This is a genomic window from Flavobacterium zepuense (assembly GCF_007097145.1).
GTDB classification, from domain to species: Bacteria; Bacteroidota; Bacteroidia; order Flavobacteriales; family Flavobacteriaceae; genus Flavobacterium; species Flavobacterium zepuense.
Genome location: NZ_VJVZ01000010.1, coordinates 57,672 through 114,570, shown reverse-complemented (window position 1 = coordinate 114,570; position 56,899 = coordinate 57,672). Strand labels below are relative to the sequence as shown.

The 56,899-nt window shown below is 41.0% G+C and carries 60 protein-coding genes and 2 tRNA genes (2 of these 62 only partly in view); 32 read left to right on the top strand and 30 right to left on the bottom strand.

The annotated features are described in order from the left end of the window. The 3 genes from FMM05_RS15205 to FMM05_RS15195 all read left to right on the top strand — a co-directional run. Positions 1-554 carry the 3' portion of a M48 family metalloprotease gene (locus FMM05_RS15205; RefSeq protein ID WP_143374252.1) on the top strand. It extends 529 nt beyond the left edge of the window, so 554 of the gene's 1,083 nt are visible here — the last part of the coding sequence; its start codon lies beyond the left edge, outside the window; it ends in the stop codon at positions 552-554. Between the two features lie 140 nt (positions 555-694). Next, complete coding sequence (locus tag FMM05_RS15200) at positions 695-1,255, top strand: putative glycolipid-binding domain-containing protein (protein WP_143374251.1); 561 nt, start codon at positions 695-697, stop codon at positions 1,253-1,255. Between the two features lie 4 nt (positions 1,256-1,259). Then, on the top strand, positions 1,260-1,631 hold the full coding sequence (locus tag FMM05_RS15195) for a nuclear transport factor 2 family protein (RefSeq protein ID WP_143374250.1): 372 nt from the start codon (positions 1,260-1,262) through the stop codon (positions 1,629-1,631). A gap of 3 nt (positions 1,632-1,634) precedes the next feature. Here the strand turns inward: FMM05_RS15195 and folP are convergent, their stop codons facing one another. Together folP and FMM05_RS15185 are read right to left on the bottom strand one after the other, a co-directional pair. Continuing rightward, a complete protein-coding gene (gene folP, locus FMM05_RS15190) occupies positions 1,635-2,465 on the bottom strand; it encodes a dihydropteroate synthase (RefSeq protein WP_143374249.1) in 831 nt (276 codons plus the stop codon). Between the two features lie 16 nt (positions 2,466-2,481). Beyond that, entirely contained in the window at positions 2,482-3,555 is a 1,074-nt protein-coding gene (locus FMM05_RS15185; RefSeq protein WP_143374248.1) for an acyltransferase family protein, read from the bottom strand. A gap of 196 nt (positions 3,556-3,751) precedes the next feature. Between FMM05_RS15185 and FMM05_RS15180 the strand changes: the two genes are divergently transcribed. From FMM05_RS15180 to FMM05_RS15155, 6 genes are all read left to right on the top strand, one after another. Next, positions 3,752-4,294, top strand: coding sequence for a DUF1599 domain-containing protein (locus FMM05_RS15180; protein WP_143374247.1), 543 nt, complete (start codon positions 3,752-3,754; stop codon positions 4,292-4,294). A gap of 3 nt (positions 4,295-4,297) precedes the next feature. Next, positions 4,298-5,398, top strand: coding sequence for a BT_3928 family protein (locus FMM05_RS15175; protein WP_143374246.1), 1,101 nt, complete (start codon positions 4,298-4,300; stop codon positions 5,396-5,398). Positions 5,399-5,417: 19 nt separating this feature from the next. Beyond that, positions 5,418-6,494 carry an ABC transporter permease gene (locus FMM05_RS15170; protein WP_143374245.1) on the top strand — a complete coding sequence of 359 codons (1,077 nt, stop codon included), beginning with the start codon at positions 5,418-5,420 and terminating at the stop codon, positions 6,492-6,494. Positions 6,495-6,618: 124 nt separating this feature from the next. Continuing rightward, the gene (locus FMM05_RS15165) at positions 6,619-7,119 is read left to right on the top strand and encodes a TlpA family protein disulfide reductase (protein ID WP_143374244.1); all 501 of its coding nucleotides are present in this window, start codon (positions 6,619-6,621) and stop codon (positions 7,117-7,119) included. Continuing rightward, a complete protein-coding gene (gene tpiA, locus FMM05_RS15160) occupies positions 7,119-7,874 on the top strand; it encodes a triose-phosphate isomerase (RefSeq protein ID WP_143374243.1) in 756 nt (251 codons plus the stop codon). Before FMM05_RS15165 ends, tpiA begins: the two co-directional genes overlap by 1 nt. A 136-nt stretch (positions 7,875-8,010) precedes the next feature. Next, positions 8,011-8,430 (top strand): organic hydroperoxide resistance protein, encoded by a 420-nt coding sequence (locus tag FMM05_RS15155; protein WP_143374242.1) that lies wholly within the window; start codon positions 8,011-8,013, stop codon positions 8,428-8,430. A gap of 48 nt (positions 8,431-8,478) precedes the next feature. Here the strand turns inward: FMM05_RS15155 and FMM05_RS15150 are convergent, their stop codons facing one another. The 3 genes from FMM05_RS15150 to FMM05_RS21035 all read right to left on the bottom strand — a co-directional run bounded on the left by FMM05_RS15150 (position 8,479) and on the right by FMM05_RS21035 (position 11,992). Next, positions 8,479-9,069 carry an LURP-one-related/scramblase family protein gene (locus FMM05_RS15150; RefSeq protein ID WP_143374241.1) on the bottom strand — a complete coding sequence of 197 codons (591 nt, stop codon included), beginning with the start codon at positions 9,067-9,069 and terminating at the stop codon, positions 8,479-8,481. A 254-nt stretch (positions 9,070-9,323) separates the two neighbouring features. After that, on the bottom strand, positions 9,324-10,826 hold the full coding sequence (locus FMM05_RS15145) for an OmpP1/FadL family transporter (RefSeq protein WP_143374240.1): 1,503 nt from the start codon (positions 10,824-10,826) through the stop codon (positions 9,324-9,326). 71 nt (positions 10,827-10,897) lie between these two features. Next, positions 10,898-11,992 carry a hypothetical protein gene (locus FMM05_RS21035; RefSeq protein ID WP_185965603.1) on the bottom strand — a complete coding sequence of 365 codons (1,095 nt, stop codon included), beginning with the start codon at positions 11,990-11,992 and terminating at the stop codon, positions 10,898-10,900. A 101-nt stretch (positions 11,993-12,093) separates the two neighbouring features. Here FMM05_RS21035 and proS point away from each other — a divergent pair, with 101 nt between their 5' ends. From proS to rpsT, 4 genes are all read left to right on the top strand, one after another. Next, positions 12,094-13,569 carry a proline--tRNA ligase gene (gene proS, locus FMM05_RS15135; RefSeq protein ID WP_143374239.1) on the top strand — a complete coding sequence of 492 codons (1,476 nt, stop codon included), beginning with the start codon at positions 12,094-12,096 and terminating at the stop codon, positions 13,567-13,569. A gap of 81 nt (positions 13,570-13,650) precedes the next feature. After that, a tRNA-Glu gene (locus FMM05_RS15130) sits at positions 13,651-13,722 on the top strand. A gap of 46 nt (positions 13,723-13,768) precedes the next feature. Next, positions 13,769-13,840: transfer RNA gene (locus FMM05_RS15125), tRNA-Glu, on the top strand. Between the two features lie 38 nt (positions 13,841-13,878). After that, on the top strand, positions 13,879-14,133 hold the full coding sequence (gene rpsT / locus FMM05_RS15120) for a 30S ribosomal protein S20 (protein WP_026993024.1): 255 nt from the start codon (positions 13,879-13,881) through the stop codon (positions 14,131-14,133). Between the two features lie 522 nt (positions 14,134-14,655). On the opposite strand, the gene FMM05_RS15115 is transcribed toward rpsT, so the two are convergent. The 11 genes from FMM05_RS15115 to rpsF form a co-directional block, all read right to left on the bottom strand. Next, a complete protein-coding gene (locus FMM05_RS15115) occupies positions 14,656-15,702 on the bottom strand; it encodes an endonuclease/exonuclease/phosphatase family protein (RefSeq protein ID WP_143374238.1) in 1,047 nt (348 codons plus the stop codon). Positions 15,703-15,874: 172 nt separating this feature from the next. Beyond that, on the bottom strand, positions 15,875-16,132 hold the full coding sequence (locus tag FMM05_RS15110) for a hypothetical protein (protein WP_143374237.1): 258 nt from the start codon (positions 16,130-16,132) through the stop codon (positions 15,875-15,877). Positions 16,133-16,281: 149 nt separating this feature from the next. Further along, positions 16,282-17,127, bottom strand: a complete 846-nt coding sequence (locus tag FMM05_RS15105) for a T9SS type A sorting domain-containing protein (protein WP_143374236.1) — start codon at positions 17,125-17,127, stop codon at positions 16,282-16,284. 294 nt (positions 17,128-17,421) lie between these two features. Beyond that, positions 17,422-17,895, bottom strand: coding sequence for a 23S rRNA (pseudouridine(1915)-N(3))-methyltransferase RlmH (rlmH, locus tag FMM05_RS15100; RefSeq protein WP_143374235.1), 474 nt, complete (start codon positions 17,893-17,895; stop codon positions 17,422-17,424). A gap of 52 nt (positions 17,896-17,947) precedes the next feature. Next, positions 17,948-18,952 (bottom strand): hypothetical protein, encoded by a 1,005-nt coding sequence (locus FMM05_RS15095; RefSeq protein ID WP_143374234.1) that lies wholly within the window; start codon positions 18,950-18,952, stop codon positions 17,948-17,950. 3 nt (positions 18,953-18,955) lie between these two features. Next, the gene (locus tag FMM05_RS15090; RefSeq protein ID WP_143374233.1) at positions 18,956-20,404 is read right to left on the bottom strand and encodes an MBOAT family O-acyltransferase; all 1,449 of its coding nucleotides are present in this window, start codon (positions 20,402-20,404) and stop codon (positions 18,956-18,958) included. Positions 20,405-20,449: 45 nt separating this feature from the next. Then, the gene (locus FMM05_RS15085; RefSeq protein ID WP_143374232.1) at positions 20,450-20,953 is read right to left on the bottom strand and encodes a hypothetical protein; all 504 of its coding nucleotides are present in this window, start codon (positions 20,951-20,953) and stop codon (positions 20,450-20,452) included. Continuing rightward, positions 20,950-22,986, bottom strand: a complete 2,037-nt coding sequence (ligA, locus tag FMM05_RS15080; RefSeq protein ID WP_143374231.1) for an NAD-dependent DNA ligase LigA — start codon at positions 22,984-22,986, stop codon at positions 20,950-20,952. The genes FMM05_RS15085 and ligA overlap by 4 nt, the downstream gene beginning before the upstream one ends. A 231-nt stretch (positions 22,987-23,217) precedes the next feature. Continuing rightward, positions 23,218-23,667 (bottom strand): 50S ribosomal protein L9, encoded by a 450-nt coding sequence (rplI, locus tag FMM05_RS15075; protein WP_143374230.1) that lies wholly within the window; start codon positions 23,665-23,667, stop codon positions 23,218-23,220. 15 nt (positions 23,668-23,682) lie between these two features. Next, entirely contained in the window at positions 23,683-23,979 is a 297-nt protein-coding gene (rpsR, locus tag FMM05_RS15070) for a 30S ribosomal protein S18 (RefSeq protein WP_143374229.1), read from the bottom strand. Between the two features lie 4 nt (positions 23,980-23,983). Beyond that, entirely contained in the window at positions 23,984-24,325 is a 342-nt protein-coding gene (gene rpsF, locus FMM05_RS15065) for a 30S ribosomal protein S6 (RefSeq protein WP_143374228.1), read from the bottom strand. 173 nt (positions 24,326-24,498) lie between these two features. Between rpsF and FMM05_RS15060 the strand changes: the two genes are divergently transcribed. Further along, positions 24,499-25,197 (top strand): LytR/AlgR family response regulator transcription factor, encoded by a 699-nt coding sequence (locus FMM05_RS15060; protein ID WP_143374227.1) that lies wholly within the window; start codon positions 24,499-24,501, stop codon positions 25,195-25,197. Positions 25,198-25,204: 7 nt separating this feature from the next. On the opposite strand, the gene priA is transcribed toward FMM05_RS15060, so the two are convergent. The 4 genes from priA to nadC form a co-directional block, all read right to left on the bottom strand. Next, positions 25,205-27,652: a replication restart helicase PriA gene (priA, locus tag FMM05_RS15055; protein WP_143374226.1), complete on the bottom strand. Its 2,448-nt coding sequence runs from the start codon at positions 27,650-27,652 to the stop codon at positions 25,205-25,207. A 154-nt stretch (positions 27,653-27,806) separates the two neighbouring features. Beyond that, positions 27,807-28,235 carry a DUF2147 domain-containing protein gene (locus FMM05_RS15050; protein ID WP_143374225.1) on the bottom strand — a complete coding sequence of 143 codons (429 nt, stop codon included), beginning with the start codon at positions 28,233-28,235 and terminating at the stop codon, positions 27,807-27,809. Between the two features lie 21 nt (positions 28,236-28,256). Next, the gene (locus tag FMM05_RS15045; protein ID WP_143374224.1) at positions 28,257-29,183 is read right to left on the bottom strand and encodes a YihY/virulence factor BrkB family protein; all 927 of its coding nucleotides are present in this window, start codon (positions 29,181-29,183) and stop codon (positions 28,257-28,259) included. Then, on the bottom strand, positions 29,183-30,040 hold the full coding sequence (gene nadC / locus FMM05_RS15040; protein WP_143374223.1) for a carboxylating nicotinate-nucleotide diphosphorylase: 858 nt from the start codon (positions 30,038-30,040) through the stop codon (positions 29,183-29,185). The genes FMM05_RS15045 and nadC overlap by 1 nt, the downstream gene beginning before the upstream one ends. Before the next feature lie 175 nt (positions 30,041-30,215). On the opposite strand from nadC, the gene FMM05_RS21105 reads away from it, so the two are divergent. The 7 genes from FMM05_RS21105 to FMM05_RS15010 all read left to right on the top strand — a co-directional run bounded on the left by FMM05_RS21105 (position 30,216) and on the right by FMM05_RS15010 (position 34,042). After that, entirely contained in the window at positions 30,216-30,659 is a 444-nt protein-coding gene (locus FMM05_RS21105) for an HD domain-containing protein (RefSeq protein ID WP_221932283.1), read from the top strand. Further along, entirely contained in the window at positions 30,637-31,512 is an 876-nt protein-coding gene (dgt, locus tag FMM05_RS15035) for a dGTP triphosphohydrolase (RefSeq protein ID WP_221932282.1), read from the top strand. The genes FMM05_RS21105 and dgt overlap by 23 nt, the downstream gene beginning before the upstream one ends. A 14-nt stretch (positions 31,513-31,526) precedes the next feature. Further along, complete coding sequence (locus tag FMM05_RS15030; protein ID WP_143374222.1) at positions 31,527-31,997, top strand: tetratricopeptide repeat protein; 471 nt, start codon at positions 31,527-31,529, stop codon at positions 31,995-31,997. A 32-nt stretch (positions 31,998-32,029) separates the two neighbouring features. Beyond that, on the top strand, positions 32,030-32,497 hold the full coding sequence (locus tag FMM05_RS15025) for a hypothetical protein (RefSeq protein WP_143374221.1): 468 nt from the start codon (positions 32,030-32,032) through the stop codon (positions 32,495-32,497). A 3-nt stretch (positions 32,498-32,500) separates the two neighbouring features. After that, positions 32,501-32,941 carry a hypothetical protein gene (locus tag FMM05_RS15020; protein ID WP_143374220.1) on the top strand — a complete coding sequence of 147 codons (441 nt, stop codon included), beginning with the start codon at positions 32,501-32,503 and terminating at the stop codon, positions 32,939-32,941. A gap of 82 nt (positions 32,942-33,023) precedes the next feature. Further along, on the top strand, positions 33,024-33,485 hold the full coding sequence (locus FMM05_RS15015) for a hypothetical protein (RefSeq protein ID WP_143374219.1): 462 nt from the start codon (positions 33,024-33,026) through the stop codon (positions 33,483-33,485). Between the two features lie 89 nt (positions 33,486-33,574). Next, entirely contained in the window at positions 33,575-34,042 is a 468-nt protein-coding gene (locus FMM05_RS15010) for a DUF6495 family protein (protein WP_143374218.1), read from the top strand. 13 nt (positions 34,043-34,055) lie between these two features. Here FMM05_RS15010 and FMM05_RS15005 read toward each other — a convergent pair whose 3' ends face one another. Then, complete coding sequence (locus FMM05_RS15005; RefSeq protein ID WP_235894418.1) at positions 34,056-34,610, bottom strand: DUF1543 domain-containing protein; 555 nt, start codon at positions 34,608-34,610, stop codon at positions 34,056-34,058. Between the two features lie 124 nt (positions 34,611-34,734). Between FMM05_RS15005 and FMM05_RS15000 the strand changes: the two genes are divergently transcribed. Next, positions 34,735-35,250 carry a hypothetical protein gene (locus tag FMM05_RS15000; RefSeq protein WP_143374217.1) on the top strand — a complete coding sequence of 172 codons (516 nt, stop codon included), beginning with the start codon at positions 34,735-34,737 and terminating at the stop codon, positions 35,248-35,250. A gap of 121 nt (positions 35,251-35,371) precedes the next feature. Here FMM05_RS15000 and FMM05_RS14995 read toward each other — a convergent pair whose 3' ends face one another. Both FMM05_RS14995 and FMM05_RS14990 read right to left on the bottom strand, forming a co-directional pair. Next, positions 35,372-37,747: a glycosyltransferase gene (locus FMM05_RS14995; RefSeq protein WP_143374216.1), complete on the bottom strand. Its 2,376-nt coding sequence runs from the start codon at positions 37,745-37,747 to the stop codon at positions 35,372-35,374. A gap of 146 nt (positions 37,748-37,893) precedes the next feature. After that, positions 37,894-38,154 (bottom strand): hypothetical protein, encoded by a 261-nt coding sequence (locus FMM05_RS14990; protein WP_143374215.1) that lies wholly within the window; start codon positions 38,152-38,154, stop codon positions 37,894-37,896. A gap of 361 nt (positions 38,155-38,515) precedes the next feature. On the opposite strand from FMM05_RS14990, the gene FMM05_RS14985 reads away from it, so the two are divergent. The 7 genes from FMM05_RS14985 to FMM05_RS14955 all read left to right on the top strand — a co-directional run bounded on the left by FMM05_RS14985 (position 38,516) and on the right by FMM05_RS14955 (position 45,987). Continuing rightward, positions 38,516-40,705 (top strand): glutamine synthetase III family protein, encoded by a 2,190-nt coding sequence (locus FMM05_RS14985; RefSeq protein ID WP_143374214.1) that lies wholly within the window; start codon positions 38,516-38,518, stop codon positions 40,703-40,705. A 118-nt stretch (positions 40,706-40,823) separates the two neighbouring features. Continuing rightward, positions 40,824-41,705 (top strand): hypothetical protein, encoded by an 882-nt coding sequence (locus tag FMM05_RS14980; protein ID WP_143374213.1) that lies wholly within the window; start codon positions 40,824-40,826, stop codon positions 41,703-41,705. A 98-nt stretch (positions 41,706-41,803) separates the two neighbouring features. Beyond that, on the top strand, positions 41,804-42,304 hold the full coding sequence (locus FMM05_RS14975; protein ID WP_143374212.1) for a hypothetical protein: 501 nt from the start codon (positions 41,804-41,806) through the stop codon (positions 42,302-42,304). 176 nt (positions 42,305-42,480) lie between these two features. Next, entirely contained in the window at positions 42,481-43,173 is a 693-nt protein-coding gene (locus FMM05_RS14970) for a DUF4919 domain-containing protein (protein ID WP_143374211.1), read from the top strand. A 109-nt stretch (positions 43,174-43,282) separates the two neighbouring features. After that, entirely contained in the window at positions 43,283-44,296 is a 1,014-nt protein-coding gene (locus FMM05_RS14965) for a DHH family phosphoesterase (RefSeq protein WP_143374210.1), read from the top strand. A 4-nt stretch (positions 44,297-44,300) separates the two neighbouring features. Beyond that, the gene (gldI, locus tag FMM05_RS14960; protein WP_143374209.1) at positions 44,301-44,861 is read left to right on the top strand and encodes a gliding motility-associated peptidyl-prolyl isomerase GldI; all 561 of its coding nucleotides are present in this window, start codon (positions 44,301-44,303) and stop codon (positions 44,859-44,861) included. A 10-nt stretch (positions 44,862-44,871) separates the two neighbouring features. Then, positions 44,872-45,987 carry a peptidylprolyl isomerase gene (locus FMM05_RS14955; protein ID WP_185965602.1) on the top strand — a complete coding sequence of 372 codons (1,116 nt, stop codon included), beginning with the start codon at positions 44,872-44,874 and terminating at the stop codon, positions 45,985-45,987. A gap of 102 nt (positions 45,988-46,089) precedes the next feature. Here the strand turns inward: FMM05_RS14955 and FMM05_RS14950 are convergent, their stop codons facing one another. From FMM05_RS14950 to FMM05_RS14940, 3 genes are all read right to left on the bottom strand, one after another. Then, positions 46,090-46,521, bottom strand: a complete 432-nt coding sequence (locus tag FMM05_RS14950) for a hypothetical protein (protein ID WP_143374207.1) — start codon at positions 46,519-46,521, stop codon at positions 46,090-46,092. 100 nt (positions 46,522-46,621) lie between these two features. Beyond that, positions 46,622-47,362 (bottom strand): YqjF family protein, encoded by a 741-nt coding sequence (locus FMM05_RS14945; protein WP_143374206.1) that lies wholly within the window; start codon positions 47,360-47,362, stop codon positions 46,622-46,624. Positions 47,363-47,601: 239 nt separating this feature from the next. Further along, a complete protein-coding gene (locus FMM05_RS14940; protein WP_143374205.1) occupies positions 47,602-48,837 on the bottom strand; it encodes a T9SS type A sorting domain-containing protein in 1,236 nt (411 codons plus the stop codon). A 220-nt stretch (positions 48,838-49,057) separates the two neighbouring features. On the opposite strand from FMM05_RS14940, the gene FMM05_RS21245 reads away from it, so the two are divergent. After that, positions 49,058-49,183, top strand: coding sequence for a hypothetical protein (locus FMM05_RS21245; RefSeq protein ID WP_262711235.1), 126 nt, complete (start codon positions 49,058-49,060; stop codon positions 49,181-49,183). A 110-nt stretch (positions 49,184-49,293) separates the two neighbouring features. On the opposite strand, the gene FMM05_RS21030 is transcribed toward FMM05_RS21245, so the two are convergent. After that, positions 49,294-50,085, bottom strand: a complete 792-nt coding sequence (locus FMM05_RS21030) for a glycine-rich domain-containing protein (protein WP_185965601.1) — start codon at positions 50,083-50,085, stop codon at positions 49,294-49,296. 141 nt (positions 50,086-50,226) lie between these two features. Beyond that, entirely contained in the window at positions 50,227-51,048 is an 822-nt protein-coding gene (locus FMM05_RS14930; RefSeq protein WP_143374204.1) for a DUF4919 domain-containing protein, read from the bottom strand. Positions 51,049-51,075: 27 nt separating this feature from the next. Between FMM05_RS14930 and guaA the strand changes: the two genes are divergently transcribed. Both guaA and FMM05_RS14920 read left to right on the top strand, forming a co-directional pair. After that, positions 51,076-52,605, top strand: a complete 1,530-nt coding sequence (guaA, locus tag FMM05_RS14925) for a glutamine-hydrolyzing GMP synthase (RefSeq protein ID WP_143374203.1) — start codon at positions 51,076-51,078, stop codon at positions 52,603-52,605. A 257-nt stretch (positions 52,606-52,862) separates the two neighbouring features. Continuing rightward, positions 52,863-54,095, top strand: coding sequence for a LysM peptidoglycan-binding domain-containing protein (locus FMM05_RS14920; RefSeq protein ID WP_143374202.1), 1,233 nt, complete (start codon positions 52,863-52,865; stop codon positions 54,093-54,095). 164 nt (positions 54,096-54,259) lie between these two features. Here FMM05_RS14920 and FMM05_RS14915 read toward each other — a convergent pair whose 3' ends face one another. Together FMM05_RS14915 and FMM05_RS14910 are read right to left on the bottom strand one after the other, a co-directional pair. After that, positions 54,260-54,580: a hypothetical protein gene (locus tag FMM05_RS14915; protein WP_143374201.1), complete on the bottom strand. Its 321-nt coding sequence runs from the start codon at positions 54,578-54,580 to the stop codon at positions 54,260-54,262. A gap of 80 nt (positions 54,581-54,660) precedes the next feature. Further along, positions 54,661-56,899: the 3' portion of a T9SS type B sorting domain-containing protein gene (locus tag FMM05_RS14910; protein ID WP_143374200.1), read on the bottom strand. The gene runs 851 nt beyond the window's last position; the window shows 2,239 of its 3,090 coding nt (coding positions 852-3,090); its start codon lies off the right edge, out of view; the stop codon is at positions 54,661-54,663.

Sequence of the window (56,899 nt, the reverse complement as noted above, 5' to 3'; positions counted from 1 at the left end):
CGCCTAAAAGGGACCGCCTTGCGTTTATTGCAGCAGGGTGGAACAACGCAGGTGGAAGTACTACCACGGCGGTTGCTTCTGCTACACCATCACCCGTAGTAACTAAACCTTCAATTGTTAGCCATCCTGTAGCTGTTGAAAGGCCTGGTGTTACAAAAACTCCTATGCTACAGCAAAAACAAACGGTGGCTCAAAATTACCCGTCGCGCGTAGCGACTCCTAAACAGCCGCAGCAACGCACAATAGTATCTAATGTAAATGCACAGCCGTTACGTTCGCAGCAGATACAGCAAAGCGCACTTTCTAATAAAAATATAATGTCTGATGCTTACTTTGTATCTAACCCTAAAGGTAAATACTATGTAACGGCAAAGGGCAATTTGGTGTTAGTAGATAACGATAAGGTTTTTCATATTGCCAGCCTCTCAAAATCCGACAGGCAGGGGTATAGCCTTATGTTTTCAGATGATGGTGTTAATACGGTATACGTAGCTTCGGGTGGTACTCTGGTAAACGGTAATGGCACAAAAGTTGGCTTTTTAAAGGCCAGGTAGCGGGGGAAGTATCAGTTAATATAACTTTTCAAGATATAAAATACCACACGTAATCGTGTGGTATTTTTTTTACATAAAGCTTTCTTAAAGCTGTTTATAGTGCAGCGTTATTTTAGCTAAATTGCAGTAAATAAAGTGCCATGCAAAAGAGTATTGTTTGGGAAGGTTTGTACTATACTACCGAAGAGCAATGCTCTATAAACTACCTTGACGGGGCCATTATAGTACGCAGCGAGCTGGAAGGTTGTGCGTTAACTACTCCGGTTTACGTGGAGTATGTCTTACGCCTGGGCGCCAACTGGAAGGTTACCGAACTGGATATCAACATTACTGTAGGGGAAACCAATCATGCTTATTTGCTTTTTAGGGATGCCGATGCCAAATGGACGGATGCTAACGGTACAACTTATACTGAATTTAGCGGCTGCGATTTTATAGACATTTCGCTAACGCCTTTTACCAATTCGCTACCTATAAACGGTTTGCAATGGCATGCGGGAGAAAAGCAGCAGGTTGAAGTGCTGTATATAGACGTGCTGGCAAACCAATTGCGTAAAGATACCCAACATTACACCCGAACCGGGCTAAACAACTATACGTTTGAGAATGATGGCGGAAACTTTATAGCGAATATTATCGTAGATGATGATGGGCTTGTTACCAGTTACCCCGAACTTTTTGAAATGCTAAAACCAATATAACTCTATGGATACTGTACAACAAATTGAAGCGTTAGAAGCAAGGCTTATAGCGGCCATGAAAGCCAGTAATATTCCCGAACTGCACGAGCTACTGGCAGATGGTCTCATTTTTACCAACCAGAACGGGCACCTGGTTAACAAGGCCGATGATATAAATATGCACCAATCCGGTAAACTGGAAATTTACAGCCTTGAGACCAGCGCACAGCTTATCACTCTGTATGATGATGTGGCTGTAGTATCGGTAGTGCAGGATCTGGGAGGCGATTTTGATGGGCATACTTATGCCGGTATATTTAGGTATACTCGTGTATGGAAATTAACCGATGGCAAATGGCAGGTAATTGCCGGGCACGTGAGCCAGATCGTATCGTAAACTTTACGGTTGCGAGATCATCTTTTCGTAAATGGTTACGGCTTCAACGGCTTCTTTAACATCGTGCACACGTAAAATTTTGGCACCTTTCATTAAAGAGATGGTGTTTAAGGCTGTTGTACCGTTAAGCGCCTCTTGCGGGGTATTGCCCAGTAGCTTATATATCATCGATTTACGTGATACACCCGATAACAGGGGTAGCTTGATCATTTGGAAAAGCTCCAGTTTATTCAGTACTTCATAATTCTGCGAAAGCGTTTTGGCAAAGCCAAATCCGGGGTCAATAATAATATCCTCAATACCGTGGCTTCGGGCGGCAGCGATTCTTTCTGAAAAATAGAACAGCATTTCCTGTACAATATCGTCATACTGCGTAAGCTTTACCATAGTTTGCGGATTACCCTGCATGTGCATCATAATGTAAGGCACTTTTAGTCGGCCAACGGTTTGCAGCATTGCATCATCCAGTAGCCCTGCCGCAATATCATTAATTATGGCAGCACCGCTGTTTATGCAGGCTTCGGCAACTTTAGCTCTAAAGGTGTCGATTGAAAGCAACGCCTCGGGAAAATGCTTTAAAATCAGCTCTACAACAGGTACAACACGTTTAACCTCTTCTTCTTCACTAACAAATTCGGCATTCGGCTTGCTGGAATATGCCCCAATATCAATAAAGTCAGTGCCGTCGGCCAGCATTTTCTCTGCCTGATTAAGCAATTGGGCTTCATCGCGGTATTTTCCACCATCAAAAAAAGAATCAGGTGTGCAATTGAGTATCCCCATTACCTTTGGAGCCGATAGGTTGATAAGCCTGCCTTTGCAATTGATCAACATAACTAATAATTAGATGTTAAACCTTTTTTAATCTTTTTTTGAGCTTTAAAATTGGCTTCTCTATCATGTAGTACGATACGAGTGCTATAACAAATACAACTCCTAAGTTTTGAGGGAATTTATTGATCCACAAGTTAGTATTTGTTGTTAGAATCAATTGTTGCCATATGTATAATGAGTAAGACAGGATACCAATTTGTGCAATAAATTTGTAATTAAGGAAATTCGCAACCTTTGATGGTATGTAAATACACCAGAAAAGCAAGAACGTTATACAAATAGCATTAAAAGATTCTCCCAGGACCATTTGGTAAGAGCCCTTAAACTTCATGTTTAATATTGGAGAAACTACGAAAACTAAAATTGCAACAACGGCAACCAGCGCAGTTTTATTAAGGTATTTAAACAGTATCGCCTTAATACGTTCATTTTTTTCTATAAGAGCGCCAAGACACCCAAATAATATGGTATCGCCACCGGTATGCAGCATCATGCCTAACTGCCCTCTGCTATCCGGCATCAGGAAATAAGTAGCTATCCTTACAAGCGGCATAAGTATTACAAGTGCTAATACAACTTTAAGTAGCTTATCACGGTTTATTTTTACGAACATTAAAGGCCATGCAAGGTAAAATTGCTCCTCCATAGATAAAGACCATAAATGCCCAAAGTACCAATAGCCGTTATCCTGCGGGGGGCCGTTAAACATTAAATGCTTATAGTTCCAGCAGTAAAACGCTGCGGCTAAAAATATTCCATAATCGGTAAAGATATCAGGAAAAAAAGTAAATTTTAGGAACAGTATAACCAGTATATAAAGGTAAAACACTGGAAAAATCCTAAAGATCCTTCTCAGGTAAAAATCTTTAATATCAATCCTTCCGGTTTTTTCCCTTTCAACAATTAATAGCTTGGTTATTAGGTATCCGCTTATAACAAAGAATATTTTAACCCCCAGGTTTGCATTGAATATAAATGGAAAAAAATACTCGGTATACTGAACTTTAGGCATTGTGGCCGATGCGTGTCCAAATAACACCATCAAAATTGAGATTGCCCTGATACCGTCTAAACTTTTTATTCTTCCCATTTAGAGTTTTAATTTTTTGCTAAGGTAAATATAATTTTGAATGATGGTTAACCAATAAAATGTAATATTGGAGGAATTTTAATTTTTTTTTGTAGGTATTTTGTATAGCAGTTACACCCTTATTTTTTAAAATGCCCTTTGCTTTAGGGGCGTTTTTTAGTACATTTGAAAAAATTTCATACATAGACACTACTAAATGAGTAATACCTCAAGCCAATACGACAGCGTTATTGCCGGTTGCAGGCAGCTTTACATAAATAAAATGAAAGACTACGGCAGCGCCTGGCGCATATTAAGGCTGCCATCGTTAACCGACCAGATATATATTAAAGCCCAGCGCATACGCAGCCTTCAGGAAAATGAGGTGCGTATGGTAGATGAGGATGAGACCGGCGAGTTCATCGGTATTATTAATTATGCTATAATGGCATTGATACAGCTGGAAAGGGGAGTGGCCGACCAGCCCGACCTTGGTGTAGATGAGGCTACCGCTTTGTATGACGAAAAAGTGCATCTTACCAAAACACTTATGGAGGCTAAAAACCATGATTATGGAGAGGCCTGGCGCGAAATGAGGGTAAGTTCCCTGACCGATCTTATCCTGCAAAAACTGCTTCGCGTAAAGCAAATTGAAGATAATAAAGGCAAAACGCTGGTAAGCGAAGGGATAGATGCCAATTATCAGGACATGCTAAATTATGCCGTTTTTGCCCTTATACTAATGAACAAATTTCAATAATACATGAAAGTACTTACACAGCTGTGCAGGATATTTGTTGGCGTACTATTTATAATATCCGGCCTTATAAAACTTAACGACCCGGTAGGGTTTTCTTTTAAATTACAGGAATATTTTGGTGCCGAGGTGCTTAACCTGGAGTTCCTTATCCCAATGGCATTAGGGCTTGCCGTGGTAATTGTAATTTTTGAGGTACTTGTTGGTGTAATGCTCCTCGTGGGCTTTAAACGCAATTTTACGGTATGGAGCCTTTTGCTCATGATAGCCTTTTTTACGTTCTTAACGTTCTATTCGGCCTACTTTAATAAAGTGACCGATTGCGGCTGTTTTGGTGATGCACTGCACTTAACGCCTTGGCAAAGTTTCACTAAAGATGTTGTACTGCTGGTGCTTATACTGGTGCTTTTCTTTAGCAAGCAACATATAAAACCGCTTTTCCCTAAAACCGTTGTAAATGCAATTGTAGGGTTAAGCCTTGTACTGTCCGGATTTATGGCGTGGTATGTTCTAAATCATTTACCTATTATAGATTTCAGGGCATACAAAGTGGGTACCAACATTCAGCAGGGTATGCAAGTGCCGGAAGGCGCTCCAAAAACCGTTACCGAGATGATCTTTATTTATAAGGTAAATGGTGTTGATAAAGAATTTACAGAGAAAGAGGTAGCAAATGTGCCTGCCGATGCGGTATTTGTAGACCGAAAGGATAAAATAATCTCTCAGGGCTTTGTACCGTCTATACACGATTTTACATTAGAATTTAATGGTAATGACGAAACCGAAGGCATACTGAGCACCCCGAAAATAATACTTGTAATATCTTACGACCTTGAAAAAGCCAGCGATGAAGGCCTTTCTAAAATAGAAGCCTTTAATAAAAAAGCGCAGGCGCAGGGGTATAAGGTTATTGGTGCAACAGCATCGAGCCAGGATATTGTAGAGGCTAAGAAAAAGCAATTTGGCTTAACGCTGGATTACTATTTTTGCGATGCTACCACGCTTAAAACTATCGAAAGGGCTAATCCAAGTATTGTAGTACTAAACAAAGGTACCATTACTCAAAAAGCCCACTGGAACGATATTGATACCGTGGCTTTGCCGTAACCAACTCAAAAAGTAATCATTGTTTAAGTACCTTATTTATAAAACAGGATATGCACTGCTCACGCTTTTTGGTGTGGTTACAGTCATATTCTTTTTATTTACGGTACTGCCAGGCGACCCCGCCCGCATGATGCTGGACCAGAACGAAAATTCGGAACAGTTGGCCATCATCAAAAAGAAATATGGGTTTGATAAGCCGGTCAGCACCCAATACTTTTATTATTTGAATGACCTTTCGCCGGTGTCGTTTCACAGCACGGTGCCTGATGATTACACCTATCTTGCCGAAGGTAAATATACTGGTGCAAAGCTGTTTACTATTGGTACTACCACCACCGTTTTAAAGGCGCCTTATTTAAGGGAAAGCTTTCAGAAAAGTGGTAAAAAAGTAACTCAGGTAATAGGCGATACACTGCCTAATACCGTAGTGCTTGCGTGCTTTGCCATTGTTATCGCCATAATTATTGGTATAGCATTGGGCGTGGTTTCTGCCTTGTATAAAGATACGTGGATAGACCGTACCATTGCTTTGGTAAGTACACTGGGTATGAGCTTGCCGTCGTTTTTTGCGGCCATATTATTTGCATGGGTGTTTGGTTTTTTACTTCATAAATACACCCATCTGGATATGACGGGCAGCCTTTATGAAGTGGACGATTTTGGCGAAGGCTCCCATATTAAATGGAAGAATATTATACTGCCCTCTATAGTACTGGGCATACGCCCGCTTGGAGTGGTAATACAACTTATGCGTAACTCATTGCTGGAGGTTATGGGACAGGATTACATCCGTACTGCCCGTGCCAAGGGTTTAAGCGAACTGAATATCATCCGCAGGCATGCGCTTAAAAATGCGCTAAACCCTGTGGTAACCGCAATATCGGGCTGGTTTGCCAGTATGCTTGCCGGTGCTGTGTTTGTAGAGTATATTTTTGGATGGAACGGACTTGGCAAAGAGGTGGTTGAGGCGTTGAATACGCTTGATCTGCCCGTTATCATGGGGTCGGTACTGGTTATAGCCGCAACCTTTGTGGTTATCAACATACTGGTTGATATTATTTATGCGTGGCTGGACCCAAGGATAAGGCTGGAATAAGTCAGGCTTAACGAAAACGATAGCATAAGATTAACTGATCTAATTATATGAAATATTTAACTTTGGTCAGATAATTGTTACATAGGTTATCGTAAATTTGTTACGCTTTAATTTTATGAAGAAAATGAAAAAAATACTTTTATTGCCCGTATTGCTGTTCGCTATGGCATCATGCACGGCACAGGATAAAACCAGCTTCGGCAAAGAAGCCTTAGAGTCTAAAATGACGGCGCTTGATGGTAAACAAATAGCTTTTAAAGATATACTTGCCAAATACAAAGGCAAAACTGTTGTAATAGATGTGTGGGCATCATGGTGTCCGGATTGTATTAAGGGCATGCCAAAGGTGCACGACCTGCAAAAACAGTTTCCTGATGCGGTATATTTATTCCTTTCGTACGACAGGGTAGACGAGAAATGGAAAGCGGGTATTGAAAAATATGGCGCAAACGGCGAAAATTACCACGTAGGTACCAGTATGAAAGAGGGCGCTTTTGCAGCCGATATTAAGCTGGACTGGATTCCGCGTTACATGGTGGTAGATAAAACAGGCAAAATTGCCTTGTTTAAAGCTATTGAGGCTGATGATGCCAAACTGATAGAGACATTAAAAAACCTAAAATAATGAGAAAAAAAATCGTTGCAGGAAACTGGAAGATGAACAACGACAGCGAGCAAACCGATGCTTTGCTGGAAGATATACTGGCTAAAAAGCCGGAATTTACTAATGCTAAAATTGTGGTTGCCCCAAGTTTTATAAATCTGCAGGCAGCGGTGCAAAAAACGCACGGTACCAATATTATTGTTGCTGCACAAAACATGCACCAGTCAGAAAGCGGCGCTTTTACAGGTGAAGTATCAGTAGGTATGCTAAAAAGCATTAAGGTAAACACCGTTATCTTAGGCCACTCAGAGCGCAGGGCTTACTTTGGCGAAACCAATGCTTTACTTGCACAAAAAGTAGATACTGCCCTTAAACATAACCTCACCATTATTTTTTGCTTTGGCGAAGAACTTGCCGACAGGCAAAGCAGCAACCATTTTAACGTGGTTGAAAGCCAGTTAAGAGAAGGTTTGTTCCACATCAGCGAAAGCGACTGGGCAAGCGTTGTTCTGGCCTATGAGCCGGTATGGGCTATTGGTACAGGCGAAACCGCTTCTCCGGAGCAGGCGCAGGAAATGCACGCATTTATCCGTACATTACTACGTGAAAATGTAGGCGACAAAATTGCGGAGGAAACGTCTATCCTTTACGGTGGCAGCGTTAAGCCGGATAATGCTAAAGAGATCTTCTCTAAGCCTGATGTTGATGGCGGCCTTATAGGCGGTGCATCGCTTAAGGCAAATGATTTCTTAGGAATAGTTGCCGGTATAGAATAGTTATTCTGATACAGATATATGGGAAAGCGGTAAGTAATTACCGCTTTTTTTATGTTTTAACGTTACCTTATCAATAGTTTCTTTCAGGTTGATTTATTGAGCCGTAAATTTGGGTTACAATTTAAAAAGTCAAACAATGGAAGCAATTTATACAACTGCTGCTACGGCAAAAGGCGGCAGGAATGGGCACGTAAGCTCAGATGATGGTATTTTAGACCTGGAAGTGCGCATACCTAAAGAAATGGGCGGCCAGGGCGGTTATACCAATCCTGAGCAGTTATTTGCTGCGGGTTACGCCGCTTGTTTTGAGAGTGCGATTAACCACATAGCACGCGAAAAGAAAATTAAGGTAGAAGAAACTATGGTTACCGCCGAGGTTTCTATCGGCAAGAATGACAAAGGCGGATTTGCCCTTGCTGTAAAGTTGCATGCAAATATTAAAGGCGTTACTGCCGAGGTTGCCGATGAGCTGGTTAAAGCAGCACACGAAACCTGCCCATACAGTAATGCAACGCGCGGCAATATAGATGTTGAGCTAAAAAGCAGTGTAGACTAACATAAAAAGCGGTAATTACTTACCGCTTTTTTAATAGGCTCCCGCTAATTATTTACTTTCTTTAAGTACCATATCTATAGTAATGGCACCGGCAAGTATAACAATTTTGTTGGTATTTTCAGGGTAATCAGGGTTGATGTTTACATTGTATTTATCTGCCGATGTAAAAATCTCTTTTACAGCGCCTGCCCATTTTTTAGTGATGTTGCCAATTTGCACGCCTTTAGAATCAACTATTGTAAAGTTCCATGCTTTCCAGTCGCCTGTAATCTCGGCGATCTGTGTTTCGGTGGCATCAAAAATTATAAAGCGGGGCTTAAACAGTTTAAACTTTTGTTTTATAGTACCAATTACATTTTCCTGCGGGCCTTTAATAACAATTTTAGACATCCAGAATGTCCACCCACGCGATATTGATGCCTGAACTTCATCATCTGTATTTTTAATTTCTAATAAAAATGGCAGCATGGGTTTTTTAAGTACCAGCCTGAGCATTTTTTGGCCGGTGGTAAGCTTTTGCTTTACTGCGCCTACGTGTGTGCCTATATCATTATAAATGTTGTATGTATTTTCAAACTTAAAGAAGTTGACTTTTTCGTCGATAAAGTAACTGTCAGAATCAAAAAAATTAAAAGCCATTGGTTTGGTATTTGCTCTTACTCGTTTGGCTTTTCAGAATTTCGCCCCGTTTTTTGCAGTGGGTTCCGGACTCCACAATTGGTTGGATGTATAGCTTATGTTTTTAAAAGGAACAATAGCAGTAGGAGCGAAGTTACTAAAATATGAATGGTGTTGATAAAGCTGTACGGATATTTTTACATTAAATCTTAAACTAAAAAAGCCACCCGGTCTAATAACAGGATGGCTCTTTCTATTTATAGCAAGATGAAAAACTATAAGTCTAATGTATAGGATAACACTATATTATTGTTTGTGGTTTGTACTCTTGCAGCATCAGTTAAGCCGGGAGTAAATAAGGAAACATCACTTTTGCGCTGGTACCAGCTATAGGCAAGGTCTATCCTTGATCCACCAAAACTGTACCCAACTCCACCTGAATAGCCTGTAAGATCGCCTATTGTCGTGCCGTTTTTATACGGACTTTGAACGTAACGGTAGCCACCCCTAAGGCTAAAAGCTTTAATTCGGTACTCGCCACCCACACGCAGTTCGCCGGCAACGTCTAAAGTGTTGGCTAACTCGGTATTAAGGCCGCTGTATCTGGCGCTACTGTATTTTGTATTACTGTAATCTTTGATAGAGTAATCTACGCTTAGCAAGGCATTTTTGCCAAATACGTAAGCTGCGCTGCCCGTCCATTTACCCGGTGTTTTAATTGTATAGTCATCTGATGTCATAGTAATACCCGGATCGGTATATGTAGTAACGCCACCATTTGTGCTAATAACGCGTTGTGTAATATCATCCTGTAGCCTAAGCCAGGTAGGAGTTTGGTAAGCTAATCCAACCCTTAAGTTTTCGGTAGCTTTTACAATAGCACCAACGTCAAATGATACACCACCGCCATAGGTGTAGCGTTCGGTGTCAAATTGTAACGATTGCAGCTCATCGTTAACGGCATTACCTGTATCTTCGTAAAAACTTGTAGTGTTTATAAGATCGGTAATATGCACGTTAATGTTAGCACCTACAAAAATACGCTGTTTAAGCTGTGCTGCAAAGTTAAGGGCTATTTTACTGTTGTAGCCTGTGGTAGAATTATAGCTGTCCTGAAAGTAGTTGCCGCCTTGTGGTACATTAGAAACATATGATGTATTTGTGCCATCATCTGTAGATGGGTTAAACACAAAGCCATTATATCCTAAATAAGCCTGCTGGTCGAGATAACTAAGATTTTCGTAATTCGCATTATTTAAGGTGCTTAAAGGTATTCCACCTTCGGTGCCTATACCATTTGCGTAGCGTAAAAAGTATTTGTCTATTGAGTTTGTTGGGTTAACACCAGCGGTATAAATGCTGTTATCAAAACTATTGGTGTTTTCATAATCAAAACCAAGAGTAAACTTTTGCATAAATGCGTCTTCCTTAGAGTTGTTAAAAACAAAGACGCCACCAATCTGGTTAAGGTCAAAGCTATTATCATTACGCTTGGTTTGTGTGCCAAAATAGTTAGCCTTATTGTTAACATTATAACTGCTTACTGAAGCCGTACCTGTATTGTAAAGAAAAATAGCCGATCCTGCCGGGTTTATCATCATGGCCGATATATCGCCTCCTATTGCTCCAAAAGCACCCCCCATAGCTCTAAAACGTGCAGTACCGGTAAGGTTATCCATAGAGAATTTTACTGCATCGGCAGCGGTGTTCTGGTCCTGTTGTGCGTAGGTACTTACTGCTGCCAGCAACATGGCAGCGGATACTATATATTTTTTCATAGCTTAGTATTGTATTGAAATAAAAAGTTCCATGCTGTTATTTGTAAATAATAACATGGAACCGTAATGTTTTATCCTCTGCGGCCGCCACCGCCACCGCCTGAACGTCCACCTCCGCCACCGCCTCCAAAGCTTCCTCCGCCAGAACGGCCTCCGCCAAAGCTACCTCCGCTGCTGCGTGATGGTGTGCTATAACTTGGGCTACTGCTGCGTGATGGTGCCGAAGGTGTATAGCTGCGTGATGGGCTATTGTTGTAGTTTCTTGATGAGTTATTAAAACTGCTCCTTGTAGGAGTGTTGCCATTGTATCGTGTACTGCCGTTGCCGTTTGCACTTCTTACAGTGTTTACATTGCGGCTGTTATTTGTAAAACTCCTTGTAACGGCCCTGCCATTGCTAATTTGCCTTCCATTATTATATGTAGTTGCGCGCCTTCCATTGCTGTAAGCATCATTACGCCTTCCGTTAGGATTAGCATATCTTCCGGCATTATAGTAAGAGTTAGATCTTCCACCGTTGCCATTATAATAAGCAGTGCTTCTGCCGTAGTTGTTACCATAGTGGTAGTGATTATTACCGTAGTAGCCACCATAATAGCCGCCCCAACCACCGTAATATGGATAACCCCAGCCACCCCAGCCGTAACCACCCCAGCCCCATCCTAAACTAAGGCCCCAGCCTCCGCCGTAACCCCAGCCTCCATAATACGGGTAGCCCCAGCCTCCGCCATAACCACCCCAGCCTCCGTAACCGTAGCCACCATATCCGCCGCCGTATACATTTACGGTAACATCATCGGTATCCTGGCCCCAGCCGCCGTATGAGGTAACGCCCTGCCTTTGTGTATCGGTTGCAATACTATCGTTAGAGGTATATCCTTCAACATCGGTAAAAACTGGGTATTCGTCTTGCAGAGAGTTAAAATAAGTTCCGTAACCGTTGGCATTTTGCCCAGTTACTTCGCCATCATTATATTGTTGTACCGTACCATCGTTATAATTATAAACGGGCTGGTTATTAGCATCGCGCGGCACATTGCCGTATATTCCGTCAGAGTCGTTAGCCGACGTGTTTTGGTAGGAGCTGCACGAAGCTGCTACCGCGCCAAACAATCCCATTAGCGAAAAGAGGGAGAACCGGCGTATATTGAAGTAATCAGTTTTCATATCTCTGCATTTTTTTTATTGTTGAACATACAAAAATAGTTAGTTTTGCTAAACTATTTATACAAATAAAGTTAAACAATTTTTGTGCCAAATTAATTATAATGAGTAAGAATTTAACGAAACGGTCAGAAGATTATTCCAAATGGTATAATGAGCTGGTTGTAAAGGCAGACCTTGCTGAAAATTCAGCAGTTAGGGGATGTATGGTAATAAAACCATACGGCTATGCGATCTGGGAAAAGATGCAGGCAGAATTAGACAGGATGTTTAAAGAAACAGGCCATCAAAATGCTTATTTCCCGCTGTTTATACCCAAATCGTTCTTTAGCAAAGAAGCCAGCCATGTAGATGGCTTTGCTAAAGAGTGTGCCGTAGTTACTCATTACAGGCTGCGCACCGCCGCCGATGGCAAAACCATTGAGGTTGACCCGGATGCAAAGCTGGAGGAAGAGCTTATTGTGCGCCCAACATCTGAAACTATTATATGGAATACCTATAAAGGCTGGATACAAAGCTACCGCGACCTGCCGTTGCTTATTAACCAGTGGGCTAACGTAGTGCGCTGGGAAATGCGTACCAGGCTGTTTTTGCGTACTGCCGAATTTTTATGGCAGGAAGGCCATACTGCGCACGCAACACAGGCCGAAGCGATTACTGAAGCTGAACAAATGATGAACGTGTATGCCGAGTTTGCCGAAAACTTTATGGCCATACCCGTTATAAAAGGTATTAAGACCGAGAACGAGCGTTTTGCCGGTGCGGTAGAAACGTATTGTATTGAAGCTTTAATGCAGGACGGTAAAGCCCTGCAGGCGGGTACATCGCACTTTTTGGGTCAGAATTTTGCCAAGGCGTTTGATGTTAAGTTCGCCAATAAAGAAGGCAAGCAGGATTATGTTTGGGCAACCTCATGGGGTGTTTCTACCCGACTGATGGGTGCACTGGTAATGACGCACAGCGATGATAACGGCCTTGTACTGCCGCCTAACCTGGCGCCGATACAGGTAGTTATTGTGCCTATTTATAAAGGCGATGAGCAGTTTGAAGCCATATCGGTAGAAGCAAAGCAGCTAATGGCCCGTTTAAGAAAGCTGGGTATAAGCGTTAAGTATGATGACAGGGATACCCACAAACCGGGATTTAAGTTTAACGAATACGAACTAAAAGGCGTACCGGTACGCGTGGCTATAGGGCCAAACGACCTTGCTAACGGTACTTTTGAGGTAGCCAGGCGCGATACCCTTACCAAAGAAACTGTTATTAGTGCCGACATTGTAAGCTACATTCAGGATTTGCTCGAAGAAATTCAGGTAAGTTTGTTTAATAAGGCGCTCGATTTTAGAAATTCGCATATTACAGAGGTAAATACCTTTGAAGAATTTAAAGATGTTTTAGAGAATAAAACAGGCTTTATATCAGCCCATTGGGATGGTACAACAGCCACCGAAGAGAAGATTAAAGAGCTTACAAAAGCAACCATAAGGTGCATAGCTTTAGACAGGGCAGAAGAGGCCGGAACCTGTGTATTTACTGGTGCTCCAAGCCAGGGCAGGGTACTGTTTGCTAAGGCATATTAAATTTTTTTGAAATATTTTGTTTGGGCTATTGCAGAAGTAAAAAACAGTTGTATATTTGCATCCGCATTAGAGAAGCAAAATGGCCCGTTCGTCTATCGGTTAGGACGCCAGGTTTTCATCCTGGTAAGGGGGGTTCGATTCCCCCACGGGCTACAATAAGCAGGAATGGTAATTCCGGTTACTGCACAAAAGAGCAATCGGTCCGTTCGTCTAGGGGTTAGGACGCCAGGTTTTCATCCTGGTAACAGGGGTTCGATTCCCCTACGGACTACAATTAAAACATTAACAAAGTATTTAAGTTAAGAAAAAATGGCAAATCACAAGTCAGCTTTAAAAAGAATAAGGACAAGCGAAAAGAAAAGGGTTTTAAACAGATACCAACATAAAACTACCCGTAATGCAATTAAAGCTATACGTGTGGCTACTGTTAAATCTGAAGCTTCAGAGAAATTATCTTCTGTGATTTCTATGATCGATAAATTAGCTAAGAAAAACATCATCCATGCTAATAAAGCTTCAAACCTTAAATCTAAACTTACAAGGCACGTAGCATCTCTTAACTAATACTAAGAGGTACACGAAGTACAATAGTTAAAGCTCCCACATTGGGAGCTTTTTTTTTATATTAGTATTGTAAATTAATGCATCGATAATAGAATTTTATATCTATCATAATTAACTCTCCTAATCCACAAGATTGTATTGGTATTAATATCAAGATAATAAGGAAGCATTTACTATTAGTAAATATCATTAATCTTTGTTGATAAGGTTATGTTTTGGTTGATAAGTTTTTTCTAATCAACTTATTGATATTTATATATTTGTATTATGTTCGGGTTAATCGAACAATAGATATTTGACTATTTAAATACATAATGAGCAAATCCTCTAAGTGGATTAGAAAGTTAGGGAGTTATCTTCCAACGAAGAAACAAATTAATTACTTCTTAAAGATTATTCAAATACTCAAATTTTTCGAAGATTTTTAAAAATAGAGTCCCTTGGATGGGGCTTTTTATTTATAAAATCTGATATATTAGGTTGATCTATACTTGAGATTTCATTTGATACAAATATTCTGAATCAAACCTTCGCTTTTTTCTCTTCTGCGAGCTCTATATCATCAGCATCGGGCTGCATGCTTTCCTGCTCTTCATCGGCTTTAGCCTCATATTGCACGTTTATAAATATCGGAAAATGATCGGAGTCAAAATTATTTAGGCGCCTCATATTTTTCAGCTTAAAATCGGTCGAAATAAATGCGTGGTCGAGCGGAAAGCGCATAAAAGGGTAGTGTGCGTTAAACGAGTTGTAAAAGCCACGGCCACGTCGCGGGTCGAGCAGTCCGCTCATTTTAAGGAACAGTTCTGTAGTGTAGCTCCAGGCCACATCGTTTAGGTCGCCAATAACAATAACCGGCAGGCTGTTTTCTTTAGCCAGATCGGCAACCAGCAGCAACTCTTTATCGCGTTCGGTGCTTCGTGGGTTCTCGTTAGGCACAGGCGGTGTAGGATGCACGGCATACAATTGTACCTGCTGCCCGTTCTTTAAGATCACTTTAGTGTGGATGGACGGTATATCGGCTTCCACCATAAACTTAATTTCGGCATCCTGCAACTCAAGCTTAGAGTACAGCAGCATGCCGTAGGTGTTATCTATAGGCGCTTTAACGCTGTGCAGATAGGTATTGGCAAGTTCGGCAGTTTCTTTATCCCAGCGGTGGCTGGTTTCCAGCAGCAGTACAATATCAGGGTTAGCCTTGCTAATTTCGGCAAGGCAACCTTTGCTGTTGGTATTGTCTTCAAACACATTGGTAATCATAATGCTTAAGCTCTGATCGGGCAAATTAATACTAACCCTCAAAACTTGCTTTTTACCAAATTTTGTAAAAGGTGCTATTATGTAAGCGAGGTATAAAATGTTAGCTGCTATGGCAACGGTAAGTGCCCAATGGAGTACATCATTCTTATCAAAATAATTAATAAGCAGGAACAGGCATACGCACGATGCCGTAAACTTTTGCAGGCGCGGATAATCAAACACCCTAAAAACCCAGTAGTCGTTTTTTATAAAGGGCAGCAAGGTAAAAATAAGCAACAGTATTGCAAATACTATAGTAAAAATAGCCATAATAAGCGGTGCGGATTTACGTGTTAAAAAAACCTGCCTAAAGATACCTGTATTTATGTTGTGCAAAAGTTATAGAACTTATAAATTAATTTAGGACTAGCTTATATTAAAAAGCAGAAAGCAACCGGTTGGTACCGACTGCCTTTCTTTGGAAAAAAATTAAATCACCAATCTATTGCTTTACCAGCTTTTTAGTTTCCGATGCCTCATCCTGAAATTCTGCATGCAGGCCGTAATTAACGGGGAACATGGGCTGAGTGGTGCCCTGTTGGGTTTCGGCATCTGCGTAAGCGTCATTTTCATTATCGGTAGTGGCATAAATGCTGGTGTTATGTTTTACAGGGTTTGTTAGTAAATATTGCCCCATGCCTGTTAGTGTAACACTAAAGAGGATTAAGGCAAACAGCGGCAGTGCATTTTTCTTTTTCATAGCTTTCATAATTTTAAATTATCGTTCAATACTATTTGCTTGGTATTAGGATTTGTAAAAGAGAGTGTTTATAATTCTGTGCATACGTATCGCTTAAAAAGAGGCAGCCGGCAATTACCAGCTGCCCTTTCACCTAATCAATCACCAATTTATTGCTTTACCAGTTTTTTTGTAGCCGATGCACCATCCTGATATTGTATTTGTATAATGTAAAGGCCCGATTGCAATTGCGAAACGTTAAGCGCACCCGATTTAAATTCCGGTTGTGTGTAGGTTTTAATTTGCTGACCTGTAGTGTTATATACATCCATTCTCTCTATGTGTGATACATGATTTGATGTAATGGTAACTATATCCGTAGCAGGGTTAGGAGTAATTAGAACTTGGTTATTTATGGTCTTATCGCTAACTCCAAGTGGTAAAGCGTTATATTCTATAATGTAGTAAAGTACATTGTTCTGTTTGATATCATTCCATTGCCCAGCAAGGCCTAATGGCCAATTTGTTATAGCAAGTCCCAACCCATCTTGTCCGCCAATAGCATTATCATCTGGTTCGTTACCCCAATTAGTATACAAATTGTTTACAGCGTGGCCGGAAGCATCACCTTCCCAAAATTGTACCGAAACCGCATCAAGGTTTCCGTTCCACATCCATGCACCCTCGGTAGAAATATCGTTGCCGCCTATCCAAACATAGGATGCATTACCGCCGTCAGCGGCTTTAGTGTTTTGGATATCAATACCCGCATTAGCTATCTGTGCGTTAATAGCGTTTTGTTCGGCGGCATCGTTAATTTCGGCAAGATAGCCACCGCGCTCTAAGGCACATTGTGCAGCATTAAGCCAGCGTTTTTTCTCTTTTACAATTTCATACTGAGCACCGTTATAGGTAAAGGTGTAAATATTAGATGCAGAAGCACATTGCGCATGGGCTTTACCTGTAAATGCCAACAGCAATAGTGCGGGCAGCAAAAATGTAGTTTTCTTTTTCATGGCTTTTTGTTTTTAGAGGGTTATCAATTATTTATAGTTCAAAACTATACTTTACCACTAAAAACGGGGTTATGAAAAAGCCAAGTTTACTTATGAATTTGAGGGATTGATTGTAATTTAACCATAAGTGTGTAATTGTTGAAGTACTTTATCTAAATTGTATATGATTATTATGTTAAATTCGCTGATTTGATGGGAAGGCTTGTTTTGTGTTTGGCTTTATTACGGTATTGAGTAACATCTCACAATTCTCAATTCTCAATTCTCAATTCTAAAATCTACATTCTTAAATGATTATTGATGATGGTACGGCTCATTCCTTAAAATGGTAAAGGCCCTGTACAACTGCTCAATAAAGAAAAGGCGCACCATTTGATGGGAAAACGTCATGGCAGAAAGCGATATCTTGCCCTGTGCCTTGCTGTAAACGGCATCGCTAAAGCCATAAGGCCCGCCAATAACAAATATCAGCGTTTTAATACCGGAGTTCATCTTTTTTTGAAGCTCGTCTGAAAAGCCTACGCTGCTAAAATTCCTGCCGTTCTCATCAAGTAAAATAAGCTGGTCGGTTGGGGTTAATTTGCTTAGTATTAGTTCGCCTTCCTTTTCTTTTTGCTGTGCCTCGCTAAGGTTCTTTACATTTTTAATGTCGGGTATTATCTCAAGGTCAAACTTAATGTAAAACCATAACCGCTTTTGGTAATCGTCAATCAGGGTTTGCAGCGATTTGTTATCGGTTTTGCCTATGGCGAGCAGTTTGATGTTCATTATTAGGAGTTACAGAGTTAAGAGGGGCAAAGTTACAAAGTTTATAACACAATTACCTGACGTATATGTTGTTTAAGATGGTATCGGCTACATGCTGGCGGTAGTGGGAGTTCTCGTAATAATTGGTGTAATTGTTAGTGATAGTATTTATCCCTGAAAAATCGTAAATGTGGTTACCAAATACCTTTTTTAGATAAGCGATGTCAGCCGGGGCAAGCTTTTTCTGGTCGTAAAGCGGACTAATGATTACTTTATAATAACAATGGTGCTTTTGCAGGATAGCGGCAATTTCTGTCAGCATTTTTTTGTGCGCATCAGTAAGGCAGGTTTTATAAAATCGCTGTTTTGCAGGCCGCTTGTAAAGATTTTCCATGCGCTGCGGGGTATAAAAAGTACCGTTGGTAATTTCCTGTTCTTCGTAGGTATGGCTTACCTCATTAGTTACTGGTTCGTACGCAATTCGCTGTTCAAACAATTCATCCCGCATGTAAGGTTTTATGGTTCCACTTATCTTGTAATCTAAATACGGGTATAAAAATTTATAAGAGTAAAATGCTTTTAAATACGCATAATGAAACACGCCAAAGTTAGAATACCCCATTTGCTGCGGGGCGTTTATAAACAATGTCCCTTCCGATGGTTTATCCTGCACTAACAGGCTATGGTCTATAACGATAAGGGCATTGTTAAGCCTCACATTTTTGGCATCTAAGTACTGAAGCTTTTTACACAGGCCAAAAAGAGACTCCTTAGAAGCATCAAAATGGTAGGGTTTAGCGTTGGCGGGCAGGTGTTTTTTCCATGCTGCTACTGTAAATACCATAGAGCGTGAGCTGCCAAAAACAAAGGAGTTGTAATGTTCCTGCCCGTAGCGGTTATCAAAATTGGTGGTGCTTATGTAGTCTTTGTTAAGCCCTTTGTTGGTTTCCGACCCTGATACAAAATAAGAGTCATAATGCCACACCACCTTAAACGGGTCTACCCACAGGTATACGGCCAGCAGGAGTACTACCGGCGGCAGCGTAAATTTTAGCAGAAGCGTTATAAACTGTTTCATGGCTTAAAACTGAAAGTAAATAAATTGCTCACCTTTACCTCCAAATATTATGATCATTGCAATTAATGCATAGTATAAGCACCATCGTAGTGGCCTTTTAAACCTTTCACCCAAATTTGCAAGCGCATGATGGTTTTCGCGCCCCACCCATTCTATAATAAAAAATACGGCTGCAATTGCCAGTACCAAAAAGGCGAACTTTTTCTCTATAAAATTTGGGGCTGCAAACAGGCTTCGGGAGAACATATGCGAAATGAAATGCCACGCATGCTGCATACTTTCGGCACGGAAAAATATCCACGCAAAGGCCACCAGCATAAAGGTAAGCCCCATGTGCAGTGCTTCTTTAGTAGTGGGAAATAGCCGCCCATGTGCCACCGTAGCCAGATTGGCGCGGTTACGGTTGGTAAGCAGCAGCGGCAAAAAGTACAGGGCATGCAGCAATCCCCAGGCAATAAAGGTAAATTTAGCGCCATGCCAAAAGCCACTGAGTAAAAATACGATGAAAATATTGCGGACTTTCTTTAGCGTACCTACCCGGCTTCCGCCAAGGGGAATGTACACATAATCACGAAACCAAGACGATAATGATATGTGCCAGCGTCGCCAAAATTCTGCAATATCGCGGGAAAAGTAGGGGTAGGCAAAGTTGCGGAGTAAATCGATACCAAAAAGCCGCGCCGTACCCAGTGCAATATCAGAATATCCCGAAAAGTCGCCGTATATCTGGATGGTAAAGAACAGCATGCCCAAAAAGAGGCTGCTGCCGGTAAGGCTGCCATAGTGGTTAAAAATCGTATTAGCATATTCGGCACACAAATCGGCTATTACCACTTTTTTAAAGAGGCCCCATAGTATCTGGCGCAGGCCGTCTTTTGCTTTGTGTAAATTAAAACTGCGCTTTTCTTTAAGTTGCGGCAGCAGGTGGGTAGCGCGCTCTATAGGCCCTGCCACCAATAGCGGAAAAAAGCACACAAAAAGAGCGTACTGCACAAAGTTGCCCTCGGCAGGTATACGGCCTTTGTAAACATCTATAATGTAGGATAGCCCGTGAAAAGTGTAAAATGAAATACCTACCGGCAATATAATGCTCAGGGTGTGGACATTCGCATGTATGCCGATACTGTACAGGGCAGCAGAAAAAGACTCTGCAAAGAAGTTATAGTATTTAAAAATTCCTAAAAAACCAAGGTTGACACCGATGCTTAGCCAAAGCCATGTTTTTTTGGTTTGGTTGCTTTGGCTTGCCGAAATTTGAAGTCCGGCAGCATAATCCAGCAGGGTAGAGAACAGGAGCAGGAAGAGAAAGCGCCAGTCCCAGCAGGCGTAAAAAAAGTAGCTTGCAGCGAGCAGTAAAATGTTTTGCTGCCTAAGGCTTTTGCGCGCCGCAAACCAGTACAGTACAAATACTACGGGTAAAAACAAGGCAAATTGTACTGAGTTGAAGAGCATTTTTATGAGATTCTTAGGGGCTGAGATTCTTAGATACTAAAAAACCTATTGTTTTATTAGAATGATATATTTATCTGATACTTCAGCAAGTTTGGTATAACTGTTCATGGCGTTGCCATAATTTTGTATGGTTATGGTGTCGCCTGTTATCAGCCCGCCAATACCCACAGGTTCTTCCGGAGGCGTGTTTTTTGGCGCTTCATCATTTTCATCGTCACTTATATCACCGTCATATTCATCCCAATGAATGCCTTCCAACATAATAAAATCTTGGTTAGTTGTGGCATCATGGCTTTGGGTAAGCTTGCCCTCTTCCATACGTTCATCGGTAGTAAGGCGGTACGCATAGCCTGTACCGTTTGGCAGGGGCATAATTTTAAGCAGGCAGTGTGCGCCGGCATCGGTATTGGCTGTAATATAAGAGCCTATAAGTTTGTCTTCTTTTTCTGTTTCAGGATTTTGTACTGAATGTGCAGTAACACTTTTGGGCTTATCTGCACACGAAGTCATGATAAATGCTATTATAAAAATATATAAGATATTTTTCATGGCTTAACTTTGCTGCTTTGTTGCTCTGTGACTTTGCTACTTATTAAAGCAATAAATTCATCCTCACTAATAATAGCCACACCCAACTGGTTGGCTTTTTCGAGTTTAGCAGGTCCCATATTATCGCCTGCCACCACGTAATGGGTTTTAGAGGATATAGAACTGCCCACTTTTCCGCCGTTGTCTTCAATGGCTTTTTTAAGCTCGTCGCGCGAGAATTTCTCGAACACGCCCGATACTACAAAGATTTTTCCGGCAAGCTTATCACTTACCGTAGTATCGGCCACAGCCACAGCTTCAAGCTGAACTCCGTAGCCTTTAAGGCGCTCTACTATGTTAATATTTTCTTCATTCTCAAAAAAGCCCAGTACGCTTTGCGCAATGCGTTCGCCAATTTCGTCAACCAAAACCAGATCCATTAACGAGGCTTTCGCCAGATTATCGATGGTTTTGTAATGGCGCGCCAGTTTTTTTGCAACAGTTTCGCCTACATAGCGTATTCCTAAGGCATACAGTACGCGCTCAAACGGAATTTCTTTCGATTTTTCGATGCCATTGATTAGATTTTCAGCGGATTTCTCTGCCATACGCTCAAGCGGAATTACCTGCTCTTTTTTAAGCTCGTATAAGTCGGCATAGTTATGCACCAAGTCAGAGTTATAGAGCAGGGCTACGGTTTCGCCGCCAAGGCCTTCAATATCCATAGCCTTGCGTGAAATATAGTGTTGTATACGCCCAATAATTTGTGGCGGACAGCCATAAAAGTTAGGGCAGTAGTGCTGAGCCTCGCCCTCTTTGCGCTCCAGTTCGGTAAAGCACTCGGGGCATTTATCAATATAAATGGTTGGCATTAAGTCATCGGGGCGTTTGGTAAAATCTACTGCAATGATCTTGGGGATAATCTCGCCGCCTTTTTCAACAAACACCTCATCGCCTTCGCGAACGTCGAGTTTGGCAATCTGGTCGGCGTTATGCAACGATGCACGCTTAACCGTAGTGCCTCCCAGTTGTACCGGTTCTAAATTGGCAACCGGGGTAATAGCGCCCGTACGGCCCACCTGGTAGGTTATTTTATGCAGGCGTGTAGCCACGCGTTCGGCTTTAAATTTATAGGCAATTGCCCAGCGCGGACTCTTGGCGGTATAGCCCAGTTCGTCCTGCTGGTGCAAATCGTTTACTTTAATAACCACGCCGTCAGTTTCATACGGCAGGTCATGGCGGTGGGTATCCCAATGGTCTATAAAGGCAATCACCTCATCCATAGACTGGGCAAGCTTGGCTTGTTTGGGCACTTTAAAGCCCCACTGACGGGCTTTTTCCAATCCGTCGAACTGTGACTTAAACGGCAGGTTATTGCCGATTATAGCGTACAGGAGGCAGTCTAACGGGCGTTTGGCCACTTCGCCACTATCTTGTAGCTTAAGGCTACCCGATGCCGTATTACGCGGGTTGGCATAAGGTGTTTCGCCAATTTCTATAAGTTCCTGGTTCATTTTAGCGAAGCCTTCTAAGGGGAGAATAATCTCGCCCCTGATGTCAAACTTCTCCGGGAAATCACCTTTAAGCCTTAGCGGAACTGCCTTTATGGTCTTTATGTTGGTAGTAACCTCGTCGCCCTGAAAGCCATCACCACGCGTTACGGCTTTGGATAGTCTGCCTTTCTCATAGGTAATGCTTATAGAAGCGCCATCGTACTTAAGCTCGCAGGTATATTGCACATCGACAGTACCCAGGCCTTTGTGTACGCGTTTTTCCCACTCTAAGAGTTCTTCTTTAGAGTAGGAGTTATCCAATGAATACATGCGCTGATCGTGCGCAATGGTGTTGAAATTTTTGGTAATAGCACCGCCCACACGTTGGGTAGGCGAATCTTCATCAAAATATTCGGGGTGTTTGGCTTCAAGCTCCTGTAATTGTTTGAGTTTGATGTCGAAATCAAAATCAGAAATCGTAGGGGCATCAAGTACATAGTAATTGTAGTTGTGCTGGTTAAGCTCTTCGCGCAGCGCCTGAATAGTTTGCTGGGTGTCCATCAAGTTAAAAGTTTGTTTGTCCTGCTAATTTAGCTAACTTTTAAAAACAGGGAAAATGTTTTGAATGATTAGTTGCGGTAGAATGATAAAAGATAGCATATGGCATGGCTAAGCGAATGTATAATAGCAGTAACAGCGTGGGGGAACGTGGAAATATGCGTATCGCCTGACTATACTAAATAAAAAACCCTTCGCATTGCAAAGGGTTTTAAGATGTATGTAATATGATAATTACGATGCAGCTTGCTCAGCAACAATTTCGTAAGGAAGATCTACGATTACTTCCCTGTGTAGCCTGATGCTTGCATTGTATTTACCAGTACGTTTTACGATACCAGAAGTAATGAATTTACGATCGATAGACTGGCCGTTTTTCTCTAAAGCTTCAGCGATATCAGCATTGGTTACAGAACCAAATAGTTTTTCGCCACCTGCTTTAGCAGTAATTTTAATTTCAAGTGCTTTAAGAGCGTCAGCGATAGCTTTAGCATCATTAACTGCTTTTTGTTCTTTAAAAGCCCTTTGTTTAAGGTTTTCAGCTAAAACTTTTTTAGCTGTTGGAGTTGCTAAAGTAGCAAATCCTTGTGGTATAAGGTAGTTACGGCCATAACCGGCTTTAACTGTAACCGTATCGTCTTTAAAACCTAAGTTTTGTACGTCTTGTTTAAGTATAAGTTCCATAATCTTGCCTCTTTATTATTTTAGTAAATCAGCCACATATGGCATTAACGCTAAATGACGAGCCCTTTTAACGGCTACAGATACTTTTCTCTGGAATTTTAGAGATGTACCTGTTAAACGGCGAGGAAGTATTTTACCTTGCTCGTTAACAAATTTCAATAAAAAGTCAGGATCTTTATAATCAACATATTTGATACCTGCTTTTTTAAAACGGCAATACTTTTTAGTTTTGTTCGTTTCGATGTTTAAAGGCGTAAGATATCTGATATCCCCGTCTTTTTTTCCTTTAGCTGATTGCTCTATAGTTGACATGGCCTTAGTTTGCTTTAGTTTTTAGTTTTTCCCTTCTTCTCTCAGCCCAAGATACGGCGTGTTTGTCAAGGCTTACGGTTAAGAAACGCATAACCCTCTCATCACGGCGAAACTCAGTTTCGAAACCGATTAGAATTTCTGCAGGTGCAGTAAATTGTAAAAGCGTGTAAAATCCGCTTTTTTTGTTTTGGATCTCGTAAGCCAGTTTTTTTAGGCCCCAGTCTTCTTTAGATACGATCTCGGCTCCACGCGAAGTAAGGTAGTCTTCGAACTTACTTACTGTTTCCTTTACCTGGGTTTCAGATAAAACGGGATTCAAGATGAAAACAGTCTCATAGTTATTCATAATACAAAATTTTGTTATAAAATTGGGTGCAAATGTAGGTATTTATATTTAATACACAAGGGCTAATTTTGCTTTTTTTGAATGTTAAAAAAAGCTTTTTTTCTTTATATTTGTAATCATCCATCAAAATAGGCATAACGCATTACTATAAACTTTACAAACGTAAATGACACATGAAGCTTAACTGTGTTGTTGTAGATGACAGTACCATACAAAGGATAACCATTGCAAAACTGGTTAATGAACACCCCGACTTAACACTTGTGGGTGACTTTTCTAATGCCTCAGAGGCACGTAACTGCATACTAAACAAACCTGTAGATTTACTATTTCTTGATATCGAAATGCCGGTGCAAAGCGGCTTTGATCTTTTAGATGGGCTTAAAACACGGCCCCAGATCATTTTTGTGTCATCTAAATCTGATTATGCCCTTAAGGCTTTTGATTATGCAGCGATAGACTACCTGCATAAACCCGTTACCCGCGACCGCTTTAACAAAGCTGCACAAAAAGCTTTAGATATGCAGCTTTTAAAGAAAGACGGTCCCGAAGAAGAAGGCGAATTTATTTTTGTAAAGAGTAACTTAAAGAACTTTAAGATATTTATAGCAAAGATACGCTGGGTTGAGGCTTTTGGTGACTACATTAAGATTAACACCGACGATGAAACCCACCTGGTACTCTCTACCATGAAATCTTTCGAGAACGAACTACCGGAAGACAAATTTTTAAGGGTACATAAATCGTATATTATCAATATTGATAAGGTTGAGCGCTTTAACAGCAAATTCGCTGAGATTGGCGCTACTAAGATCCCGCTGAGCCGTAACAAGAAGGAAGATCTTGCCATTGCCCTGAACAGGAATTCATAATACCTTTTTAATAGGGGTCTACGTTTACCGTTATTTTAACTGACCTGTACTGTGGAACTGCGTCAAGGCTTTCCAGTATTTTTCCTATGGTCTTTTTAGTGCTGCCCAATGCTGCCCCCGGCGGTATTTTTATCATTATGGCACGAATATATTCGTTACGAATCCGGCTAATTCCGGGTTCTTCCGGTCCCAGTACCGGGATGTTAAGGTGCTGTACCAATACATTATACAGCCATATAGAAGCATCCTTAAGCTTTTCGTAATCTTTGTGCTTTAAGATAAGGCGCACCAGCCTAAAGTAAGGCGGATACTTAAAGTTATGCCTTTCATATACCTGTTCCTTAAACATTCCCTCATAGTCATTTTCAGTAACCTGACGGATAATATTATGCAAAGGATTATATGTTTGTATTAGAACGGTACCCCTGTCATCTTTACGGCCGGCCCTGCCTGCTACCTGAACCATCATTTGGTAGGCGCGCTCAAATGCCCTAAAATCAGGCTGAAACAGCATGTTGTCGGCATTTAATATACCTACAAGACCTACATTATCGAAATGCAGACCCTTTGCCAACATTTGTGTACCGACCAATATATCTACTTCCCTGTTTTTAAAAGAATCGATTATCTTTTCGTAACCGTGCTTACCTCGTGTAGTATCCTGATCCATACGCCACGTATTCTTATCCGGAAAAAGTGACTTTAGTTCTAACTCAATCTGCTCAGTACCAAAGCCTTTGCTGTTAATATCGGTGCTGTGGCACTGGTGGCAATGCGTAGGGTTAGCAATATGATAAGCGCAATAATGGCAGCGCAGCTGGTTTTTATACTTATAATAGGTAAGGCTCACATCGCACTGCGGGCATTGCGGTACGTGCCCACAGGTCATACACTCTATCCACGGGGAAAAGCCCCTGCGGTTCTGGAACAGGATAACCTGCTTGCCCAGTGCAAGGGTTTCGGCAATGGCCTGGGTCATGGTATCGCTAAAATGCCCTGTCATTTGCTTACGCTTGTATTTGTCTTTAAGGTCTACCAATATAATTTCAGGCGGGAGCACCTTTCCAAAGCGCTCTTTTAAAGCTACATAGCCATATTTGTTGGCATTTACATTGCTATAGCTCTCTATACTTGGTGTAGCCGACCCCAACAATACCTTGGCCTCAAACATATTGGCCAATACTATCGCCGCATCGCGGGCATGGTAGCGTGGCGCAGGATCCTGCTGCTTAAAGGTTTGCTCGTGTTCTTCGTCTATAATAATGAGTCCGAGGTTTTGGAATGGGAGAAATAACGCCGACCTCGCACCTATTACCACCTGTGCTTTCTCGGATGCTTCCAGCACCTGCTGCCAGGTTTCAACACGCTCATTATTAGTGTATTTGGAATGGAATACTGCCACCTTGTTTCCAAAATAAGCCGTAAGCCTTACAACCAATTGCGTGGTAAGGGCAATTTCGGGCAGAAGGTACAACACCTGCTTACCGCTGTTTATGTATTCTTCTATCAGCCTGATGTATATCTCTGTCTTACCGCTCGATGTTATGCCATGCAGTAATGTAACAGCTTGTTTATCAAAGCTTAACTTGATTTCTTCAAATGCGCCCTGCTGTTTTTCGCTCAGGTTAAACGCTGCATTGCCCGATCCTTTAAACTGTACCCTATCTTCTTCCAGGAAATATTCTTCAAATATCTCTTTGTCAATCAATGACTTAATCACGGCGGCAGTAGCGCCTGCCTCGGTAAGTTTCTTTACCGTTATGGGCTTTTTTTCTGTAGCCTGCAACTGAAAATAAAACATCACAGCCTCGCGTTGCTTTTGCGCACGGCTCAGTAAATCAAGCAGTTCGGTTAATTGGGCTTCCTGTAAAAATTCGGGCTGCAACCTTATATAGCGGATGGTTTTGGGTTTGTATTTTTCGGATATCTCTTCCTGTAGCGACACCGCATTTTTAGATATTAACTTGTTGATTACTGGCAGGATAGTTTTTTTATTGAGGATAGAAACCACCTCCTGCACCTTTAGGGCACTCTGTGTTTGCAGCGCTTCATACACCAGGTATTCTTCATCGGTAAGGGCAATCTCTACGGGGTCAAAGTCTTTTCGGGAGGTAATAATCGTCTCACTTTCAAGCAAAAAGCCCCCCGGTAGTGCCGATTTATACACCTCGCCAATGGTACACATGTAGTACTCGGCTATCCAGTTCCAGTGCTGTAGCTGGGTTTCGGTTACAATTGGGGCATCATCCAATATCTGGTGGATGTCCTTAGCCTGGTACAATTGCGGCGGATTTTGGTGCATTTGTATCACTAACCCCGTGTAAATCTTGTTCTTACCAAAAGGTACTGCAACGCGCATGCCAAGCTTTAGGAAGGCATATTCTGCTTCGTTTACAGCATACGTAAAAGATTTTGGCAGCGCTAAGGGCAGGATTACCTGGGTAAAATAAGGCATATACGTTTATTGACAGTACAAAGATAAGGGTTTAGCGGGCATAAAAAAACACCTTCTGCCTGAAGGTGTTTTTATCAATTTTATGCTTAATATTTCACTTTCGGACTTCGAGATTCGCGAAATACGCTGTTAACTTAAAACTGTCAACAGACAACTATTTCACCCTCGTCCAAGTTTGGCTCCTGCCGAGCATCGAGATGCCCATGTAACCACGAACGCTTAATTTATCGGCGCCATCTAATTTAATGGTGCAGCTGTAAGTTTTACCCTTGTTAGGGTCTAAGATATCGCCATCAGTATACTCATTGCCATCTTTAGTAAGCCCTTTGATTATTACAAGGCCAAGGATGGGCTTATCCTTATCGGCACCCTTGCACTTGGTGCATTTGTTGTTTTTTTTGGCGGGGTTAAGAATTTCAACCACCTTGCCGTAAATTTTACCGCCCTGCTCATACACCTCAACGATAGATTTGGCTTCGCCGGTTTCATCATCTACGGTTTTCCACTTGCCGGTAACCTGTGCAGTGGCCGAAAGCATGCCTGTAAGGGCCACGAATAAAAACATGAATAATGTACGTTTCATAATTTAAGTTGTTAGTTAATGCTAAATATATAAATTTTTTCGCTTTAATTTATGAATCAACGCATTTAATTCGAATCCCAACAGCAAAATAAAGCAGTTAATCCATATATATAGCATTAATACAAGTAGCGTGCCAATAGACCCGTACAACTCATTATACTTAGAAAACCGTACTACGTAAATACCAAAACCATAAGAGGTTAAGCCAAACAACACCGTACTAAAAACCGATCCATAACTAAAAAATGCGGCCTGCCTGGTCTCTTTTGCGGCCACTTTAAAGAGTAATGAGGTAGTGGTAAGTATCATAAGGATAAGGAACAGGTAACGCCCCCACTCCAGCAAATACACGTTGTTTTGCAGGTAGCCCCTAAAAGTTAGGTTGCGGATGATGATCTCAAAAGTTACTATAGCAGCAACAGTGATGATGAGCAGTACGGACAGTACCAGGCTCAACCCAATGGCTACGGCATATTGCCTGAAGAACTTGCGCTTTATGGTAATGTGCATACTGTTCTGGAAACCGCTTAGTATGGCGTTCATACCATTGCTCATAAGCAGTATTGCCAAAAGGATACCCGTACTTAGCAGGCTTTCCTGGCTGTTGAGTAAGATATCCGACAGGATGCCGCTAATGGCATCGTAGGTGTTGGGTGGCACGTTATCGGCTACGAACTCCATAAAATCGTCGCGAAAACCCTCCAGCGGAATGTGCGGTATTAAGTTTAGGATGAACAGCGCAAAGGGGAACAGCGACATAAAAAAGCTGAATGCAATGGCACCTGCCCTGTAGCTAATATCGCCTTTTACAACGCCTGTAAGGTACAGTTCTATAAGGTGGTACAGGGTTAACCCTTCCGAATATGGCAGCTTTATGCTTTTGCCAAACCGCACCAGGTGTTTTAGCACCGGTATACGCTCCAGCTTATGTTCCAGCTCTTTGCTCATTACAGGGCTTTAAGGCTAAGGTCCATATTATAAATAGAGTGCGTAAGCGCGCCGCTGCTAATGTAGTTAACACCACATTCGGCATACTGGCGCATGGTATCCTCGTTAATGCCGCCGCTCGATTCGGTTTGGCAATAGTCGCCTATAAGCGCCACTGCCTCGCGGGTTTGAGCATAATCAAAATTATCAAGCAAGATGCGGTGCACGCCAGAGTTGGCAATAATTTCGCTAACCTCATCAAGGTCGCGTGCCTCAACAATAATTTTCAGGTCAAGGTTATTAGCCTTTAAAAACTCGTGCGTTTTAGTAATGGCAGGGGTAATACCGCCGGCAAAGTCAATATGGTTGTCCTTAAGCATAACCATATCATACAGGGCAAAACGGTGGTTTTCGCCGCCGCCTATCTTAACCGCCCATTTTTCCAGAGCACGTATGCCCGGCGTGGTTTTTCGGGTATCTAAAATCCCGGTGCCGGTACCGGCAAGTATGTCTACGTATTTCTTAGTCTTGGTGGCAATGGCACTCATACGCTGCATGGCGTTAAGCACCAGCCTTTCGGCAGCCAGTATGCTTTGCGAGCTGCCGTGTACATGAAACACCACATCGCCATACTGTACCGGGGTGCCGTCCTGTATAAACACCTCAACGGTAAGGTTAGCGTCTACATGGGCAAACACCTGTTGGGCAAAGGCCACACCGGCAATAATACCGTTGTCTTTAACCAAAAGCTTGGCGCTGCCCGTTGCCGAAGCCGGTATACAGGCCAGCGAGCTATAATCGCCGGGGCCTATATCTTCGCGAATGGCATTGGCTATAATAAGTTGTAATTCGTGCTGAAATTGGGCATCAGGTATCATTGCAATTTTTTAGTTAGGCTAAATTAAGGATTTTTTTGGGAATGCACTTGCCCGCCGAAACCAATGTTTATGGGCATTCTGTATTTCTTACAAAATAAATGTTAAGCAAATGAGGAAAACCGTAAGCTATTGTTAATTAGAATGTTTAGTTTAGTTAAATATTTAAAAAAAGCAAATGATAAAAACCAAACTAACTACTGATGATTTAAATTTTTTTGCGGAGGAATCTAAAAATTATCTTAATAAGCTTAATACTCCGGTTAGCGAAGAAACCATAACAACATCTGACAGAGATATTTATAGTAAAGATTACTCAAGAATTTTGTACAGTTCTTCTTTTCGACGCTTGCAAGGGAAAATGCAGTTTTTGAGTATAGATACTAACAAATTTTATAGAAATAGATTAACACATAGTCAGGAAGTAGTACAAATTGCCAGAACTATTGCTGGATTAATAAGAAAAGAAGCACGTTCAAATAAAATTGAAGAATTTAAACTTTACGGCAGCGACATGTACGTGATAGAATCTTCGTGTTTAGCGCATGATATTGGTAACCCTCCATTTGGACATGCTGGCGAACGCGTTCCACGAACTAATGAAAGGAAAGGGAGGCTATGAAGGAAATGCTCAAACATTTAGAGTGCTAAATGTATTAGAAAGACGGATCCCTAATGAATCAGGTTTATTTTTATCGAAAAGAACTCTTTTGAGCGTGGTAAAGTATTTTAATAAGGGAGAAGACCATAAAAAGTTTTTATACGATTCAGATTATGAAGTAGTAAACAAAATATCCTTAGAAAACGAAGTTACCGTTCGCACTTTAGATGCTCAAATAATGGATATCGCGGATGAAATTGCATATGCAGCACATGATTTAGAAGATGCATTGCGAGGTAACTTATTTACAATCGATGATTTGTTTTTTGAATTTGCAAATAGTCCAGAGTTTAAATCGGCAGTATCAATTCTACAACAAATAATTGATGACTCCAAAAAGATTGCTTCAGAATGCAAATCCAATTCCTCTGAAGACTTTCATTACTTTTTCACAAGACAATTAACCTCAAATATCGTTAATACATTAGTTCAAGATATCGGCTTGATTGAGGTAACTGAAAAAGAAACAAAAATAACTGGTACGTCTAATAAAAAAGAAATTGGCTACTATCAACATGGTGCTTTAGCTAATGGTTTAAAAAAACTCACATTTAAATGTTTGATGAGGAAACCAGAAATATTACTATATGAAAAACAAGGAGAAAAAATAATCAACGGCCTTTTTGAGGTTTTTAGTGATAAGAATTATAATAAGGAGCTCTCACTCTTACCCGCAGAGTATCGTAATTTGATTGATCGTGACAGTGATTGCAGAATTATATGTGACTATATATCAGGAATGATGGATAGCTATGCGATTCAGAGATATAAAAAGTTTTTTGGAGAAAATTCCTTAGATAAGTATTATAGATGATAAAGATAAAGATAATGCAAAACCTCATCCTAACCCTCATCCTCTGTTTCTCGCTAACGGCGAATGCGCAAACTTATGCAAAATACAACGGTAAAAAGGAAAGCGCCAAAACTACGGTGCGTACAGAGGATGAGAAAACGGTTGAAAAGCTAATAATGATAGCTGATGATTTTTTGAACAAAAAACAATTTGCCGATGCTGCTAAGTATTATACCGAGGCCCTTGCTTACAACATCAACGTTTCCAGGGTTACCGAAGGCAGGGGTATGGCTTACTTTTTTGGTGCGGAGTACGAAAAAGCAATAGCCGACTTTGATGCTGTACTACCTATTGCCGAAAAACCTGCGGGTATTTATTTTAACAGGGGCTTATGCAAGCACAACCTGCACGACCTTACGGGCGCCTGTGACGACCTTACCATGGCAAAATTGTTAGATAAAGCGTACGACGACCCTAAAATGTTTTACCTACTCTGTGAGCAGTAAAGTTTTATATATTAGCACCCCAATACCACCCAATGGAGGATCTATTAAGCGAAGAAGAATTTCTTGTTCCGGTAACTTATAATGTGCTAAAAAAGTTCAGGTTCTATTACATTGGGGCAATGGCGCATTTTTTTGCCTTCTATATAGCAACCGATAATTTTAGCGATGGCACAATGCTCTCGAACGTTTTAATAGCCACAAATATACCTGTACCCATCATTATTGCCTTGCTGATGATTTTTGGCAATAAGGAAAATAGTGCCATGCCTCTTAAAAAGATCGCGGCTGCAATTGGCTATTTATGTTTTGCTTATTACATAACCCTCAACATAGTAAATGCAATAGATTGCATTATCCACAAATTGAGTATCAATACCATGTACGAGTCGCTATATCTTGGTTTTGTACCTTTTGGAGGTTACTTTATTATTATATGTAGCATCATACTTCCTATAGTAAGGTTCAGTCAAAAGCGCAGTGCTAAACTTTCTAAAGCATAATTCATGGCGGATCTATTAAACGAAGACGAATTCATACATAAAACCTATTATAACCCGTGGCCTGTCTTTGGTATTTTTTATGCTATGGCGTTTGTACAAGTTTTAATTGTGCGGATGATAATTGCATTAACCTACGGTATGGGCATGATAATGGGTTTTGTTAACCTCTTTGCAACCCTTGTGCTTTGCCTTACCCTGTTTATACATAAAAACGAAATGCTCAGGTTGCCGTGGCGCAAAAAATTACTGGGTATTTTAGGGCTTTTGTCTGTTTATGTGATTGCTACTTTTACTATTGAGTTTGTAAATTACGGCGCAGAGTATTTTATATACGCTGTAAAGCAATCATTAATAGCCGGGGCAAATTATCTTGTTATACTTACTTTTTGCTGTATTGCCATATACATAGTGCAGCGATCCAAACAACGAAACGGTAAGCTTTAGGGTACATTCAAACTGTTAAAGTGCTTTTTGCTTCTGCCTAAATTTGTTTAATTTAGTATTTCCATCAAACTAAAAAAATCGCATGAAAAACCTATTGTACCTCTTTATTGCCTGTTTTACTGTTGCAGTAGCTTCGGCGCAAGCCTCAATTGAAAAAGACCTGCAGGGCGTGTGGAAACTGTCGGAAATTACCGTGAGCGGCACCACCATTAACGTTGCTGCCAGCACTATTACCTTTAGCAAAGAAAAAGAAGCCCAGCTTACACAGCAGCAGCGCGACGCCGTAAAAGCTAAAAAAGATGAAGCCATAAGTAATTTAAAGAACAGTAAAATTACGGTTTCGGGTACTACTATAGCATTTGTTATAGCTAACATGGACCGTAAAGGCACTTTTACAGTTAAACCGTACAGCGATGCCCACATACTAACCATAGCGTATGAGGACGGCTCTGCCGACGAAATGGTTGCTTATATTAAGGATAAAAAACTGCACCTTACCAAAAGCGACGATGCCAACCGCGACGAGATGATCTTTGCAAAGTAAGTGGCTCTGCAAAATTTTAGGGCGGCACTACTTATTATTTCCCCAAAAATGAAGAACTTCGCGCCGTTAAAAATTAGCTTACACACAACATGAAATATACCCGCTTAACAAAAGAGCAGCTGGAGGAGCTTCACCCGGAGTTTATTACTTTTTTGGCATCACAATCTATAGATAAAGCCGCCTGGGACGAACTGAAACAAAACCACCCCGATACCGCCGAGCATCAGCTTGACGTGTTCTCCGACCTTATTTGGGACTCCGTGCTCGAAAAAGCCCAGTGGCTGGAGCATTACTCTAAAAACCATATTTTCCTGTTTAAAATTAGTCAGGAGGGCATGGAGAGCATCGTTATCCACGCGCATACCCCAACCGCTGATTTTTTAACCGAAGGCGGCCTGCAATGGCTCAACGAAAACATCTTTAGCCCCGAAGTGCAACTAAGCCGTGGCAAAAAAGATTTTACCGAAGACCGCAAGCAGTACCTTTTTGGCCTTATAGAACAGGGTGCCATTTTAAGCGAAGGTGTGCTGTACCAGCAGCTGGAGGATATGTTTTAGGGTAGGGTAGCGGTTACCGCTTCCCTAATTTTAAATACCCAATATGCAGTTCATCTTCAAAAACAGTATCGGTTTTTGTTATGGCAATGTGGTATTTGTCTTTTAAGTGGGCCGGTAAAATATCTTCAACCTTGTGCATATCATCTACATCAAGCCCATATTTTTCATCTATGTGGCTTTCGGCACCTTTAAAGCCGTAGTGTTTGTAAAACGTAGTTTTTTTAGACTGCCGTATTGCAAGACCCATAGAGGGTGCTACTATAAGCGCTTTATAATGGTATTCTTCAAACTCGCCGGGTTTATAACCACCAAGGTTAAGAAAAAATAGCTTTTCTTTAGCATCAACAGCCTCGCTTTTAGGAACTATGGCAACGTTGTAACCGTTAATATGCGTAACCTCGCGCCAGGAGTCTACATGCAGCTGGCCGCCATCGGGCCAAAAGGCATACATATCGGCTTTTAATCCTAAAACAGATTCGCCAATGCCAAAAAATATATCGTGTTGCTCCGTTAGTCTGCCATTTGGGGTACAGCCCAGCAAAACCATGTAAAGTTTTTGTTGCGTCATAGTGAGGCAAATATAAAAATGGCTTAATGTTTTTTTGCTAAAATTCACTTAAAAAAATTATTTGGCGCATTTTTTGAAATACTTTAGTAAACAATATAATCAAACATTAAAAATTTTTTACATTATGAAAAAGATACTTTTACTTTTTACAGTTGCAGGGCTATTAACGCTAACCGGCTGTAATAATGATGATGATGTGGTGGTAACCGAAGACAACGATACTATTGCCGAGAACTTTGAGGTTTCTAACGTTGATTTTAGTACTAACAATGTAGTTAACTCAATAGTAATACCTTTAAATCCGGAAATTTTTTCGTCAGATATGGTATTGGTGTACCGCTTGTCGGGCGTTGATGCCGGTAACGATGTTTGGGAGCCGCTGCCTACTACCTACAACTTTAACGATGGAGCCTCTTTAAGCTATTATTTTGATTTCTCGATTGATAAAGTAGTGGTTTACCTGGAATCTGACTTTAATCTTGCAGGAGAGCCGGGCTTTACACAAGATCAGGTATTCAGGGTATTGATCATTCCTGCTTATTTAAGTGCTTCTAAAAAAGCTGTTAACTTTAAAGATTATGACGCCGTTGTAAAAGCTTACGGTATAGAAGAAAAAGACATTAAAAAAATAAGTCTTTAAGCTTAGTTTACTATAAATTGTAAAACGCCCAACAGGGCGTTTTTTTTATGCCCTGAATTTGTGGACATAAAAAAAGCTCCGCATTTGCGGAGCTTAATTAAGTAACGATATATAGCTGATATTAAATATCCATTGTTCTTAAAGCAGAAACCTTCGCTGCCCTTTGTTTCCTCCTGAAGTAAACCGTATCAGGATTACCAAAGTATTTAGTAATGGTTAGCCTTGCCATAAGGTAGCTAACGGTACTTTCTGCACCCTGGTTAAGGTTAACGCTGTGCTCTTCAAGACCGTCAAAACATCCGCCGGTACAAGGGTTGTATATAATGTGTTGCAGGTGGTTGTTGCCCAAGAACCAGTTAAAGGCCATTTCCATTTTATTAAGATATTCTTCATCCTTAAATATATCGTGAAATTTGCGTAGCGCCAGTATAGTGTAGGCTACATCTATAGGCTGCTCACCATACGTTTCCCTTTTGCCGCCTTTTACCAGCCAGCTACGGTTAGAGATAATTTTTATACTCTCATCATCAAATGTTTGCGATAGTAAAAAGTCAAACGACTCTTTTGCCACCTCTTTGTAGGTTTCATTCTCTGTAATTGCGTAGCAAAGCAGTAATGCTTCCGGGAGTACGCTGTTAGCATAGGTAAGGTAGCCCTCAAACCATTTCCAGTCGGCATCAGCCTCATGGCGGTACATGTTTACCATACGGTCGGCAAACATTTTAATGTATATAAGTGTATCGGCATCTTTAACAGTGCGGTTGTAGTAGTACAAGCCTTTAATTACAAATGCCATTGCCCTTGTAGAGTAAATATTTTTGGTAAGCGAAAGCGACTTTTGGAAAATAGCCTCTGCCTTAGCAATAAACTCTGCCGGTAAAATGCTTCCCTGAGAGATAAGGTAGCCTAATGCCCACATGGCGCGACCGGAACTGTCTTCCAGGTTTTCGTCATAGTTTTGCTGTGTAAAGTTCTTGTTAACATCTACATAGTTAAGGAACCTGCCATCGGGTAGCTGACAGAACCCAATAAAGTCCAGGTAAATTTTAATGTAGTTTAGTACATCTTTTTCCCTGTATTTTTTATAGTGCTGGCACAGGGCAATCATGGCCCTTGCATTGTCATCTATTGTGTAGCCGCTGGCAAGGTCAGGCACGTTAAGCTTGGAGAACTGCACAAAACCAAAATCGGTTGTCATGTTCTTCATGTGGTCCAGGTTTATCTTAGGATTCCTGTACTGTAGTTTAATGCTTTTGCCACCTGCCGTTTTCTGTAACACTTTTGCATGGCTTACCGCCGAGTTTTCCCAAGTGGTGTGTACAATTTTGTGCAGGCCGTTAAGGATCATTTTTTCCCTCAATGCCGGGTCAAATAATAAGGTATTGATGGCATCGCTAAGCTGTTCTGAATTCCCGAAGTCGAAAATAATACCGGTATCGCCTGCTAATACCTCTTTTGCGTGAGGGATAGGGGTAGACACGATAGGACAGCCACAGCTAAGGGCGTAAGAGAAGGTACCGCTTACCGCCTGGTTAGGGTCTTTAGATGAGAACACGTAAATATCAGTTAACTGAAGGTATTCCAAAAGTTCATCAAGTGCTACATATTTGTTAATGAACTGCACGTTGTTTTGCAGGCCAAGGTCTTCAATTTTTTTGGTAAGGAACTCGCGGTATACTTCGCCTTCCTGCAATGCCACGGTAGGGTGGGTTTTGCCTATTATAAGGAAAAGTACATCCGGGTTTTTATCTACTACGGTAGGCAGTGCATCAAGCGTGGTCTCAATGCTTTTACCTGAGCTTAAAAGCCCAAAGGTGCTAAGTACCGTCCTGCCTTCGTAGCCATGTTTGGCTTTAAGCTCTGCGCTGTGGCCATGCGATACAAGGTGGGTTCCGTGGGCAATTACGGCGATTTTATCTGCATCTACAGTATAATCGCGCTCCAGTATATCGGCAGCGTTGTGCGTCATTACAATAAGCGAATCTGCCCTGTTTAGTATGTGCTGTACGTTAGCTTTAAGCTCATCGTTAGGGCCGGGAAGCACGGTATGGAAAACTACCGAAAGGGGTTTTTTAACTTCATCTATAAAGGCGTTAAAGTCGCCCACAGTTTCGTGCACCAAACCAAACTCATGCTGAATAAGTACAATTTTTAGGTTGTCATCTTCATTAATGGCTTTTGCAAGAGCTACATACGATTCAGGTTCCGATGTGTTAAGTACATACTTAACATCTGGGTCGGTATACATATGTTGTTCGTTTTTGCTTTCTAAAGCACAAATTTTTATAGAGAAAGAATCTACATAATGGTCATTCAATGCCTTAATAAGATCCTGGGAATACGTGGCAATACCGCACTGCCTTGGTGGGAAAGTGGTTATTACTAAAATTTCCGGCAATGCATCTATGGTAATCGGAGTTATATTTTGGGCAGAAAGCTGTTCTATAAGTGAGTTGTATGGTTGGAATTTGTTTCCGGCGTTTTTACGGGTTTTCATGGCGATGTAATATATTAAGTATTAAGCAATTTGTAATCGTAATTTTTTGAGTCAATAAGAGCAATTTAATATTTGGACTTAAAAAACCGGCTATAAAAATTTATAACCGGCTCGTAGTAACTATTTATTAGGTTGGCCTAAGTTTATTAAGCCCTTGATGCTTTAACCCATTCTGCAGCCCTGTCTTTAGCGGCATTTACAATTTCGCCGGTTTCAGATGATGCATTTTTATATTCTTTCTGGGCTTTACGCTGTAGTTCGTTAAGCTTGCCTCTAAAGTTAGATTTAGCTTCTTCTATACGTGCCTCATATTTTTTTTGAGACCTTTTGCGTGAAAGTACTACTGCTGCTCCTGCAAGTACCGCTGCTCCCGCAGCAATACCTAAAATCAGTTTTTTATTGCTCATATTATTTGTTATTAGGGGTTACTGTTATTTTCTTTAGCCAAATTATGTAATCCCTACTATATAAGCTATTTGCTTAGTAAAAGTTTAACTCAATTAACAAAGCTTTAAATAATTTATATTTTTCTTAACCTATGTAAGAATTTTGTTGAATATAATGTAATCCTGATACGGGATTATGATGTGGTGCCTATAAATTTAATGATAATTTAATGAAGTAGTGATTTTACAGGGCAGATTTGAGGGATTGATAAAAAACTGAAATTTTAGCCCCTAAAAAAACAGGGGTAATTATATTTTGGAACAAAATTTTGTACATTTGCACAGGTTTTAATCATTCATTAACATTAAAAATTAAAGTTTCATGTCAACATTTCGTTTTGAGGCCTTAAAAGAAACCGCAAACAGAAAGCCGGTTACAGTAGCAGAACTGGACAAAAAATCGATTATTTTTGGAAGTAATGTGTTCAATGACAAAGCAATGCGTCAGTTTTTAACTTCAGAAGCCCACAAGGCGGTTAAAAATGCAGTGGAACATGGAACTAAAATAGACCGTAAAATTGCTGAGTACATAGCAATGGGTATGAAAGAATGGGCACTTAGTAAAGGTGTAACCCATTATACCCACTGGTTTCAGCCCCTTACAGGTACCACTGCAGAAAAGCATGACGCCTTTTTTGAAACCTCATTTGATGGCAGCGACCCGGTAGAAAAATTTGGCGGAGGCCAATTGGTACAACAGGAGCCGGATGCATCAAGTTTCCCTAACGGAGGTATTCGTAATACATTCGAGGCCCGTGGTTACACGGCATGGGATCCTACATCGCCTGCTTTTATTTTTGGAACAACACTTTGCATACCTACGGTATTTGTATCATACACAGGAGAAGCGCTTGACTATAAAGCACCTTTATTAAGGGCCCTTACTGCTGTTGATGAAGCTGCTGTGGCTGTATGTAACTATTTTGATAAAAACGTACGTAAAGTAACAGCAACCCTTGGCTGGGAGCAGGAATATTTCCTTGTAGATTCGGCACTTGCGGCTTCAAGGCCCGATATTACCTTAACAGGCCGTACCCTTTTAGGGCATTCATCGGCTAAAGGCCAGCAATTGGACGACCATTATTTTGGGTCGATACCTACACGCGCACTTAACTACATGCGCGATCTTGAAAACGAGTGTATGCTTTTAGGTATACCGGTTAAAACTCGCCATAACGAGGTGGCTCCTAACCAGTTTGAGTTTGCCCCGATATTTGAGGAAACCAATCTTGCGGTAGACCACAACTCTTTATTAATGGATGTTATGCAAAAAGTTGCAGAGCGCCACTCTTTTAAAGTATTACTACACGAAAAACCTTTTGCAGGTGTAAACGGTAGCGGTAAGCACAACAACTGGAGTATGGCTACAGATACAGGTATTAACCTGTTAGGCCCCGGTAAAACACCAATGAGCAACCTTCAGTTCCTTACGTTCTTCATCAATACTATTAAAGCGGTATCTACCAACGAGGAACTAATGCGTGCATCTATTGCAACAGCAAGTAACGACCACAGGCTTGGTGCTAACGAGGCGCCACCGGCAATTATATCAGTTTTTATTGGCGAGCAGCTTACTAAAGTGCTTGCTGAGCTGGAAGGTGTTTCTACAGGTAAACTTTCTCCTGAAGAAAAAACCGACCTTAAACTTAATGTAGTGGGTAAAATTCCGGATGTATTATTAGATAATACCGATAGGAACCGTACATCGCCATTTGCGTTTACAGGTAATAAATTTGAGTTTAGGGCAGTAGGCAGTAGCGCTAACTGTGCTAATGCAATGACCATCCTTAACTCTATCATGGCGAAACAGCTTAGAGACTTTAAAAAAGAAGTTGACGCGCTTATAGACGGTAAAGAGATGAAGAAAGATGATGCTATCTTTAACGTACTTAGAGAGTATATTAAGGAGACTAAAGCGATTCTTTTTGAAGGCGACGGTTACAGCGATGCATGGGCTGAAGAAGCTGCTAAACGCGGACTAAGCAACCACAAAACTACACCAACGGCGCTTAAAGCTAAGGTATCTGAGTCGGCTCTTGCGTTATTTGAAGAGCTTGGCGTAATGAACCACGTTGAGGCAGAAGCCCGTTACGAAATAGAACTTGAAGAGTACACTAAAAAGATACAGATAGAAGGCCGTGTGTTAGGCGATATTGCCCGTAACCACGTTGTACCGGTAGCTATCCGTTATCAAAATGTTCTTATCCAGAATGTTAAAGGACTTAAAGATATCTTTGGCAGCGAGTTTGAAACTGTTGGTAAAGAACAGATTGCTATCATCAGGGAAATTTCTGAGCACATATCGGGCATCAACACCCAGGTTGCCGAAATGACCGAGGCACGTAAGAGCGCTAACGCATTAGGTTCGTCTGAAGAGCAGGCTCATGCCTACTGCGATAATGTGAAGCCTTACTTTGATGTTATAAGGAAACATTGCGATAAATTAGAGCTATTGGTAGATGACGAAATCTGGCCGCTTACTAAATACAGGGAGTTATTGTTTACACGATAGTTTACTGTTATATTATATATCTGAGAATCCTGCCGCGAAAGTGGCGGGATTTTCTGTTTATATAATAAAATTCTTATATTATACGTTAACCTATCGAACCAATCAAAATTCAATCAAAATGAAAAAAATCTTATTTGCATTTTTATGTGCCATCCCATTTACGTCATGTTCCGATAGTGATGTTACTGATGTCAAAAATGTACAGCAATCGGTAAATGAAATTACTGACGAACCGGAAGACGAACCTGAAATTGCAGCTTATGAACTCGATAGTGTTATCCAATATTCAGGTGGAAACGCAAGCGTTTTTGAGTTTTCAAACAATAAAATGGTTAAGCAAAGTATAGGTAACCAACTGTTTTATGAATATTCGTATAATCAGGACGGCCAGTTAAGCTCGATGACGGGTAAAGATGAACAGGGAAACATTAATTTTACACGGTCTGTTTCGTATGGGGCAGATAAAAGGATAATTGCTAAGAACGACACCTACTATAACAACATCCAAAATACTACGTCTACAGAAAATGTTACCTATATATATAATAATGCAAATAACACAGTAACAGCTGATTTTGATTCGTATGATGAATATGCTCAGGATCGTGTTTATCATTTTAATGCTGCAGGGCTTCTTTCTAAAATAACCACTACCGATGGCACAGATATTCAGGTGTATGAATATAACGGAAATAATATTTCGCAAATGACAAGCGGCTCCATTTATGGCTTTACTTACGATAATGTTACCGCGGTTAAAGGCGAATACTTAAATATGTACCGTAACCAATTTAAAAATTATTCAAGTTATATTGTTTATACCGGCTACATGGTAGTAAAAACAGTAACACATAATTATTTATCTCAGTTTACCGACTATTCAGGTGTAGCAAATTATACTTATCAGTTTAATGCTGAGGGTTATCCTGTAGAGGTAAATGTTAACCATCCAACTGCTAATGATGAGCAAATTGTAATAAAATACAAACCTACGGAGTAGTACCTTTAAGATAATTAAAATTATAGCTGTTATGGAAATTTGTTTTAAAACGATTTTCATAACAGCTAATTTTTTATATTGGCTTTAAAATTGGCTACATGAAACAGCTCGACATAACCCTGCATACCAACCGCGATTTTATAATTTCCTATAAGGGGCAGGAACTCGGGCGGCAGCATTATCCTAAATGGTCGTCGTCTAAGGCGGTCATTAACATTGGAGCCGATGAATACATTTTAGAGCCCAGGGGCTTTTGGCAAACAAAGCACGAGGTTATGCAAAATGGCAATGTGGTTTTACAAATGCAAATAAAATGGAGCGGTGGCACACAAATGAACAAACCCAAAGAGCCGCATCATTATTATATATTCAACCTTCGCGGATTTTTTAAAAGCGGCTATGTACTAACCAATTATAAAGGAGAGGAACTGTTGGAGATAAAAGCCGATTTCAGTATTAAGAAGTTCAGCACATCTTATCTTACTACCTGCAATGATAGCTTTGGCGAGACTGATTTTGAGAAGCTGCTTATAATGCTCTCTGTAAGCTGCTACAGGCAGGGGCAACAAACCGCGGCAGCGGCAGGTGCAATACAATAATCCGGTTGTGTTTTATTGTGCCTAAAGTTAAAATTCACATAAGTTTAGCACCAATTGTTAAACATATTATATAGTTATATTAACGCCGTGCCAATTAAGAAAAGGTTAAGGTAAACCAGTCGTAATTTTATGGTAATGAAAGCAACTACAGCTTTCTCAACTTAAAAAGTACGGCCATGAAAAAGATTTTTACCCTATTGGCAATTCTACTGTTCTTAGGAGCCAATGCACAGGAAACCGTTAAGCCAGACTATGCACTTATCGAAAAAAATATTAAAGACAAAAATTCGCCTTTATATTACAACAAGCTTGTAGAGCGTTATAATGCTGCCGATGTAAGCTTAACTGTAGAAGAGAGAAGGCACCTGTATTATGGTTTTGCCGTTATTGATAAACCAATTGATGAGGTTGCCCTTAAAGAAACCGAAAATAAGCTTAGGGAAGCGCTGCACAAACCAAGCCCTACACTGGCCGACCTGGATGATGTGGTTCGTTATACAGGTACGCTATTAGAGGCTTACCCATTTAGCATTACCATGATGCAGTACCGCATTTACTGCCTTAAAGCGCTTAACCGCCACGACGAAGCTGCTAAAGTAAGGGAGCAAAGCGATATTGTTATTGATGCTATGTTAAGCAGCGGCGATGGCAATACACCCGAGAATTGCATACACGTTATAGATGTTAAAAATGAATATGAACTTGTAGGTATACTGGGTTTTGAGCCACAGGGCGAAGAATATATGGTAAGCAACAAATACAACTACGTTGTTATAAACAAAAATTCATACGATTTACCCGGGTTGTTTTTTGATACTACTACTGCAAAAACAGTTACAGGATTATCTAACGCCGTTACGGGATTATAAAATTACCCTTCTTTAAACAGGCCTGCAGCACACAATGTTGCAGGCTTTTTTTGTTGTACACAATACAGTAGGGCATTGGCAATAAAGGAAAAAGATGTAAATTCGCACCATGATGAAAAGCGACGATATAGAAAAGGTTAAGCAGCTACTGGCTTCGCCTAAAAAAATAGCAATAATGCCCCATCGCAACCCGGATGGCGATGCTATGGGCTCAACCCTTGGTTTATACCATTTTTTACAACTCTTAGGCCATGAGCCTGTTGTTATAGTTCCTAACGATTTCCCTGATTTTTTAGCATGGCTCCCATCAAGCGAAACCGTTAAGGTTTTTGAAAGGGATGTTGAGGTTGGCACGCGGTTATTAAACGATGCCGAGCTTATTTTCACGCTCGATTTTAATGTGCTTAGCCGTACCGGCGATAGTATGGAGGCAGCCCTTAAAGCACTTACCGTACCGTTTATAATGATAGACCACCACCAAAAACCAGATGATTATGCGGTAGTAACCTTTAGCGATACCAGCTATGGGTCTACCTGCGAAATGGTTTATCAGTTTATACAGGGGCTGGGTCAGGGGCAACTTATAAATAAAACCATTGCTACCTGCCTGTACACAGGCATAGTTACCGATAGCGGATCGTTCCGTTATCCATCTACCACAGGCACTACGCACCGCATTGCAGCCGAATTTATAGACCTCGGTATAGACAACAGCGCCATACACAGCCTATTGTTTGATAACCACTCGCACAACCGCATACAAATTTTGGCAAGGGCTTTGCAGAACATGAAAGTGTTGTCTGCCTATAAAACATCCTACAGTAGCCTTAGCCAGGAAGAGCTTAACAACTTTGGCCACAGCAAAGGCGATACAGAAGGTATTGTAAACTATGGCCTTAGCATGAAAGATATTGTGTTTACGGCATTTTTTACCGAAAATAAAGATGAAGGTATCATAAAGATATCGTTTCGTTCTAAAGGCGATTTTGATGTTAATGCTTACGCCCGCGAACATTTTAGCGGGGGCGGGCATATTAACGCTGCCGGGGGTAAAAGTACACTGCCGCTGGAAGCAACCATACAAAAATTTATTGCTACTTTAGCAACCACAAAAATTGACTGATAACATGAAGAAGAGTATAATAGTGCCGTTTTTGCTTATAGCCGCGCTTATTGCAAGCTGCTCTAAGCCACAGGCACGCAGGCCAATATCGCACAGTTCGGGTACGTTTATGAAAGAGAGTATTAAGCGAAATAAAAAGCTTATTGCTAACGAGGAGTCGCAGATAGATTCTATTATAAAGAGCAATCCCGCTACAAAATATATAGCATCTGATAAAGGGTACTGGTACTTTTACCAAACCGAAGTTACTGCCGATACCATTCGCCCCAAACGTGGCGATGTTGCCTTTTTTGATTATGATGTAAAAGATATTAAAGGCAATATTATTTATAGTGAAACCGAGTTACGCCCCCAGGTTTATTATGTAGATAAGGAAAATATAATGATGGGCCTTCGCGACGGTATCAAGCTTATGAATAAGGGGGAGAAGGTTACGTTCCTGTTCCCGTCGCACATGGGCTACGGCTATCATGGCGATAACAAAAAAATTGGTATAAACCAGCCACTGGTATGTACCGTAACGCTTAATGACATTAAGCCTGAAAGTGAAGTTAAAGAGAATTAATTAATTATAAATGAAACCAATGACAAGTCTTTTTTTAAGCTTAGTAGCTTTTTTCTTTTCCTGCAACAATACAGCTACGCCACCATCGGCAGAGGCTAATGTAAAGCTGGAAGATGGCCTGTATGCCGAAATAGAAACCAACAAGGGTTTAATTGTGGCACAGCTTGAATATATAAAAACACCGCTTACAGTGGCTAACTTTGTAAGCCTTGCCGAAGGTAAAAACGATATGGTAAGCGCAGAATATAAGGGCAAGCCTTTTTACAATGGCTTAAAATGGCACCGTGTTATTAAAGACTTTATGATACAGGGCGGCGACCCTAAAGGCGACGGATCTGGCGGTCCGGGCTATAAATTTGCCGATGAATTTACCGATCTTAAGCACAGTGGCGGCGGTATATTAAGTATGGCTAATGCAGGCCCTACTACTAATGGCAGCCAGTTTTTTATTACCCACAAAGCTACACCGCACCTTGATGGCAGGCATACTGTTTTTGGCCACGTTGTACAGGGTATGGATATTGTAAACCTTATAGAGCAGGGAGACGATATTAAAACCATTAAAATTGTGCGCGTAGGTAAAGAAGCTAAAAAGTTTGATGCCGCTAAAGTATTCAAAGAATACTACGAAAAAGCTGCGGCCGATCAAAAGAAAAAAGAAGAAGCATTAGCTAAAGCTAAAACTGATAAAGTTGCTTACTTTGAATTAACTAAAGCAAGCGGAACCAAAACAGCAAGTGGCCTTGTATACAAAATATTAAGCAAAGGCAACTGCGGGAAAGCAGCTGATGGCGCCCAGGTAATGGTAAATTATTCAGGATATCTTGATAACGGTTATCTTTTTGACTCAAGTATTGCCGATGTAGCTAAGGCTATGGGCAACTATATACCGCAAAAAGATGCAGCAGGTGCTTATGTGCCAATCCCTTTTACAATAGGTACAAAAAGCGGCATGATACCGGGCTTTTTAGAAGGCCTTGCCCTTATGAATCCGGGCGATAAAGCCATCCTTTTCATACCATCGCACTTAGGCTATGGCGAAAGAGGCGCACCGCAGGGTAAAATACCGGGTAATGCAAACCTTGTGTTCGAACTTGAAATGAAAGCTGTAGAGGGCTGTAAATAGTCTTTAAGCTTACAGTATAAAAAAGGGATTCCAAAACTATTTGGAATCCCTTTTTATTTATATCGAACTGGTTAAACCTGAAACTTTAAACCTGAAACAAGTTTAGAATTTCCACACAAATTCATCCTTATCGTTTATGGCAGCACCAAGCTCTACACGGATAACTTCATTAAATTCCACACGGAAAATAATCCAGTTGGCCTCATTAAAAAAGTGGTCTTCGCTGTCAAAGTTTTCGGTTTCAAAAGTAGCAATGGCAGTATCCTTAAGGCTGTCTTTATATTCGTTCCATTTTTGCCCGATTACTTTTTTAGAGAACAGTTCCAATTCAGGGTTGGTAGCAATAATGTACCCCAGTTTAAAGTCTTCGTCCTGGTAAAAAGTAAGCCTTAATTTCTCTTTATCATAAAGGTAAATGGTATTGTCCTCATCATCTTTAAAAGAGCGTGCAGGTTTACCGTAAATTGCTGTAACATCCTTCTCTTTCATACCAAACACCAGCTTGTCTATCCCTGATTTTAAGTTTATTTTCATACTTTAATTATAAGTTTTATCGCTACAAAGGTAGCTTAATTATGATAATTGCAGAAGCTATTAATCATCTATCGTCTACCAAATCTAACCATCCGGCTATCTACTTCTTCACTTTAATCTTGCTTCCCTGCTTTACCAATATCTCCGATCCTTTTGCGAGGTAAACCGATACCGGTTTTAAATCCTGCAAAAAAGCAAAATCCTGTCCGTACACAGTTGCAAAGTCAACATCTATCTCATACTCTTTAATCGGATAAATTTGCCAACGTGGATGCGCCACCTCATATTCTGATGTCATGCTGTTGTTTATCTTGGTGTAACCCCAAAAGTGTTCAGTAATAAACTCTTCCTCGCTATCAGGCTTAATATCCACGGCAGTTTTATCGGCTACAGCCTTAAAGGTATGCCAGCGGCCTTTTTTCCAGCCGTATTCTACCGTAAGGGTGTCGCCTTCTTCAATCCAGGAATGGCGGGTAGGCATCGTTTCATAATTTTCGCGGTACAGCAGGTTGGCCACCATTGTAAGCGCCGGGCGCGGAACGATTTCCTTTATGAACACCACGCCGCGTTTGTAACCATCGGTATGTTTGTACTTAACGTAAAAGCGCAGGTTTATCTCCTCAAAATTAATATGAAACGGAATCTTCATCCGCAATACTTTAGTGTCGACAAACATAAACCCCACGAGGCTAACATAGCAGGTATCATTCCATAAGTCCAGCTCCGTTTCAAACGGAAGGTACTTTTTCAAAATTTCCGGGTCAACGGCATAATTCGCCATAACGAGTTTGCGCCACTGGGCATCAAGGAAAATGCGTTTTTTTATAGGAGCTGGTTCCATAATTTGTTCATTACTATTTATTGTTCTTTTGTCTTGAAACAAAAGAACCAAAAGTTCAAGGCGCTAACTTCTTTTGCTACAAATTAAAGTTCTCGGCTAAACGATTTGAACTCGCTGCGCTCAAACAGCAAATCGTTCTTAACGCCTCATCCTTTAATTTGCTTGCGCAACAAAGTTTAAGGCCTTAGCTTCACTCAAATCAGCTTACTCATACGTCTAATAATCCAATATCTAAAAATCTACTTTTTCACCAATCTATAGCTATAATCAGGATAATTATCCAACATGATGCTGTATAACCCGGCAGTTAGCTTACTCACATTTATTTTGTTGACTATCTTGGGTAACGATCCGTTAAGTACATCTTTACCCGTCATATCAAAAAAAGTATACTTAAGACCGATAAGGCTGGGATCAATTTCAATGTAAATAATATCGCCGGCGGGGTTGGGGTACACTCTGATTTTATCACGTATGTTGTTTTGTGCCGTAAACAACGGCATATTTTCCAGATAATTATCTAAAAATGCTGACAGATTAACCCTGTGCAGCTTTTGCGCGGTGTTTATAAAAGGCGACTGTACAAAATGCTCGTTAGTAAGGTAATAGTTATTGCCCGTGCTTGCTGCAATGCCCTCTACCTGATGGAAATTTTGCGAAAACCCAATTTTGCGTTTGTTACCGCTAAAAAACTCGTGTCCGTTAAAATCGTACAGCAGATATAAGAATGGTTTTAAAAGGGTACTGTAGCCGCAAAGCACAAGGGTTTTTTTATCCTCTAAATACGTAGCCCCGGTTATAAGCCCACCCACATTATACGTGGTTTTTAGCAGCGCTACATGCGTTCCCGGAGTTTTAGGCAGCACATAAACACTCGTTTTTTTGCTTACCCATTGCTTTGTAAACAGGTAAATACTATCGTTAGTAACCACGAAAGCCTCGCAGTCAAAGTCGGTAGCATTGTTAGCTGTAGATGTAAAATTAGTCTGCTTGGCATAGCTAAAGTTAATTGTCTCTATAACGGGGTTGCTTGAAAGTAGCCCTGCCTTATCGGCCCTTATAATGCTCAGGTTAGTGCGGTTGCCGCTCACGTTGTTACCAAAATCGCCTATGTACACGTGGGTGCTGTCCTGGCTTATATCTTCCCAGTCCTGGTTGTTGGTGCCTGTAACGGTAAGGGTTTGCAATACGGCACCACTCAGGCTGTCTAAAGCATACAGTTTAGTGTCGCCGTTATCGTTGTGGGTGTAAAGGTTATCGCCCCATTTTATAAGTCCTGATGTTTCTATAATTTCCGGCGGCAGGGTAACGGTAGCATCCGGTGAAATGGATGTATTAGGATAGGTGCAGCTGCCATCGTTTATGGTAGCATTGGGGTTGTAGTTGTTAGAAAGCGGATCGGTACAGCCGTAGGTTTGCGCCAGGATAGCCTGTGTACACAACAGCAATAATAGTATGTAGTAATGTTTAATCATGGTGGGGTACAGGGTATCAGCACCTTAAAGTTACCGAAACATCTGCGGTGTTACCGGCAATTTAGCAAAATTTTAAAAACTTAGCTAAACCGTAAATACGTATTATTTAAATAGGGAATATTATTGAAAATGATATAGATAATCTTAGTGATACGTTAAATGATTATTTATATGTAATTATACTTATTAATTTTATTGAAGAACATAAAACACCAAAACCATGAACAAACTAATACGAGCACTAATTGCAGGATGGGGCGCTAAAAAACTGGGTGGGGGCTGTATAGGCACCATTATAGCATTTGCAGTAATTTATTACCTTTTGGGCTACTGTGACCGAATGTAACGGCAAAAAAAATAGCTTAAGACAGGCAACCTGTTCTAAACTACACATAATTTAAAGTTCATACATCCTTACCGGTGTGTGGACTTTTTATTTTACAGATATTTCTGTTTCTAATCTCCACCCCCGCAGCCTCCGCCGCAACCACTGCATCCGCTGCTGCAACCACTACTGCTGCAACCGCTGTCGCCGTGCGATGAGCAACCGCTATCGCTGCACCCCGATGTGCAGGAAGACATCCCCTCAGAACCGTTAGTGCCTCCGCCTCTTTTGTTGCCGTTTCCCTTATCGTTAAACTTGCTAAGTGCCGAGGCGATCATCATAACAATGAACACTATTATAAAGTCTTTACCGGACGATTGTATACAGAGCATTGCTACGGCTATCATGATAAGCTCAAAGGCAACCGACCTTATTTTTGCCGATGGCTTTTTGATGAGCCAGTACCGCTGAAGATTAACCCGCTGGAAGTCGATATCCGAAAACCGGGTTATGCTGTCGTGCCAGATGTCGGGTGGGGGAGGTGTGCCAAAGTTTTCAAGATACAATTCGTGCAGGCCTTTATAGTAGGTGCTGAATTTTTGCCGTTCTTCACTGCCGCCTTTGGTAGGGTTGTGGTGAATTTCCTGCCCCATTGTGCCGCGGCACAGGTTGTTCCAGTACGATTTGGTGTAGGTTAAGTGCAGGTGCCAGGCCTGGTCTACCGGGTCAGATGGTGTTACACCGGTAGGCGAAATACAGCACAGGTAAATAAACCTTTTGTATTCGGCAATTACGCGTTGCGTGTAGTTGGCGTTCCACCCGTTTTCGCAGGCAAGCCTTGCGGCAAAGGTTAATTGGGTACCGGGATCATCAAAGGTAAACTCCTCTATACCCTTCCATAATTGATTTTCAAATGTCGTCATTTTTGTTTTAAAGGTACACACAAAACAAAAACGGCCACACATTTGCGCAGCCGTTTCGTTTCATTATTTTGGGCGTTCCTTACATATTTTGAGGTGTATTATGGAGTGGCATCGAAACCTGATTTTTTTGTGAATTTTACGTTATTTTTTTTCATTTAATGATTCCATGCTACGACTCATTTCAAAATAGAAGCCTTCAAGTTCATATTCGTTATCGGCAAGTTTTAAATAGTCATGCTGAAAATCAACTAACGACTGCTCACCTCCATATTTAAACCCTAATATATTTATCAGTTCGTATTCATTACCAACATTTATAACATAAAAGCTGGTATCAATTGTCCTGCCGTCACCTGTGCTAAGAATTGCCTCTATAATCATTTCGGTCTGTCGGGTTTCCTTTACGGCTTCCTCTATTCTGCCCAGTTCTCCAAAAAAATGAATGCGATATTCTTTCACTCGTATGTTAAAAGGATAATCTTTAAGTATTTTTGAAGTGAGCGTTATTATTTTCTCCATTTCTTTTTTATCAAGTTTATCCCTGTTTAGAAGATTATTTAAATCCTTATTATAATCAGAATTACCGCCATAGGGCGAGTAAGCATCAGTAAAAGAGTAACCGTAGTAGAGATATCTTTTCTCTTCCATTGTCATGGTTGTATCTGCCTTAATATATCTGTCAAATAACGTATTAAAGTATAAAGGTGATTTTTTATCTTTTGTACTTTTCTCAATGAGCTTATAATCGGGTTTTGCAAACTCTCTTGATTGCGAATTAGCTACAATTACAAATAGTAATAATAATAGTGATAATTGTTTTTTCATTGGGTTGAATGGTACTGGATAATTAAATGTAGTTTTTAATTTACTAAATACGATGATTTTACAAAATTTATTGCCTAAAAATCTGCGAATGCAGTCATCTAAAAATCTCTCATAAAAATCCAATAATGCTATTTTCATTTTCCAATTTTATAATTACTTTTGCGCATGCAACACAATGTACTAATTTTAGACTTCGGGTCGCAATATACACAGCTTATTGCGCGTAGGGTTCGCGAGTTAAATATCTTCTGCGAAATTTTTCCTTACAACAACCCACCTACCGATTTATCATCATACAAAGCCGTAATACTTTCGGGCAGCCCATTCTCTGTAAGGGCCGACGATGCTCCTCATCCTGACCTTGCCGAAATTCGCGGTAAACTGCCTTTGCTTGCCGTGTGCTACGGTGCGCAGTACCTTGCCCATTTTGATGGGGGAGAGGTTGCACCAAGCAACATTCGCGAATACGGCCGTGCAAACCTGTCGTATATTAAAGAGGGCGAACCGTTCCTGGAAGGCGTTAGCGCTAACAGCCAGGTTTGGATGAGCCACAGCGATACCATTAAAAAACTGCCTACAAACGGCGTAGTGCTTGCAAGCACTAAAGATGTAGAAAATGCCGCTTATAAAATAGAGGGCGAAACTACATATGCTATTCAGTACCATCCTGAGGTATACCACAGTACCGATGGCAAGCAAATGCTGGAAAACTTTTTGGTAAAAATTGCCGAAGTTCCGCAAAGCTTTACGCCTAACTCTTTCGTAGAGGATATCGTAGCCGAGCTTAAAACTAAAATTCAGAATGATAAGGTAGTACTTGGCCTGTCGGGCGGGGTAGACTCCACCGTGGCTGCCGTGCTTTTAAACAAGGCCATTGGCAAAAACCTGTACTGTATATTTGTAAACAACGGATTGCTACGCAAAGACGAGTTTGAAAGCGTATTGCACCAGTATAAAGATATGGGGCTTAACGTGAAGGGTGTAGATGCAGCCGACCGTTTCCTGTCTCAGCTTGAAGGGATATCAGATCCTGAAACCAAGCGTAAAACCATAGGCCGCGTATTCATCGAGGTTTTTGATGACGAGGCACACCAGTTAGAAGATGTTAAATGGCTGGCACAGGGTACCATTTACCCCGATGTTATTGAGTCGGTTTCTGTAAAAGGTCCGTCGGCTACCATAAAATCGCATCACAACGTGGGCGGATTGCCTGATTTTATGAAGCTTCAGGTGGTAGAGCCATTGCGCATGCTGTTTAAAGATGAGGTGCGCAGGGTAGGTGCTACACTGGGTATAGACCCAGAACTTTTAGGCCGCCACCCGTTCCCGGGCCCGGGATTGTCTATCAGGATATTAGGTGATATTACTCCGGAAAAAGTTCGTATATTGCAGGAGGTAGACCACGTGTTTATCCAGGGGCTTAAAGATCATGGCCTTTACGACAAAGTTTGGCAGGCAGGTGCAATTTTATTGCCTGTAAACAGTGTGGGTGTAATGGGCGATGAGCGCACGTATGAAAAAGTAGTGGCACTTAGGGCTGTTGAAAGTACTGACGGTATGACGGCAGACTGGGTACATTTACCGTACGAGTTCTTAATGAAGATTTCTAACGAGATAATAAACAAAGTAAAAGGGGTTAACAGGGTTGTATATGACATAAGTTCTAAGCCACCTGCCACAATTGAGTGGGAATAGCATTGTTAAAGCCAAATAGTTATTATTTGGCTTTTTTTAGTATCCGGCCTGTTTTTGTTAACAAATATTTATTAGGAAATTATTCTTGTTATTTTCTTTATTGTAAGAATAATGTAGGATATTAAGAGTTTTTCTGTTTTTTAAGGTTTATAACTCCTTGATATATAATATTTAATATTTAACTATTACGACTTGTGCGTTAACATAAAAAATTACTAATTTTACCATACACAACCTACAATAAAATTCTAAATATTATGAAAAAAAGATGTATTGCTATAATTGCAATGTTTCTAATGGTGAGTTTTTCATATGCACAGCCTGGCGCAGCCAAGCCTGCCGATGAAAACGTGGAAGAAATAATTGTTAACCATACGGTTACAATGGGAGAAACTGTGGTTATGGTTGCTAAAAAATATAAGGTTACCCCACAGGATCTTTATGAATATAACCCTGCTGCGGTAGATGGTCTTAGTGTAAACATGGCCTTAAAGATACCCATGCACAGGACGGTAGATATGACCCATCCTAAAAAAAATGAAGAAAAACTTGAAACGAAGGTAAAAGATACCGACATAGCTTCTACAAGCAACAAACCCAGCAAGCCGGAACCAAGGCTTGCAGAAATGCAAAATGCCGCGCAGGTACCGGGAGTAGCCTCCGCAGTGCAAATTGCAGATAAACAGCAGGTTCAGGGATCTCCGGCTACGCCGGGTAAGGCGTCGTTAGTGCCGGGCGCACCGGGTACTAAAAGCCACATAGTACAGGAGGGCGAAACCTTGTTTCAGATAGCGTATAAGAATAACATATCTCAGGATTTGCTTGAGCAGGATAACAGGGATGTATTGGCTAATAATGGCTTTAAACCAGGTATAACACTTGTTGTACAACAGGGCAGGGAGCTTTTTGCCACGCCGCTTGAACCTATTGCCGATGAAGTTGCTGCCACGCCAACTATTGTAACCCACCATGTGGTTAGCGGCGAAACACTACACGGCTTATCGCGTAAATACCATACTACTATTGAGGATATTACTGCTGCTAACCCTAAGGCCTTAAAACGCGGACTACAAATGGGCCAAACGCTTAAGATACCTTCAAACTCGGCAAAGGCCACTACCTCAACGGCTGTAGATACTGCTGTTGCTGTTACGCCTACCGAAACTCCTGCAACAGGAGGAACACCTGTTTCTTCCAAATATATTGCTACTGTGCCTGCTCCAGTAACTACAGCAGTAGCTCCTGTTGCTGCTGAAACCGCTCTTGCAGCCACCACTGCTGATGCCCCGGCTGAACTGACAGGTACGGCATCTATTGCAGAGCGTTTAGACGTAGAACACAAAGTAAAGTCAGGCGACACCCTAACAGGCCTTGCCCGTAAATACAACACTACAATTGAAGCCATTACCGAAGCCAACAAAGCCAAACTAAAACATGGCCTACAGGCAGGACAGGTAATTAAGATAACATCTAATACATCATCTAACTAAGATAGTTATTTAATACAGATTATAAAACTAAAGCTGCCAATAGGCAGCTTTAGTTTTTTTTATTGGAGGCGATTTATCATTCCTTTATTAGCTTTCGTGATATTTTTATAGTAGGTGTATATGATGGATTTTAGAAAGGAGTGTTTTAAGGTAGTTACATTTACTTACTTAAACTGAATATTACTGCATTTGTTTTCATCATACCATTTTAACCAACCTTTTTTATCATCTTCGAAAATACCTATAGGATAAGTACGAGCATAATTTAACATTGAATCATATGAAACATAAGCATATTTTGAAATAAATTTTAATGAAGTTCTAAACTGTTCATCCTGTTTGACCGATATGTTTTTTTCAATGTAGTTAATATTCGAAAAAAACTGTTTTTTGAATTGACTATTTTCAGTACAGTTATTAGCGTTGTTAATTGGTTTACAGTAAAGAAAGAATAACGATATTATTACAATATAAATATTTTTCATGATTATTTAATTTTTGTCGGTAGTGAAGTAAAACGTCCTCTTTTAAAAGATAACGAATTTTATATTCTTCATCCCTAAATTTATTTAGTCACATACACCCATCCTACAATAGGCTGTGGATAATCAGCGTCGTTAAGTTCCAAAACAAAGTAGTAAGTGCCGGCAGGTACTGTTGTGCCTTCAGATCCCACTTTCTCTACATCGGCAATACCGTTCCAGTCGGCCTTGCTATGGTCGCCCGTCCATATCAGGGTGCCCCAGCGGTTGTAAATGCTCATTTTAAAGTTGAGGAAAATGTTGCGCAGGCCATCTACAAAAAAGCCGTCGTTGATGCCGTCGCCGTTAGGTGTAACATAGTTGTAAGGCGTAGGGGCACACTTTTTAGTGTACAGCAGGAACGATGCCGTGGTATGGCAGGTGCCGTTATCCAGCCTTACATAAATGCGCTGCGGATTTGTAGTTATGGCATAACTGGTGGTGTTGTAAATTTGATTAAGCGCTTGGTCGGCATTTTGCTGCGTTTCGTAAAAAGTAACCGTCTCGTTAGGATAGTTTTTAAGCGACTCCGCATAGCTCGAAAAATCAAACTTCCCTAAGCCAAAACCGGCATCGCAACCCTCAATATCAGCAGGCTGGGCAATTTCGGGCGACAGCACAAGGCTTGTAGGCAGCGTGTTCGCATTATTAGTTTCATCAAGCTCTATCACAATGCCCGTACCGTCTCCGGTATCATCGGCAACAAAGGTCAGGTTAAAATCCAGCGGAATGCCTATAGGTATTGTAAGGGTTATGTAGTTGCTTTCGCTTTCGCCAATGGCAATATCCTCCAGGGTTTCGGTATAGTCTAAAAACTGACCGTTAACATAAATGCTCAAGGGGGTTGCAGCAGGCAGTACATCGGTTCCGTTAAAGTTACTTACTGTATAGTGTACGTGAATGATGCGCGAGTTACATTGCTTGTAAACCTCTTCTACAACCACGGTAGCATCGGGGAAGAAACAATCGATTATAACGAGCGTAAATATGGCGGTATCATAGCAGCCGTTTTCATCTTCCAGCCTTACAAATATCTGGTGGGCCGTGGCAGAACTGTAAGCATTAGGCTCCGTAATATCATTAGTGCCACTATCGACATCGGCCTGTGTTTCATGAAATGTAATTATATCAGTATCATTAACTTTTAGGGATTGCAGGTAGCCCGAAAAATCAAACACCCCAATACCCGACCCGTTAAAGGTTTCGCAGGCGGTAACATCGGCCGGTTGCTGTAGTATGGGCGATACCCACAACGTTACCGGAAGGGTAAAGCTGTTGTTAGTCTCGTTAGTTTCTTCTATAATACCTGTACCTGTGCCGTTATCATCTACCACAAACATAAGGTTAAAGCTAAGTGGGATATTGTTTGGGATTGTTAAGGAAACCGTATTGTTAAGGCTGCCGTTAATAGCAATGTCTGACGCTGTAGGTACAACCGTAAGCAGGGTAGTATTCGCATAAATAGCGACCGGGGTGTTGTTAGGCAGTATATCAAAACTATTGGGGTTGCTAACCGTGTAGGTAACCGTTATTTGGCGCGAATCGCAGGCTTGTATAAGGTTAGATGCTGCAACAACACCATCTGGGAAATTACAATCTTTGGCAATAAGCAGGAACGAGCCTATACCAAGGCAGCCGTTCTCATCCCAAAGGCGCACAAAAATTTCCTGGGGGTTAGAGGTAGAGAGAAAACTTTCGGGTGTTTGAATGTCATTATCGCCACTTTGTGCATCCACTAAAGAAGTGTGAAACGTAACCACATCGCCGGGATTGTTGGCAAGGGTTTGCTCATAGTCTGAAAAATCAAACAACCCAACGTTAGACCCATTGGTTGTTTCGCAAATGGTAATATCTGCCGGTTCCAGTTCCGGCAATTGCCAAAGCGTTATATTCTCTAAAGCATTGTTGTTGTTTTCGTTGGTTTCTATAACAGTGCCGGTTCCGTTGCCGGTATCATCAACCACAAAAAGCAGCTGTGCATCGCCGGTAATACCAGCAGGCATGGTTAGGGTAATGGTGCCCGGCTCGTTACCGCCAATGGCAATTTCGTTAACTGTTTCGGTAGTGCCTATCAGGTCTCCATTAAGGTAAATGGCAATAGGGGTGTGGGCAGGCAGTACATCGGTACTGTTAACGTTATATACCGTATAATCAACCGTTACCAGGTTTTGGCTGCATATCTTGGTAATTTCATCAAGCACAATGGTAGCATCGGGCAACTGGCTGTTAAGCTTGGTCATTATGGCATTAATCATTACAAAATCCTGCCCCGATGTAAGCTGT

Excerpts from the sequence above, each read along its gene's own strand:
- FMM05_RS15200 (WP_143374251.1), top strand. The coding sequence starts at position 695 with ATGCAAAAGAGTATTGTTTGGGAAGGTTTGTACTATACTACCGAAGAG.
- FMM05_RS15195 (WP_143374250.1), top strand. The coding sequence starts at position 1,260 with ATGGATACTGTACAACAAATTGAAGCGTTAGAAGCAAGGCTTATAGCG.
- folP (WP_143374249.1), bottom strand. The coding sequence starts at position 2,465 with ATGTTGATCAATTGCAAAGGCAGGCTTATCAACCTATCGGCTCCAAAG.
- FMM05_RS15185 (WP_143374248.1), bottom strand. The coding sequence starts at position 3,555 with ATGGGAAGAATAAAAAGTTTAGACGGTATCAGGGCAATCTCAATTTTG.
- FMM05_RS15180 (WP_143374247.1), top strand. The coding sequence starts at position 3,752 with ATGAGTAATACCTCAAGCCAATACGACAGCGTTATTGCCGGTTGCAGG.
- FMM05_RS15175 (WP_143374246.1), top strand. The coding sequence starts at position 4,298 with ATGAAAGTACTTACACAGCTGTGCAGGATATTTGTTGGCGTACTATTT.
- FMM05_RS15165 (WP_143374244.1), top strand. The coding sequence starts at position 6,619 with ATGAAAAAAATACTTTTATTGCCCGTATTGCTGTTCGCTATGGCATCA.
- tpiA (WP_143374243.1), top strand. The coding sequence starts at position 7,119 with ATGAGAAAAAAAATCGTTGCAGGAAACTGGAAGATGAACAACGACAGC.
- FMM05_RS15155 (WP_143374242.1), top strand. The coding sequence starts at position 8,011 with ATGGAAGCAATTTATACAACTGCTGCTACGGCAAAAGGCGGCAGGAAT.
- FMM05_RS15150 (WP_143374241.1), bottom strand. The coding sequence starts at position 9,069 with ATGGCTTTTAATTTTTTTGATTCTGACAGTTACTTTATCGACGAAAAA.
- FMM05_RS15145 (WP_143374240.1), bottom strand. The coding sequence starts at position 10,826 with ATGAAAAAATATATAGTATCCGCTGCCATGTTGCTGGCAGCAGTAAGT.
- FMM05_RS21035 (WP_185965603.1), bottom strand. The coding sequence starts at position 11,992 with ATGAAAACTGATTACTTCAATATACGCCGGTTCTCCCTCTTTTCGCTA.
- proS (WP_143374239.1), top strand. The coding sequence starts at position 12,094 with ATGAGTAAGAATTTAACGAAACGGTCAGAAGATTATTCCAAATGGTAT.
- rpsT (WP_026993024.1), top strand. The coding sequence starts at position 13,879 with ATGGCAAATCACAAGTCAGCTTTAAAAAGAATAAGGACAAGCGAAAAG.
- FMM05_RS15115 (WP_143374238.1), bottom strand. The coding sequence starts at position 15,702 with ATGGCTATTTTTACTATAGTATTTGCAATACTGTTGCTTATTTTTACC.
- FMM05_RS15110 (WP_143374237.1), bottom strand. The coding sequence starts at position 16,132 with ATGAAAAAGAAAAATGCACTGCCGCTGTTTGCCTTAATCCTCTTTAGT.
- FMM05_RS15105 (WP_143374236.1), bottom strand. The coding sequence starts at position 17,127 with ATGAAAAAGAAAACTACATTTTTGCTGCCCGCACTATTGCTGTTGGCA.
- rlmH (WP_143374235.1), bottom strand. The coding sequence starts at position 17,895 with ATGAACATCAAACTGCTCGCCATAGGCAAAACCGATAACAAATCGCTG.
- FMM05_RS15095 (WP_143374234.1), bottom strand. The coding sequence starts at position 18,952 with ATGAAACAGTTTATAACGCTTCTGCTAAAATTTACGCTGCCGCCGGTA.
- FMM05_RS15090 (WP_143374233.1), bottom strand. The coding sequence starts at position 20,404 with ATGCTCTTCAACTCAGTACAATTTGCCTTGTTTTTACCCGTAGTATTT.
- FMM05_RS15085 (WP_143374232.1), bottom strand. The coding sequence starts at position 20,953 with ATGAAAAATATCTTATATATTTTTATAATAGCATTTATCATGACTTCG.
- ligA (WP_143374231.1), bottom strand. The coding sequence starts at position 22,986 with ATGGACACCCAGCAAACTATTCAGGCGCTGCGCGAAGAGCTTAACCAG.
- rplI (WP_143374230.1), bottom strand. The coding sequence starts at position 23,667 with ATGGAACTTATACTTAAACAAGACGTACAAAACTTAGGTTTTAAAGAC.
- rpsR (WP_143374229.1), bottom strand. The coding sequence starts at position 23,979 with ATGTCAACTATAGAGCAATCAGCTAAAGGAAAAAAAGACGGGGATATC.
- rpsF (WP_143374228.1), bottom strand. The coding sequence starts at position 24,325 with ATGAATAACTATGAGACTGTTTTCATCTTGAATCCCGTTTTATCTGAA.
- FMM05_RS15060 (WP_143374227.1), top strand. The coding sequence starts at position 24,499 with ATGAAGCTTAACTGTGTTGTTGTAGATGACAGTACCATACAAAGGATA.
- priA (WP_143374226.1), bottom strand. The coding sequence starts at position 27,652 with ATGCCTTATTTTACCCAGGTAATCCTGCCCTTAGCGCTGCCAAAATCT.
- FMM05_RS15050 (WP_143374225.1), bottom strand. The coding sequence starts at position 28,235 with ATGAAACGTACATTATTCATGTTTTTATTCGTGGCCCTTACAGGCATG.
- FMM05_RS15045 (WP_143374224.1), bottom strand. The coding sequence starts at position 29,183 with ATGAGCAAAGAGCTGGAACATAAGCTGGAGCGTATACCGGTGCTAAAA.
- nadC (WP_143374223.1), bottom strand. The coding sequence starts at position 30,040 with ATGATACCTGATGCCCAATTTCAGCACGAATTACAACTTATTATAGCC.
- FMM05_RS21105 (WP_221932283.1), top strand. The coding sequence starts at position 30,216 with ATGATAAAAACCAAACTAACTACTGATGATTTAAATTTTTTTGCGGAG.
- dgt (WP_221932282.1), top strand. The coding sequence starts at position 30,637 with ATGAAAGGAAAGGGAGGCTATGAAGGAAATGCTCAAACATTTAGAGTG.
- FMM05_RS15030 (WP_143374222.1), top strand. The coding sequence starts at position 31,527 with ATGCAAAACCTCATCCTAACCCTCATCCTCTGTTTCTCGCTAACGGCG.
- FMM05_RS15025 (WP_143374221.1), top strand. The coding sequence starts at position 32,030 with ATGGAGGATCTATTAAGCGAAGAAGAATTTCTTGTTCCGGTAACTTAT.
- FMM05_RS15020 (WP_143374220.1), top strand. The coding sequence starts at position 32,501 with ATGGCGGATCTATTAAACGAAGACGAATTCATACATAAAACCTATTAT.
- FMM05_RS15015 (WP_143374219.1), top strand. The coding sequence starts at position 33,024 with ATGAAAAACCTATTGTACCTCTTTATTGCCTGTTTTACTGTTGCAGTA.
- FMM05_RS15010 (WP_143374218.1), top strand. The coding sequence starts at position 33,575 with ATGAAATATACCCGCTTAACAAAAGAGCAGCTGGAGGAGCTTCACCCG.
- FMM05_RS15005 (WP_235894418.1), bottom strand. The coding sequence starts at position 34,610 with ATGACGCAACAAAAACTTTACATGGTTTTGCTGGGCTGTACCCCAAAT.
- FMM05_RS15000 (WP_143374217.1), top strand. The coding sequence starts at position 34,735 with ATGAAAAAGATACTTTTACTTTTTACAGTTGCAGGGCTATTAACGCTA.
- FMM05_RS14995 (WP_143374216.1), bottom strand. The coding sequence starts at position 37,747 with ATGAAAACCCGTAAAAACGCCGGAAACAAATTCCAACCATACAACTCA.
- FMM05_RS14990 (WP_143374215.1), bottom strand. The coding sequence starts at position 38,154 with ATGAGCAATAAAAAACTGATTTTAGGTATTGCTGCGGGAGCAGCGGTA.
- FMM05_RS14985 (WP_143374214.1), top strand. The coding sequence starts at position 38,516 with ATGTCAACATTTCGTTTTGAGGCCTTAAAAGAAACCGCAAACAGAAAG.
- FMM05_RS14980 (WP_143374213.1), top strand. The coding sequence starts at position 40,824 with ATGAAAAAAATCTTATTTGCATTTTTATGTGCCATCCCATTTACGTCA.
- FMM05_RS14975 (WP_143374212.1), top strand. The coding sequence starts at position 41,804 with ATGAAACAGCTCGACATAACCCTGCATACCAACCGCGATTTTATAATT.
- FMM05_RS14970 (WP_143374211.1), top strand. The coding sequence starts at position 42,481 with ATGAAAAAGATTTTTACCCTATTGGCAATTCTACTGTTCTTAGGAGCC.
- FMM05_RS14965 (WP_143374210.1), top strand. The coding sequence starts at position 43,283 with ATGATGAAAAGCGACGATATAGAAAAGGTTAAGCAGCTACTGGCTTCG.
- gldI (WP_143374209.1), top strand. The coding sequence starts at position 44,301 with ATGAAGAAGAGTATAATAGTGCCGTTTTTGCTTATAGCCGCGCTTATT.
- FMM05_RS14955 (WP_185965602.1), top strand. The coding sequence starts at position 44,872 with ATGAAACCAATGACAAGTCTTTTTTTAAGCTTAGTAGCTTTTTTCTTT.
- FMM05_RS14950 (WP_143374207.1), bottom strand. The coding sequence starts at position 46,521 with ATGAAAATAAACTTAAAATCAGGGATAGACAAGCTGGTGTTTGGTATG.
- FMM05_RS14945 (WP_143374206.1), bottom strand. The coding sequence starts at position 47,362 with ATGGAACCAGCTCCTATAAAAAAACGCATTTTCCTTGATGCCCAGTGG.
- FMM05_RS14940 (WP_143374205.1), bottom strand. The coding sequence starts at position 48,837 with ATGATTAAACATTACTACATACTATTATTGCTGTTGTGTACACAGGCT.
- FMM05_RS21245 (WP_262711235.1), top strand. The coding sequence starts at position 49,058 with ATGAACAAACTAATACGAGCACTAATTGCAGGATGGGGCGCTAAAAAA.
- FMM05_RS21030 (WP_185965601.1), bottom strand. The coding sequence starts at position 50,085 with ATGACGACATTTGAAAATCAATTATGGAAGGGTATAGAGGAGTTTACC.
- FMM05_RS14930 (WP_143374204.1), bottom strand. The coding sequence starts at position 51,048 with ATGAAAATAGCATTATTGGATTTTTATGAGAGATTTTTAGATGACTGC.
- guaA (WP_143374203.1), top strand. The coding sequence starts at position 51,076 with ATGCAACACAATGTACTAATTTTAGACTTCGGGTCGCAATATACACAG.
- FMM05_RS14920 (WP_143374202.1), top strand. The coding sequence starts at position 52,863 with ATGAAAAAAAGATGTATTGCTATAATTGCAATGTTTCTAATGGTGAGT.
- FMM05_RS14915 (WP_143374201.1), bottom strand. The coding sequence starts at position 54,580 with ATGAAAAATATTTATATTGTAATAATATCGTTATTCTTTCTTTACTGT.